The organism is Holtiella tumoricola (genome assembly GCF_027857615.1).
Taxonomy (GTDB): Bacteria; Bacillota; Clostridia; order Lachnospirales; family Cellulosilyticaceae; genus Holtiella; species Holtiella tumoricola.
Window position 1 is genome coordinate 1 of sequence record NZ_JAQIFT010000007.1, and the last position, 55,507, is coordinate 55,507.

Annotated in this window: 76 protein-coding genes and 1 other annotated feature (1 of these 77 cut by a window edge); of the genes, 69 read left to right on the top strand and 7 right to left on the bottom strand. The window is 34.1% G+C overall.

The annotated features are described in order from the left end of the window. The first annotated feature begins 123 nt into the window (after positions 1-123). The 23 genes from PBV87_RS00670 to PBV87_RS00780 all read left to right on the top strand — a co-directional run bounded on the left by PBV87_RS00670 (position 124) and on the right by PBV87_RS00780 (position 9,791). Positions 124-291 carry a hypothetical protein gene (locus PBV87_RS00670; RefSeq protein WP_271010769.1) on the top strand — a complete coding sequence of 56 codons (168 nt, stop codon included), beginning with the start codon at positions 124-126 and terminating at the stop codon, positions 289-291. Then, complete coding sequence (locus PBV87_RS00675; RefSeq protein WP_271010770.1) at positions 288-671, top strand: hypothetical protein; 384 nt, start codon at positions 288-290, stop codon at positions 669-671. Before PBV87_RS00670 ends, PBV87_RS00675 begins: the two co-directional genes overlap by 4 nt. Then, the gene (locus PBV87_RS00680; protein ID WP_271010771.1) at positions 638-1,036 is read left to right on the top strand and encodes a hypothetical protein; all 399 of its coding nucleotides are present in this window, start codon (positions 638-640) and stop codon (positions 1,034-1,036) included. The genes PBV87_RS00675 and PBV87_RS00680 overlap by 34 nt, the downstream gene beginning before the upstream one ends. A 75-nt stretch (positions 1,037-1,111) precedes the next feature. After that, complete coding sequence (locus PBV87_RS22810; RefSeq protein ID WP_271010772.1) at positions 1,112-1,843, top strand: HNH endonuclease signature motif containing protein; 732 nt, start codon at positions 1,112-1,114, stop codon at positions 1,841-1,843. A 13-nt stretch (positions 1,844-1,856) separates the two neighbouring features. Next, positions 1,857-2,015: a DUF6906 family protein gene (locus tag PBV87_RS00690; RefSeq protein ID WP_271010773.1), complete on the top strand. Its 159-nt coding sequence runs from the start codon at positions 1,857-1,859 to the stop codon at positions 2,013-2,015. A gap of 106 nt (positions 2,016-2,121) precedes the next feature. Continuing rightward, positions 2,122-2,346 (top strand): hypothetical protein, encoded by a 225-nt coding sequence (locus PBV87_RS00695; RefSeq protein WP_053985029.1) that lies wholly within the window; start codon positions 2,122-2,124, stop codon positions 2,344-2,346. Positions 2,347-2,357: 11 nt separating this feature from the next. Further along, complete coding sequence (locus PBV87_RS00700) at positions 2,358-2,879, top strand: host-nuclease inhibitor Gam family protein (RefSeq protein WP_271010774.1); 522 nt, start codon at positions 2,358-2,360, stop codon at positions 2,877-2,879. Next, a complete protein-coding gene (locus PBV87_RS00705) occupies positions 2,876-3,088 on the top strand; it encodes a hypothetical protein (RefSeq protein ID WP_271010775.1) in 213 nt (70 codons plus the stop codon). Before PBV87_RS00700 ends, PBV87_RS00705 begins: the two co-directional genes overlap by 4 nt. Positions 3,089-3,100: 12 nt before the next feature. Continuing rightward, positions 3,101-3,976 (top strand): exodeoxyribonuclease X C-terminal domain-containing protein, encoded by an 876-nt coding sequence (locus tag PBV87_RS00710; protein WP_271010776.1) that lies wholly within the window; start codon positions 3,101-3,103, stop codon positions 3,974-3,976. Between the two features lie 3 nt (positions 3,977-3,979). After that, complete coding sequence (locus tag PBV87_RS00715) at positions 3,980-4,318, top strand: hypothetical protein (protein ID WP_271010777.1); 339 nt, start codon at positions 3,980-3,982, stop codon at positions 4,316-4,318. Between the two features lie 10 nt (positions 4,319-4,328). Beyond that, the gene (locus PBV87_RS00720) at positions 4,329-5,132 is read left to right on the top strand and encodes a phage replisome organizer N-terminal domain-containing protein (protein WP_271010778.1); all 804 of its coding nucleotides are present in this window, start codon (positions 4,329-4,331) and stop codon (positions 5,130-5,132) included. Beyond that, positions 5,050-5,898, top strand: coding sequence for an ATP-binding protein (locus tag PBV87_RS00725; RefSeq protein ID WP_271010779.1), 849 nt, complete (start codon positions 5,050-5,052; stop codon positions 5,896-5,898). Before PBV87_RS00720 ends, PBV87_RS00725 begins: the two co-directional genes overlap by 83 nt. 43 nt (positions 5,899-5,941) lie before the next feature. Then, a complete protein-coding gene (locus tag PBV87_RS00730) occupies positions 5,942-6,181 on the top strand; it encodes a hypothetical protein (protein WP_053985022.1) in 240 nt (79 codons plus the stop codon). Then, positions 6,178-6,675 (top strand): hypothetical protein, encoded by a 498-nt coding sequence (locus PBV87_RS00735; protein WP_271010780.1) that lies wholly within the window; start codon positions 6,178-6,180, stop codon positions 6,673-6,675. The genes PBV87_RS00730 and PBV87_RS00735 overlap by 4 nt, the downstream gene beginning before the upstream one ends. Further along, entirely contained in the window at positions 6,672-7,058 is a 387-nt protein-coding gene (locus tag PBV87_RS00740) for a replication terminator protein (protein WP_271010781.1), read from the top strand. The genes PBV87_RS00735 and PBV87_RS00740 overlap by 4 nt, the downstream gene beginning before the upstream one ends. Before the next feature lie 22 nt (positions 7,059-7,080). Further along, entirely contained in the window at positions 7,081-7,818 is a 738-nt protein-coding gene (locus tag PBV87_RS00745; protein WP_271010782.1) for a hypothetical protein, read from the top strand. A gap of 59 nt (positions 7,819-7,877) precedes the next feature. Continuing rightward, a complete protein-coding gene (locus PBV87_RS00750) occupies positions 7,878-8,162 on the top strand; it encodes a hypothetical protein (RefSeq protein ID WP_271010783.1) in 285 nt (94 codons plus the stop codon). Positions 8,163-8,246: 84 nt separating this feature from the next. Continuing rightward, a complete protein-coding gene (locus tag PBV87_RS00755) occupies positions 8,247-8,489 on the top strand; it encodes a DUF4406 domain-containing protein (RefSeq protein WP_271010784.1) in 243 nt (80 codons plus the stop codon). A 179-nt stretch (positions 8,490-8,668) separates the two neighbouring features. Further along, a complete protein-coding gene (locus PBV87_RS00760; protein ID WP_271010785.1) occupies positions 8,669-8,914 on the top strand; it encodes a hypothetical protein in 246 nt (81 codons plus the stop codon). Continuing rightward, the gene (locus PBV87_RS00765) at positions 8,886-9,062 is read left to right on the top strand and encodes a hypothetical protein (protein WP_271010786.1); all 177 of its coding nucleotides are present in this window, start codon (positions 8,886-8,888) and stop codon (positions 9,060-9,062) included. The genes PBV87_RS00760 and PBV87_RS00765 overlap by 29 nt, the downstream gene beginning before the upstream one ends. Before the next feature lie 61 nt (positions 9,063-9,123). Next, positions 9,124-9,348, top strand: coding sequence for a hypothetical protein (locus PBV87_RS00770; RefSeq protein WP_271010787.1), 225 nt, complete (start codon positions 9,124-9,126; stop codon positions 9,346-9,348). A gap of 27 nt (positions 9,349-9,375) precedes the next feature. After that, positions 9,376-9,612 carry a hypothetical protein gene (locus PBV87_RS00775; protein ID WP_271010788.1) on the top strand — a complete coding sequence of 79 codons (237 nt, stop codon included), beginning with the start codon at positions 9,376-9,378 and terminating at the stop codon, positions 9,610-9,612. 23 nt (positions 9,613-9,635) lie between these two features. Next, positions 9,636-9,791, top strand: a complete 156-nt coding sequence (locus tag PBV87_RS00780) for a hypothetical protein (protein ID WP_271010789.1) — start codon at positions 9,636-9,638, stop codon at positions 9,789-9,791. Positions 9,792-9,911: 120 nt separating this feature from the next. On the opposite strand, the gene PBV87_RS00785 is transcribed toward PBV87_RS00780, so the two are convergent. Beyond that, on the bottom strand, positions 9,912-10,397 hold the full coding sequence (locus PBV87_RS00785) for a hypothetical protein (protein WP_271010790.1): 486 nt from the start codon (positions 10,395-10,397) through the stop codon (positions 9,912-9,914). A 141-nt stretch (positions 10,398-10,538) separates the two neighbouring features. On the opposite strand from PBV87_RS00785, the gene PBV87_RS00790 reads away from it, so the two are divergent. From PBV87_RS00790 to PBV87_RS00840, 11 genes are all read left to right on the top strand, one after another. Continuing rightward, the gene (locus PBV87_RS00790) at positions 10,539-11,615 is read left to right on the top strand and encodes a DNA cytosine methyltransferase (protein ID WP_271010791.1); all 1,077 of its coding nucleotides are present in this window, start codon (positions 10,539-10,541) and stop codon (positions 11,613-11,615) included. Between the two features lie 41 nt (positions 11,616-11,656). Continuing rightward, positions 11,657-11,923 carry a hypothetical protein gene (locus PBV87_RS00795; RefSeq protein WP_271010792.1) on the top strand — a complete coding sequence of 89 codons (267 nt, stop codon included), beginning with the start codon at positions 11,657-11,659 and terminating at the stop codon, positions 11,921-11,923. A 28-nt stretch (positions 11,924-11,951) separates the two neighbouring features. Continuing rightward, positions 11,952-12,464 (top strand): ArpU family phage packaging/lysis transcriptional regulator, encoded by a 513-nt coding sequence (locus PBV87_RS00800; RefSeq protein WP_271010793.1) that lies wholly within the window; start codon positions 11,952-11,954, stop codon positions 12,462-12,464. Positions 12,465-12,643: 179 nt separating this feature from the next. Beyond that, positions 12,644-13,399 (top strand): DNA adenine methylase, encoded by a 756-nt coding sequence (locus PBV87_RS00805; protein ID WP_271010794.1) that lies wholly within the window; start codon positions 12,644-12,646, stop codon positions 13,397-13,399. Positions 13,400-13,415: 16 nt separating this feature from the next. Continuing rightward, positions 13,416-13,997: a terminase small subunit gene (locus tag PBV87_RS00810; protein WP_271010795.1), complete on the top strand. Its 582-nt coding sequence runs from the start codon at positions 13,416-13,418 to the stop codon at positions 13,995-13,997. A gap of 198 nt (positions 13,998-14,195) precedes the next feature. Beyond that, positions 14,196-14,372 carry a hypothetical protein gene (locus PBV87_RS00815; RefSeq protein WP_271010796.1) on the top strand — a complete coding sequence of 59 codons (177 nt, stop codon included), beginning with the start codon at positions 14,196-14,198 and terminating at the stop codon, positions 14,370-14,372. 263 nt (positions 14,373-14,635) lie between these two features. Next, a complete protein-coding gene (gene terL, locus PBV87_RS00820) occupies positions 14,636-16,051 on the top strand; it encodes a phage terminase large subunit (protein ID WP_330680309.1) in 1,416 nt (471 codons plus the stop codon). 3 nt (positions 16,052-16,054) lie between these two features. Further along, positions 16,055-17,455, top strand: a complete 1,401-nt coding sequence (locus PBV87_RS00825; RefSeq protein ID WP_271010797.1) for a phage portal protein — start codon at positions 16,055-16,057, stop codon at positions 17,453-17,455. Then, complete coding sequence (locus PBV87_RS00830) at positions 17,442-18,962, top strand: minor capsid protein (RefSeq protein ID WP_271010798.1); 1,521 nt, start codon at positions 17,442-17,444, stop codon at positions 18,960-18,962. The genes PBV87_RS00825 and PBV87_RS00830 overlap by 14 nt, the downstream gene beginning before the upstream one ends. Continuing rightward, entirely contained in the window at positions 18,959-19,207 is a 249-nt protein-coding gene (locus PBV87_RS00835; RefSeq protein WP_271010799.1) for a hypothetical protein, read from the top strand. Before PBV87_RS00830 ends, PBV87_RS00835 begins: the two co-directional genes overlap by 4 nt. A gap of 68 nt (positions 19,208-19,275) precedes the next feature. Beyond that, complete coding sequence (locus tag PBV87_RS00840) at positions 19,276-19,584, top strand: hypothetical protein (RefSeq protein WP_271010800.1); 309 nt, start codon at positions 19,276-19,278, stop codon at positions 19,582-19,584. A 10-nt stretch (positions 19,585-19,594) separates the two neighbouring features. Here PBV87_RS00840 and PBV87_RS00845 read toward each other — a convergent pair whose 3' ends face one another. Further along, positions 19,595-19,765, bottom strand: a complete 171-nt coding sequence (locus PBV87_RS00845; RefSeq protein ID WP_271010801.1) for a hypothetical protein — start codon at positions 19,763-19,765, stop codon at positions 19,595-19,597. A 230-nt stretch (positions 19,766-19,995) separates the two neighbouring features. Between PBV87_RS00845 and PBV87_RS00850 the strand changes: the two genes are divergently transcribed. From PBV87_RS00850 to PBV87_RS00990, 29 genes are all read left to right on the top strand, one after another. Further along, positions 19,996-20,598: a phage scaffolding protein gene (locus PBV87_RS00850; protein ID WP_271010802.1), complete on the top strand. Its 603-nt coding sequence runs from the start codon at positions 19,996-19,998 to the stop codon at positions 20,596-20,598. Between the two features lie 12 nt (positions 20,599-20,610). Further along, the gene (locus PBV87_RS00855; protein WP_271010803.1) at positions 20,611-20,982 is read left to right on the top strand and encodes a hypothetical protein; all 372 of its coding nucleotides are present in this window, start codon (positions 20,611-20,613) and stop codon (positions 20,980-20,982) included. Positions 20,983-20,995: 13 nt separating this feature from the next. Continuing rightward, complete coding sequence (locus PBV87_RS00860; protein ID WP_271010804.1) at positions 20,996-22,015, top strand: major capsid protein; 1,020 nt, start codon at positions 20,996-20,998, stop codon at positions 22,013-22,015. A gap of 40 nt (positions 22,016-22,055) precedes the next feature. Continuing rightward, positions 22,056-22,412 (top strand): phage head-tail connector protein, encoded by a 357-nt coding sequence (locus tag PBV87_RS00865; RefSeq protein ID WP_271010805.1) that lies wholly within the window; start codon positions 22,056-22,058, stop codon positions 22,410-22,412. After that, positions 22,409-22,756 (top strand): hypothetical protein, encoded by a 348-nt coding sequence (locus PBV87_RS00870; protein ID WP_271010806.1) that lies wholly within the window; start codon positions 22,409-22,411, stop codon positions 22,754-22,756. Before PBV87_RS00865 ends, PBV87_RS00870 begins: the two co-directional genes overlap by 4 nt. Beyond that, on the top strand, positions 22,756-23,253 hold the full coding sequence (locus PBV87_RS00875) for an HK97 gp10 family phage protein (RefSeq protein ID WP_271010807.1): 498 nt from the start codon (positions 22,756-22,758) through the stop codon (positions 23,251-23,253). Before PBV87_RS00870 ends, PBV87_RS00875 begins: the two co-directional genes overlap by 1 nt. 10 nt (positions 23,254-23,263) lie before the next feature. Continuing rightward, the gene (locus PBV87_RS00880; RefSeq protein WP_271010808.1) at positions 23,264-23,665 is read left to right on the top strand and encodes a phage tail terminator family protein; all 402 of its coding nucleotides are present in this window, start codon (positions 23,264-23,266) and stop codon (positions 23,663-23,665) included. After that, a complete protein-coding gene (locus PBV87_RS00885) occupies positions 23,655-23,813 on the top strand; it encodes a hypothetical protein (protein WP_271010809.1) in 159 nt (52 codons plus the stop codon). Before PBV87_RS00880 ends, PBV87_RS00885 begins: the two co-directional genes overlap by 11 nt. Continuing rightward, a complete protein-coding gene (locus tag PBV87_RS00890; RefSeq protein WP_271010810.1) occupies positions 23,813-25,129 on the top strand; it encodes a phage tail sheath family protein in 1,317 nt (438 codons plus the stop codon). Before PBV87_RS00885 ends, PBV87_RS00890 begins: the two co-directional genes overlap by 1 nt. Positions 25,130-25,139: 10 nt before the next feature. Then, the gene (locus tag PBV87_RS00895) at positions 25,140-25,604 is read left to right on the top strand and encodes a phage tail tube protein (protein ID WP_271010811.1); all 465 of its coding nucleotides are present in this window, start codon (positions 25,140-25,142) and stop codon (positions 25,602-25,604) included. A gap of 13 nt (positions 25,605-25,617) precedes the next feature. Then, on the top strand, positions 25,618-26,040 hold the full coding sequence (locus PBV87_RS00900; RefSeq protein WP_271010812.1) for a phage tail assembly chaperone: 423 nt from the start codon (positions 25,618-25,620) through the stop codon (positions 26,038-26,040). Positions 26,041-26,222: 182 nt separating this feature from the next. Next, positions 26,223-28,211, top strand: coding sequence for a tape measure protein (locus tag PBV87_RS00905; protein ID WP_271010813.1), 1,989 nt, complete (start codon positions 26,223-26,225; stop codon positions 28,209-28,211). Continuing rightward, complete coding sequence (locus PBV87_RS00910; protein ID WP_271010814.1) at positions 28,204-28,854, top strand: LysM peptidoglycan-binding domain-containing protein; 651 nt, start codon at positions 28,204-28,206, stop codon at positions 28,852-28,854. The genes PBV87_RS00905 and PBV87_RS00910 overlap by 8 nt, the downstream gene beginning before the upstream one ends. Continuing rightward, entirely contained in the window at positions 28,851-29,795 is a 945-nt protein-coding gene (locus tag PBV87_RS00915; protein WP_271010815.1) for an XkdQ/YqbQ family protein, read from the top strand. Before PBV87_RS00910 ends, PBV87_RS00915 begins: the two co-directional genes overlap by 4 nt. Then, the gene (locus PBV87_RS00920) at positions 29,796-30,176 is read left to right on the top strand and encodes a DUF2577 family protein (protein ID WP_271010816.1); all 381 of its coding nucleotides are present in this window, start codon (positions 29,796-29,798) and stop codon (positions 30,174-30,176) included. It begins immediately after the preceding gene. Continuing rightward, positions 30,148-30,564 carry a DUF2634 domain-containing protein gene (locus PBV87_RS00925; RefSeq protein ID WP_271010817.1) on the top strand — a complete coding sequence of 139 codons (417 nt, stop codon included), beginning with the start codon at positions 30,148-30,150 and terminating at the stop codon, positions 30,562-30,564. The genes PBV87_RS00920 and PBV87_RS00925 overlap by 29 nt, the downstream gene beginning before the upstream one ends. After that, complete coding sequence (locus PBV87_RS00930) at positions 30,561-31,568, top strand: baseplate J/gp47 family protein (protein WP_271010818.1); 1,008 nt, start codon at positions 30,561-30,563, stop codon at positions 31,566-31,568. The genes PBV87_RS00925 and PBV87_RS00930 overlap by 4 nt, the downstream gene beginning before the upstream one ends. A 1-nt stretch (position 31,569) precedes the next feature. Beyond that, entirely contained in the window at positions 31,570-33,780 is a 2,211-nt protein-coding gene (locus PBV87_RS00935) for a hypothetical protein (RefSeq protein ID WP_271010819.1), read from the top strand. A 3-nt stretch (positions 33,781-33,783) separates the two neighbouring features. Next, positions 33,784-34,389 carry a YmfQ family protein gene (locus PBV87_RS00940; protein WP_271010820.1) on the top strand — a complete coding sequence of 202 codons (606 nt, stop codon included), beginning with the start codon at positions 33,784-33,786 and terminating at the stop codon, positions 34,387-34,389. 14 nt (positions 34,390-34,403) lie between these two features. Then, on the top strand, positions 34,404-35,315 hold the full coding sequence (locus tag PBV87_RS00945; RefSeq protein ID WP_271010821.1) for a hypothetical protein: 912 nt from the start codon (positions 34,404-34,406) through the stop codon (positions 35,313-35,315). Next, positions 35,312-35,710, top strand: a complete 399-nt coding sequence (locus PBV87_RS00950) for a hypothetical protein (protein WP_271010822.1) — start codon at positions 35,312-35,314, stop codon at positions 35,708-35,710. Before PBV87_RS00945 ends, PBV87_RS00950 begins: the two co-directional genes overlap by 4 nt. A gap of 38 nt (positions 35,711-35,748) precedes the next feature. Then, positions 35,749-35,967: a hypothetical protein gene (locus tag PBV87_RS00955; RefSeq protein WP_053984986.1), complete on the top strand. Its 219-nt coding sequence runs from the start codon at positions 35,749-35,751 to the stop codon at positions 35,965-35,967. Positions 35,968-36,016: 49 nt separating this feature from the next. Continuing rightward, positions 36,017-36,409, top strand: a complete 393-nt coding sequence (locus tag PBV87_RS00960; protein ID WP_053984985.1) for a hypothetical protein — start codon at positions 36,017-36,019, stop codon at positions 36,407-36,409. Between the two features lie 98 nt (positions 36,410-36,507). Further along, positions 36,508-36,948: a phage holin family protein gene (locus PBV87_RS00965; protein ID WP_053984984.1), complete on the top strand. Its 441-nt coding sequence runs from the start codon at positions 36,508-36,510 to the stop codon at positions 36,946-36,948. After that, positions 36,941-37,633, top strand: coding sequence for a M15 family metallopeptidase (locus PBV87_RS00970; protein WP_271010823.1), 693 nt, complete (start codon positions 36,941-36,943; stop codon positions 37,631-37,633). The genes PBV87_RS00965 and PBV87_RS00970 overlap by 8 nt, the downstream gene beginning before the upstream one ends. 217 nt (positions 37,634-37,850) lie before the next feature. Then, positions 37,851-38,060, top strand: a complete 210-nt coding sequence (locus tag PBV87_RS00975) for a hypothetical protein (RefSeq protein WP_271010824.1) — start codon at positions 37,851-37,853, stop codon at positions 38,058-38,060. Between the two features lie 324 nt (positions 38,061-38,384). After that, a complete protein-coding gene (locus PBV87_RS00980) occupies positions 38,385-39,218 on the top strand; it encodes a hypothetical protein (RefSeq protein ID WP_271010825.1) in 834 nt (277 codons plus the stop codon). Between the two features lie 27 nt (positions 39,219-39,245). Beyond that, complete coding sequence (locus PBV87_RS00985) at positions 39,246-39,740, top strand: hypothetical protein (protein ID WP_271010826.1); 495 nt, start codon at positions 39,246-39,248, stop codon at positions 39,738-39,740. A gap of 1,575 nt (positions 39,741-41,315) precedes the next feature. Beyond that, positions 41,316-42,197 (top strand): hypothetical protein, encoded by an 882-nt coding sequence (locus tag PBV87_RS00990; protein WP_271010827.1) that lies wholly within the window; start codon positions 41,316-41,318, stop codon positions 42,195-42,197. Positions 42,198-42,261: 64 nt separating this feature from the next. Here the strand turns inward: PBV87_RS00990 and PBV87_RS00995 are convergent, their stop codons facing one another. The 3 genes from PBV87_RS00995 to PBV87_RS01005 form a co-directional block, all read right to left on the bottom strand. Continuing rightward, a complete protein-coding gene (locus PBV87_RS00995; RefSeq protein ID WP_053985812.1) occupies positions 42,262-43,938 on the bottom strand; it encodes a methyl-accepting chemotaxis protein in 1,677 nt (558 codons plus the stop codon). 142 nt (positions 43,939-44,080) lie between these two features. Further along, entirely contained in the window at positions 44,081-44,524 is a 444-nt protein-coding gene (locus tag PBV87_RS01000) for a threonine/serine exporter family protein (RefSeq protein ID WP_053985811.1), read from the bottom strand. Beyond that, positions 44,521-45,303: a threonine/serine exporter family protein gene (locus PBV87_RS01005; RefSeq protein WP_053985810.1), complete on the bottom strand. Its 783-nt coding sequence runs from the start codon at positions 45,301-45,303 to the stop codon at positions 44,521-44,523. The genes PBV87_RS01000 and PBV87_RS01005 overlap by 4 nt, the downstream gene beginning before the upstream one ends. A gap of 186 nt (positions 45,304-45,489) precedes the next feature. Here PBV87_RS01005 and iorA point away from each other — a divergent pair, with 186 nt between their 5' ends. The 4 genes from iorA to PBV87_RS01025 all read left to right on the top strand — a co-directional run bounded on the left by iorA (position 45,490) and on the right by PBV87_RS01025 (position 51,445). After that, positions 45,490-47,214 (top strand): indolepyruvate ferredoxin oxidoreductase subunit alpha, encoded by a 1,725-nt coding sequence (iorA, locus tag PBV87_RS01010; protein ID WP_271010829.1) that lies wholly within the window; start codon positions 45,490-45,492, stop codon positions 47,212-47,214. 1 nt (position 47,215) lies between these two features. Next, complete coding sequence (locus tag PBV87_RS01015) at positions 47,216-47,797, top strand: indolepyruvate oxidoreductase subunit beta (RefSeq protein WP_271010830.1); 582 nt, start codon at positions 47,216-47,218, stop codon at positions 47,795-47,797. Positions 47,798-47,858: 61 nt separating this feature from the next. Next, on the top strand, positions 47,859-49,100 hold the full coding sequence (glyA, locus tag PBV87_RS01020) for a serine hydroxymethyltransferase (protein WP_271010831.1): 1,242 nt from the start codon (positions 47,859-47,861) through the stop codon (positions 49,098-49,100). 314 nt (positions 49,101-49,414) lie between these two features. Then, the gene (locus PBV87_RS01025) at positions 49,415-51,445 is read left to right on the top strand and encodes an elongation factor G (RefSeq protein ID WP_053985806.1); all 2,031 of its coding nucleotides are present in this window, start codon (positions 49,415-49,417) and stop codon (positions 51,443-51,445) included. A gap of 128 nt (positions 51,446-51,573) precedes the next feature. Here the strand turns inward: PBV87_RS01025 and PBV87_RS01030 are convergent, their stop codons facing one another. Then, positions 51,574-52,092, bottom strand: coding sequence for a zinc ribbon domain-containing protein (locus PBV87_RS01030; protein WP_271010832.1), 519 nt, complete (start codon positions 52,090-52,092; stop codon positions 51,574-51,576). 27 nt (positions 52,093-52,119) lie between these two features. Beyond that, positions 52,120-52,548, bottom strand: coding sequence for a hypothetical protein (locus tag PBV87_RS01035; RefSeq protein WP_330680313.1), 429 nt, complete (start codon positions 52,546-52,548; stop codon positions 52,120-52,122). A gap of 227 nt (positions 52,549-52,775) precedes the next feature. Here PBV87_RS01035 and PBV87_RS01040 point away from each other — a divergent pair, with 227 nt between their 5' ends. Both PBV87_RS01040 and leuS read left to right on the top strand, forming a co-directional pair. Beyond that, positions 52,776-53,465: an MgtC/SapB family protein gene (locus PBV87_RS01040; RefSeq protein ID WP_271010833.1), complete on the top strand. Its 690-nt coding sequence runs from the start codon at positions 52,776-52,778 to the stop codon at positions 53,463-53,465. An 81-nt stretch (positions 53,466-53,546) separates the two neighbouring features. After that, positions 53,547-53,757, top strand: a binding site (T-box leader). A gap of 108 nt (positions 53,758-53,865) precedes the next feature. Next, positions 53,866-55,507 carry the 5' portion of a leucine--tRNA ligase gene (leuS, locus tag PBV87_RS01045; protein ID WP_053985804.1) on the top strand. It continues 755 nt past the right edge of the window, so 1,642 of the gene's 2,397 nt are visible here — the first part of the coding sequence; it begins with the start codon at positions 53,866-53,868; its stop codon lies beyond the right edge, outside the window.

The following is a 55,507-nucleotide window of genomic DNA, read 5'->3' on the forward strand; positions in this document are numbered from 1 at the left end:
AACAACATTAATCATACCAGTTGATGATATTGAACTTAGAACTGAGCCTATGAAGTCAACTGTAAAGAACAGAAAGCAAAAATGGACAAGCTATGAACCACATCGTTTAAAGGAGGTACATAAATGTTTGAATATGTGTTTGGTTTCATTGCAGGAACAATAACAACTTACATATGCCTTAAAGGGCAAATGAAACATTTTGACAAGATGGCCATGAATAACGAGAAGAGATTAGAACGTATAGAAGCATTGTTATTAGAAAGAGTAGAAGTTGAGGAGGATGTAGCATGAATACAGCAGAAGATTTAGTTGTACAACGTATTGACCAACTTATAGGCATTATTAAAGCAAAAGTTTTATTGGAAGTACCGAAAAATAGAAAAATTAATCTTGCACATGACCTTGTATTATGCATGTGTGAACAAATAAAAGCAGGCATATGGAAACTTATTGATGCAGGCAATAAAAGGATTGATAGAGGTGTGAATTCTTTGTTGGTACAAGTTATTGAGCAGGTCAAAGAACACAGAGGACATCCTTATTTTTTAGAAGATGAAATTGCTTTTTGTGATGAATTTATAGAGGCAGTAGAGGCTATCAAAGCTGAATATATGAAGCTTAAAAAGGAGGACAAGACATGCAAGCGATTAATAATTATGCAAGTAGTTTAAGTAATATCAAGATGATTACTATGGATGAAGCTAGAAAAATTGAACAGGATAGAAGTCCATTAGGGAAATTTATCATTAAAGAAGGTAGCCAATATATAGCTATGGATAATACAACAGGAGATGCTTGTGTAGGGCATTTTAGTAGCTATGAAGAATGCATGAGCTATTTAAATAGTGAGAATGAAGCCCTAGAGATTGGTTCAGTAAAAGCAGTATTGGAAGTAAGCGTAAGCGAACTTAACATGTTGAAGCATGCTTTAAGTCGCTATATAGATCGTGAAAATAGCAGTGAACTTTCGAGAAAACAAGAATTATCAATGTATAGAAGAATTAGAAAGATGCTAGATTTTTATTATGCAAGATAGAAGTATCTGCCAGTTAGTTGGGCATTCGCACAGTAAAAGTTATTAAGTATGAAGATTCGCACAGGAGGGATTAAAGTGGCGAAGCAATTTATTCTTTTTGATCCAGTTACTGCAGAAAGAAAGATTGTGACCTATAAATTATTAGCAGGTATGACTGGAAGAACTGTTGAATCTTTAAAAGATTCTAAAGTAAAAGGGTGGAAGTTAAAAAGTCTTAATTGTTACATATTGGATGTGGATACACCAATTAGTGTATATCGTAAACTATTAGCCAAAGAAGTTATACCTAATGAAGTTTGGCGGGATATACCTAATAGCAGATGGCAAGTAAGTAGTTATGGTAGATATCGTTCTAAAACACCACGTACAGGAAAGATTATTTATAGAGTTCCCCATAATACTAAAAAGTCCAGTTATATGATTAAGATTCGTATAGGAAATGAAGGAAAGTCATGTAGAGCTCATGAAAAGGTATTTGAACTATTTGTTGGAGAAGTGCCGAAGGGACATGTTGTTTATCATAAAAATGGTAATAAATATGATAATCGTGTAGAAAACTTAGGAGTTATCACAAGAAATAAATTGGTTGAGATACAAGCAACACCAGCTCAAAGAAAACCAATAGTGCAAATGGATAAAGAAACAGGAGAAATACTTGCAGAGTATCGTTCTATAGAAGCTGCAGTTGATGCAAATTTCACAGCTAGGAATACGATTAAGCGAGGACTGGAACAAAATATACCAACTATAGGTTTTATATGGAAGTATGAGGAGCAAGTAACTGATGAACTGCTTTATGCAGAGTAAGGAGGAATAGACAATGAAACATGGTAAAAGCCCAACAGTAAAACAAAAGAAGCTTATTGAATCTAGACGACTAAATTCAAGTGATTGGTTAGTTGAAAGAGATACTCCAGAAAAGATGGTAATAGTTAGTAGATGCGGTAAGCGAAAAAGAAATATTTATAAAGAGGTATAGCTATGGTTTACAAGGCAAGAAAAAAGCATCACAACGTCGGCAAACGTAAGTGATGCACACACAAAAATTATCAAATTCACAATACCACAAAGAGAGGTGGTTGTAAATGGCTGAGTATGCAGAAATAAAAAAATTAGAAGTTGATGAATTATTAGAGCTGATACATAAAAGGTATGATTTACAAATAGAAAGAGTTATTAAGGAAAACAAAGTGTTATTAGTGTATAAGGAGCTCTTTGAAGAAGGGATTACGGATAAAAATTTATTAGAAAAACACATAGAACTATGGAAAGAAGTTAAGTCTTGGAGAGAAAACGGGACACCATTTTAGGAGGTATACATATGGCAAAGAAAAAAGAAATCGAATTAGATTTAGAAACAATACAAAAAAAGGCTCGTATGGAGGAACTTTATGAGGAAAGGATGGAACGTGTTGCTAGAAAAGCTGAACGTAAAGCTATTTTAGATGAATTGTTTAGAAGAAAAACGGAACAGGCAGAAGATAAAGATGTATGCGACGATGTTCGAATAAGACAAATTGATGAAGAGCTTATAGTGTTAATGGATGAAGTACCGAGATCAGAAACAAAAGCACGCTACAAAGTAAATCTTCTTTGTGGGGATGTAATTCTTAATAAGGCATATAAGGATTTTGATAAGGATATGAATAAACTTCTTCAATGGGCATTAGAGAACAATCTAACAGAGTTTGTAAGAATTAAGCAAGAGTTTGATTGGGCTAAGTTCAAATCCATGTTAACAATTACAGGTGATGGCACAATTATTTTCAATGATACTGGAGAAGTTGTAGAAATAGACGGATTAGGTGTTATAGAAGTACCAGGGAAGTTGGTGATTAAATGAGAAGCGAATTTAGAAATATAGACAAAGTGTATGGTTATGAAGTAGATCAGGACAAGTATTACATAGAAGAAGCTGATTACGAAGATAGAATTACAGATATTGAAACAGCAGTAAGTCAAATTGAAGAGAAGCTTGAAGAAGTAAGAGGGATTGAGTTAATAGATGAAGTAAAAGAGATGCTGGAACGATTAGCAGACAAGCTTTATTAAGGAGGAGCACAAATGAACGAAATAATGATACAACATCAATCTCAATTAAGTTTGATTGATAGCTTAGATATACAAGCAGTAACCCAAACCATGCAAAAGATAGGTACCTTTCAATCAATTGTACAACAAGCACTTAAACAAGAACATGATTATGGTATTATTCCAGGAACAAATAAGCCTACTTTGCTTAAGCCTGGTGGAGAAAAAATTTGTATGATGATGGGTATTAATCCAGAGTATGACTTTCTAGATAAAATAGAGGATTATCAAAAAGGATTTTTTGCTTATAACATCAAATGCACACTCAAAAAACTTGATATGAACGTAGCTCAAGGGGTTGGAAGTTGTAATTCTTACGAGAAAAAGTATCGCTGGGTAAATGTTGATACACTTCCAGATGGTGTAGACCCTACAACAGTTGAGAATGTTACAGATAAGTACGGCAGACACAAGTATAAAATTCCTAACCCTAATGTTTGTGATTTGGCCAATACCATATTAAAGATGGCTAAGAAAAGGGCCTTCATTGATGCAGTACTTCAAGTAGCTTCATTAAGTGATGTGTTTACACAAGACTTAGAAGATATGAAAGAATTTTTACAACAAGAACAGCAAGTAGCTGCTGAAAATATGACATTAGAACAAGCATATGCTCTTAAAGTTAACTTTGGTAAATACAAGGGACAAAACCTTAAAGAGATTTTAGAAGTGGACAAGAAGTATTTCGATTGGCTTAGAGATAATACAAAAGATGCCATTATAAAGCAAGGATGTCAAATTATTGCTAGTGCACTAGCTAATCCACAAAATAATCAATCACAAGCACAGTCACAATCTCAACCACAGGTAAATCCATTGAACCAAGAAGATGATGATTTACCATTCTAGATGATGCAGATGGCTAAGATTAAATCGGATTTTCAAGAAATACTTCCAGAGGATTGCAGGCAGTACAATGAAGTGTTTAAACGGTACCTTGAGCTTAATAGCGAAAATGTAGAAGAGGCCTATAGCCTTATGAAAGATAGTCTAATGCTTGCGCAAAGGTGGTCTGAAATACAGGCCACTGCACGCAAGATAAAAGATGCAAGCGACAGGGACTTTGTAGTAACAGCGTTTAAAGATTGGGCGTATCAACGCTATCGTCAGATGCAGTTAGTGCATGAAAGTAGCAGGCTGATATGGAAACAGGCAAATGAATATTTAATGTGGTCAAGAAGAAATACATAGAGGTGACAATATGGCTAAGAGATTTTTTTGGTTAAAACTAAAAGATGATTTCTTTAGGCAAAAGGAGATTAAGAAGTTAAGAAGAGTTGCAGGTGGAGATACATTGACTATTATCTATTTGAAAATGCAACTTCTTAGCATTAGAAATGGTGGAATAATTGAGTATGAAGAAACAGAGGACAGCCTTGAAGAACAATTAGGACTAGAGCTAGATGAAGAAGTAGAAAATGTAAGATTAACAATTATGTATCTGAAATCCAATAACCTTATAGAGCAATTGGATGAAAATGAATATTTATTAAATAAAGTGCCAGAAATAATAGGCAGTGAATCTGATGCAGCAGAAAGAATGAGAAAAATGAGATCAGGAAAATGTAACAAAGTTACGATTTCCTGTAACGAAGTTACACCGTTGTTACAAGATGTTCGCACTTGTTACACAGAGAAAGAGATAGAGAAAGATAAAGAAAAAGAGAATAAAAAACATATAGTGCAGCAAGCTGACACTGTGTGGGCTAGATACCCACTTAAGAAAGGTAAAGCTGCAGCTATTAAAAAAATTCCTAAGCTTATAGAGAAGTATGGATATGAACAACTGATACGTTGCATAGAACGTTATGAGTCAGGACTTCAAAAAGAGACATGGAGAAAACCACAAAATGGCAGTACGTTTTTTAATAGTGGTTATGTAGATTACCTGGATGAAAATTATCATGAAGGAGTGAGTGATAATGGAGGAAATAGCAAACATCATACAGCAGAAAGTAATGATCCATACAGCGGGCTTGGACTTACAATGCAAGATCTGCAGTAACTGTGGGACACCTATAGAACATGTTATTACTTTTAATGGTGTGCCTAGAAAGGTAGCCACTAACTGTAAATGTAGAGCAGAAGCATATAAGAAAAAATTAGCAGATGAAGCAAACCAAGAACGCTTGCGTAAAATTGAGAAGTTAAAAGTATGCTCATTGATGGATGAGGGATTTAGAAAGTGCACCTTTGAGAACTGGGAACACACAAAAGAAAGTGAGTGGCTTTATAATATAGGACTAAAATACTGTGAGAACTGGAAACAAGCTAAAGAAAAAAATCAAGGAATGTTATTGCATGGCGTACCGGGCACAGGAAAATCGTATTTAAGTTTTTGCATTGCAAACTACTTAATAGATCAGTTTGTACCAGTTATTGCAACAAGTAGTATCAATATCATCAATAAGATTTATGAAGGTTATGGGAGAAATGGTGAGTTAGGTGAATTAGAAATTATTAATCTCATACAGGAAGCAAGTTTATTGATTTTAGATGACTTAGGTGCAGAGCATAGTGGCAGGAGTGGAAAGGAAAAACAAATTATTTACTCCATACTTGATGCTAGAATACGTGCTAAAAAACCTATGATTATTACAACAAATTTAAATGTACAACAGCTTAAGGAGAAGCTTACAGGCTCAGATGGAGTAGCAAGAAGTTTTGATAGGATTGTAGAGGCTTGTCAACCACTTGAAGTAATAGGCACTTCAAGAAGAATTAAAAAGGCAGCAGACAATCAAAGATGTTTTAAACAATTAATAAGTTAAAAGCCAAAGATATATTAGAGTAAAGAGCTGATGGAGGATTAACATGAATAAACGAAAGAAAACAACACCAAAGAACTTAAGCAATAGACAAAAGGTGAAGGAGCAGGCTAAAAAGATTAAACGATTACAGGCAGAGCGCGAAGAGTATCGACACACAGCAATGTTATACAAAGACATAGCCTTTGCATTGGATGGAGCAATAAGAGACTTAAAAGTAAAAAATGAAGCATTGAAAGAAAAGTTGGGAACAAAACAGCCGTTTTGGAGGAGGATGCTAGGATGATACTTGCAATTGATCCAGGCAATATTCAATCAGCCTATGTCCTTACATATGATAATCTAGTTGTTAATGATAAGGGAAAAGTAGAAAATGGTAAGCTACTTGAAAAGATTTATGAATCTGCAGAGATTTATGGCGAACAACTTCATGCTGCTATTGAAATGGTATCTTGCTATGGCATGGCTGTAGGAAAGGAAGTATTTGATACTTGCGTAATGATAGGACGTATAGTGCAAGTGCTTGATGATTTAGACATACCCTATACATACATCTTTAGAAAAGATGAGAAGATTACACTTTGCAATAGTATGAAAGCTAAAGATGCGAATATAAGACAAGCATTGATAGATAGATTTGCGAAATATGATTTGAAAAATGGTAAGGGGACAAAGAAGGAGCCAGATTTCTTTTATGGATTTAAAGCAGATATATGGGCTGCAATGGCAGTAGCTGTAACTTACCATGACATGCATTTGAAAGGAGAATATCGAAAATGAAACAAATGTTAAAGCTAGATAATCTAGCTGGAGGAGCAGTACAAGAAAGATTTAATCAAGCCCTAAAAGAGGTAATGGAGAATATTGCTGATCCTAATACTGATTGGAAAAAGAAAAGAAAGTTAACTATCAATCTTACCTTTGAAACAAAAGAAGATAGAGATTTGACAGAAGTTACGATTGATACAAAAGTTTCATTAGCTCCAAGAAGTTCTGTAGGCACCAAGATTCTTATTGATAGGGATTTAGACGGTGAGATTCTTGGTACGGAATTTAAGAAACAAATACCAGGTCAACAAGCTATAAAAGTTAATACAGATACTGGTGAAGTAATTGACAGTAGAGAAGAACAATTAGAACCAGGATTACAATTAGTCAAATAATAATTCTTAGGAGGAAAATAAAATGATGAATAGAGAAACGGTGGAATATTTAGTAGGTTTAGGTAAAGAGCAGGTAGTGATTGAAGCAAAGAATGGTGGACAATATACACCAGAGCGTTTAGCAAGAATTGTAGAGCCAGTTGCAGATGCAGTAGAAGTACATACATTGACTGCAGTAGTAGATTACATTAAAGAAAATATTGATAACCTAGGTCCAGTAGTTATTAATGTTAAAACACCTACAAAAGTAAAAGTGATGTCACCACTTAATGGAGATAGAAACAGAGAGCACTACTTAGAGGCAACAGCGATTACACCAGATAATCTTAGGTTTGATACATTTTTAGATACAGAGCGATTTAACATTATGATACAAGCAGGGTTTGTTAATTGCCCAGTAGAAGTAGGTGAGCAGTGTATTGATTACAAAAAGATGCTGTTACAAGTTACTGGGTTAGTGAGAGAGGAAGCTATAAAAGAAGTTGGAGATGATGGGGTAAGTCAAGCAGCGACAATCAAAACAGGGATAGCAACAGTTCAAGAGGTAGTAGTACCAAATCCAGTACAGTTAGCTCCATATAGAACATTTAGTGAAGTAGAGCAACCATTAAGTAAGTTTGTGTTTAGAATGAAGAGTGGTCCAAGTGCAGCGTTGTATGAAGCAGATGGTGGAGCTTGGAAAAATGAAGCAATCTTAAAGATTAAAGAATATCTACAAAAAGAGTTGAAAGACATTAAGTCAGTAAATATTTTAGCTTAATAAGTAAGGGGTTAAGAACCCCTTCTTATTTATCAAGTAAAAGTTAGAAGGATGATGTTATGGCATATAGCGCGGAAGAAAGAGAAACAGTAATACAAACAGATGATGCAACAGAAGTGTGGAACGTTTACACAAGGCAAAGAAAAATGATTAATAAATTAATAAAACAGGGATATGAACCTTTTAAGGTAGAAAAGGAAGGGGACAACATAGTTGCTTGTGAATTTTCTATTCCTATCAATAAAATTTCGTTTAGAAATGCAAATGCAAAGGTGAGGGAGTACACAGAGCAACAAAAAGAAGAAATGAGACAACGCTTGGCACAGGCAAGAGCAACAAAGTAAATTTTTATAAAAAGGATGATAAAGTAAATGAAGAAAATATTTATATCACAACCAATGGCCGGAAAGAGTGATGAACAGATTTAAATGGAAAGAAATGTAGCTATTGAGCAAGCGAAAGTCGTTATGGGTGAGGATGTAGAAGTATTAGAAACATTCTTTGATGACTTTGGACCATGTGCGAAACCATTACAGTACTTAGCTAGATCATTAGATTATTTAGCAACTGCGGATGTTGCTTATTTTGTAGAGGGCTGGGATAAAGCAAGAGGTTGTAAAATTGAATACCTATGTGCTGAAGAGTATGGAATTAAGATTATAGAAGAATAAAAGTAACTTTTGATTAAAGAAAGCATAAAAGGAACAAGAATAAGATAGAAAATATTTCTTATACTTGTTCCAATATTAAGAGAGGGTCAATACCTACTAATAGGATATGTATTTGAATGTACAATAGTGCTTATTCAATAGGGTTAGATAAAAATAATTTTTGAAAGGATGAGAACTAAATGGGATCAAGTGATATAGAGCAAGTAATTATTAAGTATAAAGATGGCACAGAAAAGGTACTTGATAAAGGTATGGTAGTTTCTACAGAACAAGATGAAGAGGAGATACATGTAAGCATGTCCATGTGCAATATGAGTGGCAAAGAGGTTACATTCTACTTTGAATCACTTATCAGAGCATATGCACAAATGCGAGGGTGGGATGATTTGTATGAAGATGAAATACAAGATCTTGAAATTGATTGATAAGGTTATAGACCGAGAGGTTTGCAGGTGTGATAGATGCGGTAAAAGTCTAACAGTGGAAGAAGAATATTACTATGATTGCTATTGCGAAAAGTGTGAAGATGAAATGTATGAAGATTTTGCAATGAGATCTACAAGGGACTGGTAGGGACATTCGTGTCCTTACCATATCTAAAATCTAAGTTTTATCAAATGAGGGGAAGTGACCTATGGTTTATAAATGTATCGAAGGATTTGAAATACAACTAATAGATGATGATGGTTTTGAGGTTGAAAATAAGCAATGCCACATAACAAAAGGTTCAACTTGGGAACTTGTAGACTATGCTGAAAAATGGGATGAATATAATCTTACTCAAATTGATAACGAAAAGTATGGTCGTATGGCAATAAATAAAGATACTTTAGATGGGTATTTTGAGTTAATAAAATAATTTTTTTATTCAATAAGGAGTGAGGCAATGACATATACAGAGCAAGAAGAAAAAGAACTTAATCAGCAGTTGAAAAGGTGGCAGAAACATCAACTAATTGCCGTTAGGCAGAATAATATAGATAGATCATATGAAAGCATGTCAGAAATTGATAGAAGTGTATGGGAGAAGATAGCCAACGCTGAAACGTATAAAGATGTAAATTGGCTAGTATGGCAGCAAGCAGAACGAGTTATACAAAAATATTGTACTTTGGCACGATAAAATAATTCTTGGAGGGAAATAAAATGACAAATGGAGATAGAATACGGAAGATGACAAATGAAGAATTAGCATCATTTATCTTTAATGCAATCCAAGATACTGAATGGAATGAAAATGGAAACAATAATTATGAAGATGATTGGTGTGAGTGGCTAGATGCACCGTATTTTAATAAATAAAATAATTCATTGATTATGCTAAAAACTACGATTTATAAAAAAGTAAAAGGTACTAGATAAAAGCCTAGCACCATTTATATTATAAAACCGTTTATAAGAGAAAATTAAAAGTTTTAGAAGCTATTTATCTGATTGGAGAGAATTAAGAAAGCGAAGAGAATTATTAGCATATACTCTAAAATTAAAGAAGCGTTGTAAGGTTGTTAATTTCTCTGAGGATGAACTTTGTGTAGTAATCAAGTTTAATTCATATAGTGAAGCTTTAATATAGTTAACAGCATTTGTAAGTAATAATAAATCTCTGTAAAAAACGGTATCATGAGTTAGATTATCTAGAGAGGAAGAGATATTATCAGAAATTATGTCAAGAGACTTTTCAAGTCTAGACAGTGTATTTTGAAATATAGAAAGATCGTTGGTGTTGGAAAATACAGTGGTTTGGGCAAGTGTATATATGTTTTTTTGGATTAGGTCTAATTCTGTAGTATAGGCATTTATTTCAGATTCTTGTTTAGAAGTTAAAGTTGAATTAGCCAATACATGTAAATTAAATAATATAGAGAATGATAATATTAATAGCGTATATTTTTTCAGGTTTTTTTTCATTGGTATACCTCTAATAAATTATTTAAAGATATAATATGGAAAAAGTGTTAAAAGTATACAAAATAAAATAGTTTTTTGAATAAATGAAGGGAGAGAGAGTTCCGGCCGGATAAAACTCAGAGTGATCTCCTAAATAAAGATATGCTAACATTTTTAGATTTCTTCGCTGGTATCGGAGGATTTAGAAGAGGGATGGAAATGGCAGGGCATAAGTGTCTTGGACATTGTGAATGGGATAAATACGCAAATGCAAGTTATGAAGTTATACATGATATTGAAGAGGGTGAATGGTTTGGCAGAGACATTAGAGATGTCAGGGCAAGTGAGCTTCCTAGAGCAGACGTGTGGTGCTTTGGATTCCCATGCCAAGACATCAGTGTTGCCGGAAAACAACTTGGATTCGATGGAAAGCGTTCGAGTTTGTTTTTCACAGTTACAAGGCTTATTAGAGACACGCAAGAAGAAAATAGACCCAAGTACCTATTTATTGAGAACGTTAAAAACCTATTTAGTGTTAATGGAGGAACAGACTTCCTTAAACTTCTCATTGAGTTGGATGAAATCGGGTACGATGCAGAATGGCAACTTCTCAATACTAAAAACTTTGGATTACCACAAAACAGGGAAAGAGTGTTCATTGTTGGACATCTTAGAGGAACAAGTGGACGAAAAGTATTTCCTATCACAGGAAGCAATGGAAAAAATCTTGAACAAGTAGTACCAGGAAGTGATGCACAAAGAGTTTATAGTTCTGATGGAATAGCTAGAACGCTTAAAAGTGAGGGCGGTGGACAAGGAGCTAAAACAGGGTTGTATATTGTAGGGAATGTACATCCTAGTGGAAAAGGTATGAATGGACAAGTATATGATTCACAAGGGTTAGCGCCAACATTAACTACAAATAAGGGCGAAGGGCAAAAGATACTTGTAAGACCTGTACTTACACCAGATAGGGTAGAAAAACGACAGAATGGGCGTAGATTTAAAGAAGATGGTGAGCCTATGTTTACACTAACTGCACAGGACCGGCATGGGGTTATGTTGAATGATTATAGAATAAGACGGTTGACACCTAAAGAGTGCTGGAGATTACAAGGTTGGAATGACGATGACTTTGATAAAGCAGCAAGTGTATGTAGTGATAGCCAGTTATATAAACAAGCTGGCAATGGAGTTAGCGTTCCAGTAATTTACGAGATAGGAAAACGGCTAGAGTGATTCAATAAAATTAGTTTTTGTTGAAGTTAAGGAGTGAGAATATGAAAGTTGTAGTTGAAATGGAAAAACCAAGAATATGTGGAGAATGTAGGTTTTATAGTGAGAGAAATTATAGGTGCCACAATGAAACAGGTATAGAAGCACATTGTGGGATGGGATATATGCATGGAGATATGAGGGATAAAAGTTACAGGAGTAGGCTTTATGATGGATGCAGACTCGACTATGACATGCAGAAAGAACGTTTTGAGCAAATGCGTGAAGATGTAGAGAATCAACTGGAAAGAACTAAAAAGAGATTCAATTAATAAAAATTGATTTTTAGGAGGTGTTGAAGTGGAAAGTAAGCCTATAGAAAAGATTATTACTATATTAGAGAGCTATAATTTTATGAAAGCAAGAGCGGCTAAGATAATGAATACTCCTCACATGAACTATGATGTAAAGTCTATAAATTATACATCAATTCGACCTTCTACACCAACTAATCAAATACATTCCAGTGTAGAAAGTGTAGTAATACATGAAGTTGGTGAAAGAAAAGAGTTACATGAACTTATTAGAGGGATAAAGAATGTAGATTATGCCTTGGAACAGATAGACAACATTCAAAGAGAAATTATTACTATGAGATACATAAAAGGGAAAGCATGGAGTGAAATAGAAACATGTATACCTTATAGCAAACGGCAATGTCAAAGATTAGCCAATAAAGGCTTAAGAAAAATGGCAGGTATATTATATGAAGAGCAGTATAATAATGAGTTACCTATCTATAAGTATTTACAGGAAATGGAAAAATTATCATTAAAAAACGATGTCGCATTTATGTCGCACATTGTTGACTAAACTATGGTATAATCATATTGTGTCTTAGATGGCACAAATGGTAAATCGCCCTTCATAAGTTGAAGGATAAGCATCATTGCCCGCAGAATTTGTGGTCTATGATGCTTTTTTATTTTCACTAAACAGGTGTGTACATTGTGTATTAACCCAAATAAATCTGTTTATGGAGGAAATAAAAAGTGTTAAAACCACCAATTCCACGTATGGGTGGAAAATCAAAATTAAGAAAAACTATTTTAGAAAGAATACCAGAGCATACTTGTTACATAGAACCATTCTTTGGAGCTGGATGGGTGTATTTTGGTAAAGAACCGAGTAAGGTTGAAGTAATCAATGACATAGATAAAGAACTTATAAATATGTTCCGTATGATCAAACACCATGCACCAGAGATTGAAAGAATGCTTCAATATAATTTCTCGGGTAGAGATATGTTTGAAGAATATAAGCACTGTACAGTTGAGTATCTTACAGAGATTCAAAGAGCAGTGCGTTTTTTATACCTTATTTCACAAAGTTTTGCAGGAAAAGGAAGTACATACGGGTATGGTACTAATAAAATACCATCACCTCAAATTTTCTATAAAGGTGTACTGGAAGATATAAAAAATAGATTAAGAAATACATATGTAGAAAACAAAAGCTTTGAGGATATTATCAAAAGATATGATAGACCTCATAGCTTTTTCTTTTGTGACCCACCATATTTTGAAACTGCAGGTTATGGGAGTGTGTTTGGAGAAGAGGAGCATCTGTTATTAAGAGATACATTATGTCAGATAAAAGGTAAATTTATGATGACAATTAATAATCATCCTAAAGTAAGAGAATGGTACAAAGACTTCAAAATTGAAGAAGTACAAGTAGCTTATTCAATAGCTAAGGAGCAGAAGGCTAGGAAAGCCTATGGTGAGTTGATTCTAACAAATTATTAGAAGGAAGGTGGCGTTGATGACCAATAAACAAAAAGCTTTTGTGGATGAGTATCTTATTGATCTCAATGCCACTAGAGCATATAAAGCAGTTTATAAGAATGTTAAGAGTGATGATGCAGCTAGAGCAAGTAGTAGTAAATTACTAACAAATGCTAACATTAAAGCATATGTTGAGAAACGCATGAAGGACAGGGAAAAGCGTACAGAAATCACGCAAGACAAGGTTTTATCAGAGCTCGCACAAATTGCTTTTGCAAATGGCTCTGACTTTGCAAAGGTAGTAGAGAAACAATTATTTGATGATGCAGGTAATCCTATTGTTAATCCTAGTACACTTGAACCTATATACTATAAGACTGTTGAAATGGAATTAACCGATAAGCTACCGGAAGAGAAACGAAAAGCTATTGCTGGTATTAAGATGGGTAAGAATGGTATAGAAGTTACTACATGTGATAAGGTTAGGGCGCTTGAATTATTGGGAAGGCATTTAGGAATGTGGAATGATAAGATGAAGATTGATGGTGATATAAATGTAAATAACCCATATGCTAATCTAAGTGAAGAAGAACTTATTAAGATTTCAAAAATACAATAAAAAGTACATTAATGCTAAAAAATGAAGTATTATGTTAAAATCACTCATTAAAACTCTATCTACCATAATTCCACTACTTTTAATGTGTTGTATTATTATAAAATATATTGATTTTTTTAAAATATATCATTTCAGTGTATTTATTTTTACTATATATCTTTGTATACTTAATATAAATACATCTTTGAGGAGATTCTTATGAAGATAGATTTTAAAAAGATTATTCAACTTGTTTTTACATATGTTCCAATATTTCTTGCTATATATTTCTTTAGGCATTATGATTATAGCGTTTTACTAGGACGTATATTACCTTGTATTCTCTTTATATTAAGTGCAGCTCCTATATTTTTATCACAATCTAAAGAAGGCTAGTTAAAATTAGAAGGTTATATTCATTCTTCTAGATACTTCATGATAAATAATTAGATTTTATATTTAATAAGAAAATCCTAGATATTATTGTTGTTATATATGATCCATTAACTGAACTTAAATCTTTATATAGAGCTTATAATGAAATACTTTATTCAGATTCTTTTATATTAAAAAATATATATTTCTATTCTAATAGGGGGCTAAAATATATAATGCCTAGTTCCAATGCAACATTTACTTATGGAGGGAGGTAAATTCATGTGCAAAATATAGATACTAATTTGATAGCATTAGGGGCTAAAATAGAACTAGCTAAGCGCAAGTTCTTTTTTTATTGCAATTTAAAAGCACCTGATTTCTATAAATCTACGAGAAAGTATCTTGTAGAGTTTTGTAATGATTTACAGGAATTTTATTATGGTGATGATGAGGTTTTAATTGTAAACATGCCACCACGTCATGGAAAGTCTAGGACAGCTGGATTATTTGTAGAGTGGTTACTTGGTAATAATCGTAATGCAAAAATAATGACAGGATCATATAACGAAACATTATCAACTATGTTTTCTAAAAATGTAAGAAATGCTATACAAGAAGAAAAGGCTGATAAATACAAGCCAGTTTATTCTGACATATTTCCACTTACAAAAATAAAACGTGGCGATGGAGCCATGAATCTTTGGTCTTTAGAGGGTGGATATAACAACTACCTGGCTACTTCACCAACAGGAACTGCAACAGGATTTGGTGCTTCACTACTAATTATAGATGACTTAATTAAAAATGCAGAAGAGGCATACAATGAAGCAGTGTTAGAAAAGCATTGGGATTGGTTCACTAATACAATGTTAAGCCGACTTGAAGAAGGTGGTAAGATTATCATCATTATGACAAGATGGGCGAGTGGTGATTTAGCAGGTAGAGCCTTGAGTCACTTTCAAGAGCAAGGTATTAAAGCAAAGCATATTAGTATGAAGGCTATGCAAGATGATGGCACAATGCTATGTGAGGAAGTTCTTAGTAAGAAATCTTACTTAATGAAGGTTGCAGCTATGGGAGAAGATATAGCCAGTGCTAACTACCAGCAGGTGCCGATTGACTTAAAAGGATGTTTATATTCTAGCTTTAAGACATATATACAAGCACCTTATGAACAGTTTGAAAGCATAAAAGCGTATATAGATACAGCAGATACAGGAGCAGATTATTTATGTTGTATTATCTATGGCGTATACAATAAAGAAGCTTATGTATTAGATGTTTATTATACAAAGGATGCTATGGAAGTAACAGAGACTGAAACTGCTAGAAGATTGTTTGAGCATGGTGTTAATATATCTGATATAGAAAGTAATAATGGCGGTCGAGGGTTCGCTAGATCAGTAGAACGTATATTAAAAGAAATATTTAAATCAAATAAAACAAAAATTAAATGGTTTCATCAATCCAAAAATAAAGCTGCTCGTATTTTAAGTAATAGCACTTGGGTGATGGACCATATTTATTTTCCTGTAAATTGGAGAGATAGGTGGCCAGAATATTATAAAGCTATGGTTAGTTATCAACGTGAAGGTAAAAATAAACACGATGATGCTCCAGATGCTACAACGGGAGTTGCAGAGCAGTTTAATAATGGGAATAAAGGTATGAGAATATTAAAACCAAAAGGAAGGTAGGTGATGGGTATGGATATAATTACAATCAAAAAGCTTATAGATAATGCTATGAGTGAACATAGTAAATTCGTAAGCAAAATTGAATTAGGAGAGCGTTACTATAGCAATGACAATGATATTATACGTAAAAAGAGCCCTTCTAATAATTCAGTTCCAGATACTTCAGAAAATCCATTAAGAAATGCAGATAACAGAATTCCTTTTAACTGGCATGGCTTTCTAGTGAATCAAAAGGCATCTTATATGTTTACATACCCACCTACTTTTGATGTGGGAGATGATAAAGCAAACAGTTCTATAACAGACATATTAGGTGATAGCTATCCTAAAGTAAGTAAAACACTTTGTGTTAATGCTAGTAATGGCGGTACAGCATGGCTTCATGTTTGGAAGAATACAAACAATGAGTTTAAGTATGCTGTTGTTGATTCTAAACAGATCATTGCAGTGTATTCAGATGACCTTGAGAAGAGGTTAATAGCTGTTCTAAGGGTTTATAATAAAAAAGATGAGCAAGCTAAAGATATTACTGTTTATGAATACTGGACGGATAAAGAATGTTATGTTTTTAGAAGTGATAAAGGGATTACAACCAATTTATCAACTCATAATATGTTTACACAGATTAATTCAGATACAGGAGCCAGTGAACAGGTGAATATATTGACACATAATTTTGGAGAAGTGCCTTTTATTGAGTTTTCTAACAATGATTTAAAAACATCTGACCTGGATAATGTAAAAGCTTTAATTGATACATATGATAAAGTTTTCAGTGGTTTTGTAAATGATATTGAAGATATACAAGAAGTTATTTTTGTGCTTACTAATTATGGTGGCACTGATTTAGATGAATTCCTTGGCAATCTTAAGCGTTATAAAACGGTTGATATGCAAAATTCAGGAACAGATGATAAGAGTGGTTTAAGCACAATAACGATAGATATTCCTGTTGAAGCTAGGAACAAGCTACTTGAAATGACAGAGAAAAAAATCTATGTACAGGGACAGGGTGTAGATCCTAATCCGGAGAAGTTTGGTAATGCATCTGGTGTGGCTCTCAAGTATTTGTATACTTTGCTAGAGCTTAAAGCAGGGCTTATGGAAACGGAGTTTAGACTCTCATTTGGTAAGCTTATTAGAATGATTTGTAAACATTTAGGCTATACACCTAAAAAGGTTGTTCAAACATGGACGCGTAACATGATACAAAATGATGAAGAGACTGCAACTATCGCTCAAAATAGTGTGGGTATTGTAAGTAGAAAAACAATTATCAAAAATCATCCATGGGTAGAGGATGTTGAAACAGAGCTAAAAAATATAAGAGAAGAAGAGAATCAAGATATTCAAAAAGGCGTTCCATATCAAGACCAAGAAGGTGATATAGATGCCCAAAAGTAGAGAGTATTGGAAGAAACGTCTTGAAAATATAGCAGATACTCAAAATAAAAAAGCAGATGACTATATCGAATCCCTAGAGCTACAGTATAAAAAAGCACTAGCAAGTATACGAAGAGACTTAGAGGTGTTTTATGCTAGATATGCTAATGCTGAAAGTGTGAATATGGTTACAGCTAAGAAGCTGCTATCAAATGCTGAAAAAGAGATGTGGGAAGTATCCTTTGAAGAGTATCGAAAAATGGCACAGGATGAAGAGCTTATAAATCAAATAGAAAGTATGTATAGTAAGAGTAGAGTAAGTAGACTAAAAGCCTTAGAGGCTCAAATAATGGCACAATTAGAGGTATTATATAGAAACCTTAATACTGACTTAGAAGCGTTACTAACGGATACTTTTACAGATACATATTATCAAACAGTCTATGAAATTCAGAAGGGTACAGGAATAGGTACAAACTTTGCTATATTCAACGAAGACGCAGTGAAAAAGATTATATCAAAACCATGGAAATGGGGGCACTTTAGTAGTACAGTTTGGGATAATAAAGAGTTACTACTTGATGAACTAGAAATAGCTTTATCCCAAGCTTTTATTCGTGGAGATAGTATAGATAAGGTCATTAAAGCATTTAATAAGAGGATGAATGTGGGTTATAGTAGAGTAGCTAATATTATTCAAACGGAGTATGCATACATAGTAGGAGAAGCAACCTTTAAAGGATATGAAGAAACAGGTGTTAAAGAGTATGAATACTTGGCAACACTAGATACACGAACATCTACTATTTGTAGGGATATGGATGGTAAGGTATTTAAACTTAGTGAAAAGGTTGTATGGTTGAACTATCCGCCACTACATTGTAGATGTAGAAGTACGACAGTTCCATATTTTGAGGATGAAGAATTCTATGGCAAACGTATAGCTAGAGATCATGAAGGTAAGGTCTACTATGTGCCAGAGAATATGACCTATCATGATTGGTATGATAAATATGTTAAGAGTAATCCGAAGGAGCTGTTAGCAGAGAAGAAACATCAAAATAGACATGCTGATAAGAAACAGTATGAAAACTATAAGGAATTGATTGGTAAAGAAGTTCCTAAGTCTCTTGATGAGTTCCAAAACTTAAAGTATACTGATGATAATAGATGGGAACAAAAGAAGAGAGAGTTTGAAACTATAGCTAAAATTAAAAACAAGGAATCCTATTCAGATACTTATAGACAGAAAATGCTAGATACCTATTATGATTTTAGAAATGCTGGATATGAGTTTACAGATCACTCACTTAATAGATTTTTAGGGCAAAAAACAGGAAAAGGCAAAAAGTTATTTACCAAGGAGGATTTATTAAGTGTACTTGGTGAAAAAGCTAACTATTTAGATGGAGATGAAAGAGTAGTTAAGTTTTATAATGACATAGCTGTTATACAAAATAAAGATACTAAGGAAATAGTGTCAATAGTAACTAGGAACAAACCAAAGGAAGGATGGGAGACATTATGAAAGAAAAGCTATTAAAAATGATGAAAGATTTGATAGATGGAAATTATAATTGTAATGACTTCTCTTATGATTTCCCAAATGAAATGCTTGAGTTAGAAGATGAGAATCTACTTCTTTTGTTAGATGAAATGCCAGAAATATGTGCAGACTATGATCCATATAAAGAAGATGAAGAAGATCTATTGAATGAAGAAGAACTTAAAACAAGGGTGGAAGAAGTATATAATAAAATATTGAATATGTAGTAGCGCCTTACTTAGAAAAATGAGTAGGTGCTATTTTTATACTCAAAAATAAGAGAGGAGGGAATAGCGTGGTAGAGAAAATTAAAATAGGATGGAAAGAATATGGGATACAATGTGTTGAGTCGTCTAATGTATTAATGAATGGCGGAATGGAGTGCTATGGAGAAATTTTGCATGATAAGTGCCTTATTAGATTGAATGTAAGTAATACAGAAGATCAGATGAGGGCTACAGTAGTACATGAGATTCTTCATGGAATAGAAAATATGTATGGAATTGACTTAGGAGAAGAGGTAGTTACAAAGCTAGGGAATGCACTATATACACTAGTAAAAGATAATCCTAAATTAATAGGAGGGCTAATAAGCCCTCAGTAATAAGTAAACATTATTTTTCTTTTCGAACACCTTTAAATGGAGTGTTACTAGATGTTTTACCATCCATAAAACGTCCAGTAGAAGTATCACGTTTAACCCATGAATCTGTTTTAGGATTGTAAGTTTGTGAACGTCCTTTAACAGCGCCGTCACGATGATTTTGTCCAGTATTTCCAGCCATAATAGTCACCTCGCTTTCATTTCATATTTCAGCTTGGTAGAGCTGATAGAAATATTATACTGGAAAAATTTAAGTGTTCAAAAACAAATATTTGAAGATTATGTAATTAATAACATGCACTCTTGATAGGGTGCTTTTTATATGCCTTTTTATAGGTGTAGGCGTAAAAGAATATCTATAAATAACTCTATGAGAAGCAAAACTCGTATAAAAGCGTAGGAGGAAAAGAAATGGATAGATTTAAAGAGTTTTTAAAGTCTTTAGGGTATACAGATGAACAAATAACAGCTGTAGTAAATGGGATGAAGGAACAGAAGATTTATTTAAGTAACGAGGAAAATATTGATGAACGTTACACCAAACTAAAAAGGCAGTATGAAACCCAAAAGACAGAACTTGACACAGCTAATAACACTATTACAGAACTTAAGAAAAATAATCGTGATGTAGAAGGACTACAGACAAAAATTAAAGAGTATGAAAAAACTATTGAAACAATGGGCAAAGATGCGCAGCAAAAAGAGTTTGACCTAGCGTTGGAGAATGAGCTTATCAAATTAAATGTTCACAGTACAAAAGCAGCTAGAGCAGAGTTAGATCTTGAAAAAGTTAAGTATGAAAATGGACAGTTTACAGGGCTTAAAGAGCAAACAGATACTTGGGCTAAAGAGAAGCCATTTCTAATTAAAACAGGTCAAACAAAAACACTTTATAATCCAGTAGGTGGAGACGGTGGAACAACAAGTTTAGCAGCTACAATAGCAGCACAAAGAAATGCGGGTCATCAAGTACAAACAAATAATCCTTATGCAAATGCATGGGATGTAAAATAAGGAGGAAAAGTTATGTATTTTAAACAAACTGAGTATGAAAGCTCACCAGAGTTTTTAGCAAGTCAACATTATATCAATTTTACAACTACCATTAGTGATGTAGGTGTTAGAGCAGATGAAAATGGAAGAAAATATGTTTTAGCAGGGACGGTTATTGGTGCTGATGGAAAAGCTGCTACAACGTCGACAGTTTCAAGTCAGGCAGTTATAGGTATTCTTTTTTCTACTGTAGATGTAACACATGGTCCACAACCAGGGGCACTTATGGCTGAAGGATATGTTATTGAAGCAAGATTAAAACAGGCTATTGACAACAGTGGAACATTACAGGAAGAAATTAAAACATCATTAACAACAAAATGTCCAAAAATTACATTGAGATAAGGAGTGAAATAAAATGCCAAGAATTGAAGAAATTATGAGTACACAAGAACTTATTAACTATACAAAAACACGTCAGCCTATTCCTATGATGGGAGATGTTTTATTTCCAGAAAGAAAAATTGAAGGATTAGAAATCGAAATGGTTAAAGGTGCAAGTAACCTGCCAGTAGCTGCATCTGTTCATGCCTTTGATACTGAAACAGAAATTGCATCACGTGAAGGTGCTTCTAAAGCAATTGAAGAGTTGGCTCTTATTAAACGTAAAATAAAAGTAAGTGAAAAAGAATTGATTGCTCTTAATGCACCTAGAAATGCTCAGGAAGAGGAGCAAGTTATTAAAAAGCTTTTTAATGATGTAGACAACCTTGTAGCATCTGTAAAAACAAGAGTTGAGGCAATGCGTATGGAAGCACTTAGTACAGGTAAAATTGTACTTAATGAAAATGGTGTGAAAGGAACGATTGACTTTGGTACACCAAGTGGACACAAAGATACAAAAACTTGGAAGTCAGGTACACCAGACATTTTAGGTGATATTTATACAATGACTGATAAGATTGTAGCAGATACAGGCTTTACACCAACAAGAGCGCTAACTTCAAGAACTGTACTGAATGCAATTCTTAAAGATGAGAAGATTAGAACTGCTATGTTTGGGGTGAATGCTGCTAAAGTGGCAACACTTGTAGAATTGAACCAATTATTAGCAAGTCAAGATTTACCAGTTATTGCTACATATGATGCACAATACCGTATTCAAAATAACAAAGGTATTTATACACCTAAACGTTATTTAGCTGATAATATGTTTATTCTTATGCCAGATGGTATGATGGGTGAGACATTATACGGACTTACAGCAGAAGAAGTTGAGCTTAGAAATAAGAGTGATATAGATATTACAAATATCGGAAATATCATTGTAGAACAGTATGCAACAACTGATCCAGTAGCTAAATGGATTAAGGCAGTAGCAACGGCACTTCCTTCATTCCCTTATGCAGATCAAGTCTTTATGGCGACTATTAACTAAAGGGTGGCATAAGCTACCCTTATTTGAACAGGAGGTAACTATGCTAGAAGAAGCAAAAACTTTGCTAGGTATTTCAGAAGATGATAGAAGTAAAGACGACATCATAACCTTCATTATTAGAAGAGTTGAAAAAAGAGTATGTAGTTATTGTAATGTAAAGTCTGTACCAAAAGGCTTAGAAGAGACGGTTCTATTTATGGTAGTAGATACTTATAGAAGCACTCAATATGGACAAGAAAAAGTTGATAGTGAAATGAAAGGCATGGCTGAAGGTGATGTTTCTTGGAGTTATCAAACAGCTAGTCAAATAGCTATTGAGAAAATTAAAAATCCTAGTCTTATAGAAGATTATAAGTCGGAGTTAAATAGCTATAGAAAGGTTAGGTGGCCTAAATGACACCGAGAAAAATGCTAGAAAAGACATATAGTGGTTTATGTACTATCAAGGGAACAACAACTGTCAAAATAGATGGTGAAACAATAATTCAAGAAGGTATTATAGCTGAAAACCAACCATGTAGATTATCGCACAATTCAAACGCTCATGCTAAGCAAGGCTCTGTTAGTGCAGAAGTAAGTCAAATGGTTAAGTTATTTTTAGCACCAGAGATAGAGGTTAAACCAGGAAGTAAAATAGCAGTTATTCAGCATGGTAGAACCTATAACCTTGAAGCTAGTGGTTTACCAGCAGTTTATTCTACACATCAAGAGATTAATCTTGTTGAAGTAGGTAAAGCATAATGGCCAAGTGGGGGGAAATGGATTATAAAGCTTTTGAAAAGATGGCTAAAAACTTTGAAGAAGCTGTTAAGAACGAAGTCGGTCAACAACTTATAGAAGCTATCTTGAAAGAAGCAAGCAATAGAGTACTAGCTAAAACTAAAAAAAGAACGCCTGTAGGTGACTATGGAACTTATGAATATAGCATTAAAAATGGAAAGAACAAAGGTAAAAAAGTTTTAAGAACCAAGGCAAGATATGATGGACATTTAGGTGGTACACTCCGAAAAGGTTGGTATATTACAGGTGTAAGGAAAAATGGTAACACACACTTTATTCTTATCTATAACAACGTAGAATACGCATCGTTTGTTGAGTATGGGCACCGTAAACGTAATAATAAAGGTTGGGTAGAAGGTCACTTTATGCTTACTATATCTATGAAGGAAGTAGAGCGCTCTCTGCAGCAAATAGCGGATAAACATACGGTGCAAGTCCTAAAACAACTGTTCAACTAGGAGGTGGATGATGCTTGATATAAGACAAGAAGTGATTAAACAATTAGATCGTTTTTATAATCCTATACCTATCTATGGTGAAGCAGTATCACAAGGTTTTGAAGAGCCAAGTTTCTTTGTAAAGGTACTGGATGGCTCAAGAGAGCAACAGCTAGATAGGAGATATATCCATGAAGTAAGTTTAGATATCCATTACTTTACAACAAGTAATAAGGATGCTGAGCAGACGGCCAACAACCTCTATGAACAAATGGAAGTATTAGAAGCCATTAAAATAAAAGGTAAAAACATGAAACATGAGGTATCCGATAAGGTACTTCATTTTTTTATTGATTACAAAGTCCATCTTATTAAGCAAGCAAAACAATATCCTAAGATGAAACGATTGGAGGTAAATGCCTATGGTAAGTAAGTTTATAAAGGAACAGTTCTTGCAGAGTAAGCAATTTGAACAAGAAGAACACTATCTTTTAACGGTCCTGTTAGAGGATGAAAAAACATACAGTGTGAAGGAAGTTAAAGAATTATTGAAAAAAGAAAAACGAAGGAAGGTGAAATAATGGCAGGAGGCACATTTACTGTTCAGAATAAGGTAAGACCAGGTGCATATATTAATTTTAAGAGTGCTGGTAAGCCACTTGGGACGTTATCCGATAGAGGGATTATGACAATGCCTTTATCATTAAAATGGGGACCAAGTAAAAAGGTTATAGAGATTACTAATGAAACCGATATTCAAGAAGTATTAGGTTATAGTCTTTTAGATCAAGAACTTTTACTTATTAAAGAGGCCGTAAAAAGAGCTAGTAAGATACTTCTTTATCGTGTAAATGATGGGACAAAAGCAACAGCTACAGTATCACCTCTTACAATAACTGCAAAGTATGGAGGAACCAGAGGAAATGCACTGTCAGTCATATTAACAGAAGATGTAGATGCAGAAGGAACATTTAAGGTTATAACCCTTTTAGATGGTCGTCCTGTACATGAACAACTGGGGAAAACAGTTGAAGATTTAGAGAACAATAGCTTTGTGACATTTAGCGGAACAGGTGCTCTTGCAGCAAGTTCAGGGACACCTTTAACTAATGGAACAGATACAGTAGCTGAAAGTCAAGATTACCTTGATTACTTTAAGGCTATTGAAGTTTTTACATGGAATACGATGGCTATTCCTACAACAGACAGTACTGTAAAAGGCGCAACAGTAGCTTTTATTAAACGTATGAGAGAAGATGAAGGTAAAAAAGTACAAGCTGTACTTGAAAACTATCCTACTGCAGATTATGAAGGAATTATTAGTGTGAAAAATGGTGTTAAATTAACCGATGGCACAGTCATTGATGCAGTAAAGGCTACAGCATGGGTAGCAGCAGCTACTGCAGGGGCAGAAGTGAATCAGTCCAATACATATACAAGCTATGATGATAGTGTAGATGTAGATGCAAGATATACCAATACACAAATTATAGAAGCCTTACAAAAGGGTGAATTTATTTTTATAGAACAAGGTGGTAAGGCTGTCGTAGAACAAGATATTAATACTCTTATAAGTTTTACTGCAGATAAGGATAAATCCTTTAGAAAAAATAGAGTGATCCGTGTATTAGATGCTATTGGTAATGACATGCATAGAATCTTTGCTAGAAATTATCTTGGTAGTACAGATAATCATGCTGATGGTAGAAAGCTCTTTAAAGGTGAGTGTATTAATTATCTAGATACGCTTCAAGGGATTAGTGCAATTCAAAACTTTGATAGTACAAAAGATGTTGAGGTATTACCAGGACAAGAAAGTGATTCAGTTGTAGCTAATGTTTATGTGCAACCAGTAGATAGCATGGAAAAGCTATATATGACTGTAACAGTAAGATAGGAGGTAGAGTATGGGATTTTTTAAAGCAGGTGACACCATAAGTGGACAAGAGGCTAGAGCTTTCATCACAATTGATGGGAGGGTGGAGCCTCTTTTTTATGCCAAAAATTTAGAAGCTACAGCTAAAAAGAAAAAGACAGAAATCAAGACTTTAGGGCATAGAGGAACACAACATAAGGCAAATGGTTGGAGTGGTGAGGGAAGTATGACGGTGTATTATGCCACATCACTTTTTAGAGAACTTATGATCAAATATATGAAAACAGGCGTGGATACCTATTTTGATATTCAGGTGACTAATGAGGACCCAACCTCTTCAATTGGTGCACAAACTGTACTACTTAAAGACTGCAACTTAGACAGCGTTGTTTTAGCAAGCTTTGATGTAGATGCAGATGTCCTTGAGGAAGATTTAGATTTTACATTTAGTGATGCAGATTTATTAGAAAAATTTAAAAAGCCAACATTAGGCTAAGGAGGAAATAGAGATGAATTTACAAGCATTTATGGTTCAAAATCAAAGAGTAACAGAAACAGTTAAAAGAGTTATTAGTGATCGTTTTAAAAATGAAAAAGGCGAAATTGAAGCTTTTGAATTAAGAGGTATTACAACAAAAGAAGAAATGAAGATTAGAAAAAGTTGCATGGTAGAGGTGGCTATTAAAAAAGGTGTAAAAGTGAAGCAACTAGACCAGGAGGCATTTATGTTGAAAATGGCAACAGCTTGTGTTGTTTACCCAGATCTTAAATCTGAGGAATTACAAAACTTCTTTGGTGTACGTGGGGAAGAGGATACTTTACTTGAACTATTAAGTGCACCAGGAGAGTATCAAGAATTATTAAGTGCTATGCAAGAATTGAATGGCTATTCAAAAGATATGAATCAGCTCAAAGAAGAAGTAAAAAACTAATTAAGGAGGGTGATAGTGAAGCTCATTATGCTCACTATGCCCTCCATAAACTTAAAATAAGACCAAGTGAATTGCTAAGCATGGAAAGGGAAGAGAAAGCTTTTATCTATGCAAGTATTGATACAGTTGTTGAAGCTGAAAAGAAAGCAGCTAGACGAAATAAAAGAAAGTAGGTGTAAGGAATGGCAACGATTCAACAGTCAATGAGTTTGTATGATGGTGTGACAGGGCCATTAAGACAGATGCAACAGGCCATGGCACTTACACTGAATACTTTTGAAAGTATGCAAAATAGTATTAGTGAGAATGTCGCTATAGATTTTGGAACTCAAGAACTTGAAATGGCCAGAAATGCAGTTAATGAACTTGGTGCTGAGATGAGAGAAATACAGGTACAGCAAGACCGTATGACTCAAAATCAGGATGAATTTACCCAATCAGTCCGGCGCAGCGAAAGCATGATGAATAGGTTAGGCAGTGCTACTATTGCAGTGAATCAAGGTCTTGAATTAATACAGCGTGTAGGTAATGGCATCAATAGATTTATGAATTATAACGATGAAGCTATGATGATTAATTCAAGAATTGGTATGATGAATGATGGGTTAATAAAGCATTATGAGTTGCAGAAGAAAATTCTTCAGATGGCTAATGATACTCGTAGTGGTTATGCAGAGACTGTAGATATGATGAGTAAATTAACTATGTCAGGCGCTTTTGATAGTACAAAAGGGGTTATGGATTTTACAGAGCAAATTAATAAAGCTATTCGTATCAGTGGTGGTACCGAGGAAATGAATAAATCAGCTATGCTACAGTTATCACAAGCATTAGGTAGTGGCGTTTTACAAGGAGATGAATTACGTTCTTTAAGTGAAAATGCACCTTACTTAATGAAAGTTTTAGCAGATGGTTTAGGCGTAGCAAGAGGTGAATTAAAAGGTATGGGGGCAGATGGTGAGCTAACAACAGATGTAATCATACAGGCCTTTGAAAATCAAAAAGATGTCATTAATAGCACTTTTGAAAACATCCCTAGAACATGGGGAGATGTCACAACCAGATTAGGCAATAGTTGGACAAACTTTTTACATTATCTTGCTAATGATCAGGGGACAGGTATTCTAAATCCTTTGATTAATCAATTCTACGCATTTGCTGAGTGGTTAGATACGCCACAAGGCATGAGCTTTTTACTTATGATAGCAACTGTTATTGAATGGATAACAAATGGATTGGTATTTATGGGGAATGTTGCAGGGAGTGTAGCATCCCTATTTATAGAAAACAGGGATTTCGTTAGTATGATGTTGTTAGGAGCAAGTATGATTATAGGGAGTATGCTATTGCCGAAATTATGGGCAATGGTACCAGCATTAATAGCACAAGCTGGTGCGTGGATTATAATGAATTATCCTATATTAATGGTGATCGGTAGCGTAATATTGTTTATGACTATGTTGCATAGTATGGGTGTAACAACAGAACAAATTATAGGAACAGTTACAGGGATATTCTTTGGGCTCTACGCATTCCTTTACAACTTAGTTGCTGACATCTGGAATTTATTTGCTGTATTTGGTGAGTTTCTTGGGAACTTTTGTAATGATCCTTTAGCAGCAACTGTTAGATTATTTATAGGCTTTGCAGACACAGTATTAGGTATTTTAGAGAGTATAGCAAATGCTATGGATGCACTTTTTGGCTCTAGCATGGCTGATACACTAGCAGGGTGGAGAAGCAATATGCAATCATGGGCTGATGACACCTTCGGAGAACAAGCAGTTACTATAGAACGTATGGAAAAGCTTGATGTAGCGGATAATTTTAATAAAGGTTATGACTTTGGTGTGGATTTATCAAATGGAGCAATACAAATCTTTGAAGACCTTACAACATCTATGAATAGTATGGGCTTTGAAGGTGGACATATTGATTCAGTTGGAAGCATTGAAGATACAGTAGATGTATCCAATGAAGACCTTGAAATTATGCGCGAACTTGCTGAAATGGAATCTATCCAGAACTTTGTCACACTGACTCCGAAAGTTAATATCAAGACGGGTCCAGTAAGTAAAGATGTAGATATAGATGAAATTGTAAGGCGTATAGAGAAATCCATAGAGGAAGAAATGGAAGCAAGTACAAAGGTGGTGTATGGACTTGGCTAAAATCTATTTAAGTTTCAATAATCAAGCAGAAGCCTTCGAGTTTCCGGTATTACCAGAAGAAGTTGAAATAAAAGAAAGCGGGAATAACAAGAGTCACATTCTGCAAAATATAGGTGAGGTAACAGTTATTAATACAGTTAAAGCACCTACTTTAAAGTTAGAAGGTTTTTTTTCTATGAATAGTGGCCCTTATGTTACAAGTAAGTATTTATTAAAACCTATAGAGTACATAGAAAAGATAAAAAGATGGAGAGATACTGGTAAACCTGTAAGACTTGTGATTACAGGTACCAGTGTCGATTTATCTTGGGCTTGTACCATTGAAGACTTTAGCTATAAAGAAAAAGCTGGTGCTGTCGGTGATATTGAATACACCATAAGTTTTAAGGAGTATAGATGGTTTAAGGTTAAAAAGGTTGAAATAGTTAATGAATCTAAAACCAATCAAGCGTCTGTTACAAAAACAGAACAAAGACCGGTAGAAAAAGAAATTCCTAAGACTTATACAGTACAAAAAGGAGATACTTTATGTAGCATAGCTAAAAAGTGCTTAGGGGATAGTGGCAAATATAAGGACATTGCGAAGAAGAACAATATATCAAATCCTAATGTAATTTATCCAGGTCAGGTGTTAACATTATGACGACTCAATTACTTATTGATAATAGACAAGGCAGTATTTTTGAAGTTCCACACGGGAAGGTTATTTATAAGACTTCAAGAAAAGGAAGGGCAGGAAGTTTAGAGTTTGATTATATAGGTGGTGATGTATTTACTCACAAAATAACTATTAATAATGGTGATGTTATATTATTTAAACTCAATGATGTGCCTATATTTTATGGGTATGTTTTCAAGGTAAGTGGTGAACACGAAAAGAAAATATTAGCTTATGATCAGCTTAGATATCTTAAAAATAAAGATAGCTTTGGTGTGGCTAATAAGACAGCAGATGAAATTTTAAAGCTTATTGCAAAGGTTAATCAGATAAAACTAGGTAAGGTTGTCTCTACAGGCTATGTCATTCCTAAGACAATAGTAGATAACAAAGAGTATTTTGATGCGATTTATAGAGCATTAGAGAAGACACTCTTAGCAACGGGTAGAACTTATTTTCTTCAAGACAATGTAGGTGCTATGGAACTTCTTGATATAGCAGATACAAAGCTTGACCTTGTTATAGACGGCGATACACTTCTATTGGATTATGAGTCTACTAAAGATATTGATTCAGATACTTATAATCGGGTTAAGCTGATACAAGACGGGGTAGAAGGCGAAGTTGTAGTAGAAGACAAAATAACTCAGGCGCGTTGGGGTAGATTGCAGTATCATGATGTATTGGATAAAGAGTTAAACAAGGCACAAGTCATGGAACAAGCTCAAGCATTGCTAAAGGTAAAGAACAGAGAAAAGAAATCACTTAAGCTAGAATGTTTAGGGGATATAAGATGTAAAGCAGGTTATAGTCCATATGTTTTTATTCCAGAAGAAAACATAGAGGGCTATTTTTTAATTAACTCAGCAGTACATACATTTACAGATCAAGAACACACAATGAGTTTAGAAATGGTGGTGATATAAATGAGTCTATTTGAAAAGATGCAAAGAACTGCAAAGTATCAATATGAAGGGATGGGGATTAGACTTTTTACATGTAAAGTAACAGGTATAAATCCTCTAAAGGTCAAAATCAATGAAAACCTAGAATTGACAGAGGAGTTACTTATATTTCCAGAAAGTCTTCAAGAAAGAATTCTTCAAGTAAAAGACTATAAAACGACAGCAAGTAGTGGTGGGGATATATGTAGTGGGAGCTCTTTAACGGAAGTTATCCGTACTTGTATTCTTCAACCTAAGATAAAGGTAGGTGATAGGCTTATTGTAAGTGCGGCAGGTGAAGAATATGTTATTTTGGATAAGGTAGGTGATCCTAATGCCACAATCTCTTATACCGCAGAGTAATTTACTTGATCTTAGTACAGAGCAACCATTTGAACATATGCCTTCTAAAACTTTTTATATAGATTTTGAAAGTAAGAAAATATTAGGAATGATAGATGATAAAAAGGCTATGGAACAAAGTATCTACCTTGCATTAAAAACAGGAAGATACAATCATCTTATTTTCAGTTGGAATTATGGTGAAGAAATGAATAAGTTGGTAGGTAAGCCTAAAGATTTAGCAAGAGTAGAGTTACCAAGATTACTAAATGAGTGCTTATTAGTAGATGACAGGATATCAACACTAGAGGATGTTGCCATAACTGATATTGAAGAGGGGCTTTACGTAAGCTTTACTGCAGTAACTGTACATGGAGATATCCGGATAGAAAGTGAGGTGAAAATATGACCTTTGAAGAATTGATTAAGAGTGCTTTAGAAAAAGTGCCTAATGATATGGACAAAAGAGAAGGAAGTCTCATGCATATGGCGTTAGCACCCGCTTGTTTCGAATTGGCTCAAGTCTACATGCAACTTGCGTATATGGCAGATAGAACCTATGTTGATACAAGTACAGGAGAAGATTTAGATAAATGCTGTGCAGATATGGGCATTTATAGAAAACAAGCTACTCAAACAATCAGAAAAGGTGTTTTTAATGTAGAAGTACCAATAGGCAGTAGATTTGGTCTAGAAGATGCAACTTATTGTGTAGTAGAAAAGATAAAAGACTTTGAGTATAGGCTTGAATGTGAACAACTAGGAAGAATAGGCAACCTATACAGTGGTAATTTACTACCTATTTCTTATATAAAAGGTCTTACAACAGCAGAGTTAAAAGATATTCTGATAGCAGGTGAAGATTTAGAATCAGATGATCGTTTAAGAGAGCGATTTTACTTAAATGTTCGTATGCCTGCTACTTCTGGGAATGTTCATCATTATAAAATATGGGCAACAGAAGTTGAAGGTGTAGGCGATGCTAAAATATTTCCTTTATGGGATGGACCAGGTACGGTGAAGGTACTTATTACAGATACAGACAAACTTCCCGCTGACAGAGGTTTGATAGATAAAGTGGCTTTACATATAGAAGAGGTAAGACCTATAGGTGCAAGTGTATCAGTAGTCGCACCAACGCCTAAGAACATTGATATTAATGTAACCTTAGAGATAGGAACAGATGTATTGCTAGAGAGTGTTAAACAGAATGTAAAGGTAAAGATACAAGAGTATTTTAAAAGCATTACTTTTAAGAAAAACATTATCTCGTATGCTATTATAGGAAGTTTGATTTTAGACGTTGAGGGTGTAGTAGACTATACAGACTTAAAGCTGAATAATACAGCAGCTAACATAAAATTAACAGAAGAAGAAATACCTGCTATAGGAAATATAGTAGTGGAGGTGTAGTATGAACCTAAAGCAAATTTACAATTTTGTTGCCAGGTTAAATAAACGAGATAAACCGTACATAATTGTAGATGAACAAATTACACTAGAGGCTGGCAAGTGGGAAGGCTTTTTAGAGCATGACCATGTTCTAGAGAAAACTATAGAAATTTATACGTTGCCTAATAAGGCAGGAGACCGTGTATTAGCTTATACCTTAGATAAAAAAGAAGAGGTTTGGAAGACTTATCTTAAAGTATTTAGCCAATATGAGGCCCTATACATTACCTATGAGACTTATGGAGATATGGTAGAAGCTGAAGATATTAATAAATTGCAAGGTGCAGCTTACTACTTAGAAAATCTTATAAATCATGTAAAGAATAAACTAGATTTTCATCATGAGGATAAGGTAAGTCATATTACAGGTAATGAAAGAGAAAGTTGGAATAGTAGAGCCTTTCAAAGGGATTTAGATATAACAAATGAAAACTTAAGAACTACGAATGAAAATCTAGAAGCTACTAATCAGAATCTAGGATTAGCACAGCAAGAAATACTAAATCATAAAAATACAAAGGATAACCCACATGCTGTAAATAAACATCAGATTGGACTTGGAAATGTAGAAGATATCCAACAAGCTTCTAAAGCTGAGTTTATTTTACATAAAGAAGATTTGAGTAACCCACATCAAGTCACTAAAACGCAAGTAGGATTAGGAAATGTAGACAATATTCAACAGGCCTCTAAGACGGAGTTCAATGCACATGATTCAGATACAATACGACACTTGACTTCTACAGAGAGAGCCAACTGGAATGACAAGTATACACGCAATGAAATAGATAATAAATTGGCTGCTTTGGAGATGAACATAGATTGGAAAGAATCAGTTGACACCTTTGCAGATATTGCAACGACTTATCCAGAGCCTCAAGATGGTTGGACAGTTAATGTGAATGACACAGACTATACATATAGGTTTAATGGCACTAAGTGGATTGCTGTTAGTGCGAACGCTATTCCTAAAGCTACAAGCCAGATAGATGGACTTATGGCTAAAGAGGATAAGAATACTCTGGATGATATGAATAGTAAAAAACATACCCATGGCAATAAGGGGATTATAGATGCACTAACACAAACAGTGATAAATAATTGGAATGCAGCTTATACACATCTATCAGATGCCATTAAACATATAACTGCAGCTGAAAGAAATTTATGGAATACAGTATCCAATAAAGTAGATAAGGTAAGTGGAAAAGGATTAAGTACTGAAGATTATACAACAGCTGAAAAAAGTAAGTTATCTGGTATAGAGGCTAATGCTAATAGATATGTACATCCTAATGATGCTAACACGCGTCATGTTACAGATACGGAAAAAGCTACATGGAATGGAAAAGCCAATGCTTCCCATGGTAATCATGTTCCTGCAACTCAAACAGTTAACAATAAGAAATTCCTAAGGTGTGATAATACCTGGCAAGATGTAACACCAGGTAATATAGGTGCAGCAGCACTAGAACATGATCATGATAGTAGATATTATACAGAAACGGAGGCTAATGCTAAGTTTGTCTCAAAAGAGGATTTAGGTGCTGCTGGTTATGGTGATATGACTAAGGCCGTATATGACACTAATGGCAATGGAGTAGTAGATAGAGCTGAATCTGTAGCGTGGACAGGTGTTACTGGTAGGCCTTCTTCATTACCAGCAAATGGTGGAAATGCTGATACCGTAGATAATTTACACGCTTCTAGCTTTACAAGGGTACATTCAGGTTCAGTAAACTTTGGTGGGAATAATAATGAAATTACAACGACACAGTTTATCAACTTACTCACTAACTTAGGAGCTTTTCAACAGCCACACTGGATTGCTAGAGGTAGTTGGAGTTATGCTTCGAATCAGATTATAACTGATTCTGGATTTGGAAAGATTCATTTAGCAGGTTGCATAGTAGAAGTGCTTGGAACATCCACAGCCTATACAATTAGAATTCTTACGCCTACAACATCAAGTGCAGGGAGTGCACTTGCTCTTAATTCGGAATTTGTTTATATCAATAATGGAAGTAGTTATTCACCAGGATGGAGAAAAATTTGGACAAGTAATAATGATGGGGTAGGTTCAGGGATGGACGCTGATTTGCTTGATGGTAAACACGCAAGTGATTTTTTGCCCAGAACAGGACTTACTTGGAATGATTTGAAGGGGGTGTAATGGATGGGTTATGGCCAAAACTTATATGGAGAATCCTCCTATGGATCATCTCAAGAAAGTACACATGATGAAATCATAGAAGTTGACTTAATGAAATATCTACCTACCTACTGGCATGAAATTGAGCAAATGAAAGTTCTTCAAGAAATTTTAGGAATGAACTTGGCTGAGGTGATAGCCTTTAAACAAGATTTATTTAATCAGATGTTTATTGAAACAGCTACGTGGGGGCTATCAAGGTGGGAGAAAATATTAGGTTTACCCACTGAAATAGAAAAGAATTATGAATTCAGAAGAGAACGCATTAAGTCTAAGATTAGAGGTTCGGGAACAACAACTAAGCAAATGATTGTAAATCTAGCCAGTGCCTTTTCAAATGGAGAGGTAGAAGTGATAGAGTACCCTAACGAATATAGATTTGTGGTTAAATTTGTAGGTATAAAAGGTGTCCCTGCTAATATGAAGGATTTAACAAGTGCAATAGAAGAGGTGAAACCTGCACATCTAGCATTTACTTTTGAATACACCTATAACTACTGGAATAATCTAAAAGCCTACACTTGGTCAGCTTTATCAATACATACATGGGATAAAGTTAAGGTTATATAGAAAGGAGCAATGTAATGAAAAATACTACAAATTATGGGTTGAAGAAACCTGATGGTACAGATGCAGTGGATATTGCTATTATCAATGAAAATATGGATAACATAGATACAACAATGAAAAATAATGAAAAACAAATTAATGCTCTAGCTGGGCAGATTGAAAATATAGATGTTTCAAGTGACGTTAGACAGGTTATTAATGAGAAAGTTAATTCTGATCCATCTAAACCACTTAATACTTTAATTAATGAATGGCTTAATTCAGCTAAAACAGCTATTTTAGAGAAAATAAGTACTCTGACAACCCATGTTACAAGTCAGCATACAGCTACTAAACATCATGTGAGTACTGAGTTAAGTGGAACTAATAGACATATTACAGATAGTTTAACTGGTACAAATAACCATGTAACAGCTTGTAAGGATAATATCAAGGATCATGTTACTGCATCCATAGCAAACGTTTCTGAGAAGAAATATACTATTAGCAAACATTCGTTATTGCAGACTATCTATGACGGACCCATTAATAAAATATCGGGTAACTGGATTTATTTAGGTAAGTTTGTAGCTAAACGTTCAGGTACTGTTGTACTTTATTTTAATATTCGTCAAGGAGTGACAGGAACATCAAAGATAGCAGTACATTCACCGTTCTCGTTGTTACCTTTAGATGGGTCACAATATCAGGGAGTAAGTACACCAACTTTAGATTCTACAATGATTGGATTTCCCGTCAATACCGCAAACCCCAACTTTGGCGAGGGTAGAAAATTAGTATATGAATATGGTGCATCACGTGATTCTAATTTAAATCAAGGTACGTTCTGTAGTGTTTATTTGTTTGCTGGACAAGAGTTACATTTCCACTCTTGGGTAATAGATAATGCACAAATTTCAATTTTTGGTGTGGAGGAAATTCTATGACAATATATTTAAGTGGTGATGTTGTTGTTTGGGCACACCCTGATGACACATTCAAAGAACATGAAGAGTATAGGGATGATGAAAACTGTGTTACTACCAATGGTGTGACCTATGGTGAATCCCCCAATGATGGTTATGAGTACCAATTAACTTATAATAGGGCACAAAATGAGTTTTCATGGTGTAAGTTAGGCAAAAGACCTGATGATTTAAAATTAATTATACCGATTATTCACTCAAACACTGAGGCTACTGCGAGTGATAACTTACTTAATATGGAATTGAGTACAGATACTAATACTAAAGTCGAGAGTGTCGAGAGTGATTCAATTCTTATTATGGAGTTGCTTATGGCGATGGATGAAAAACTAGACCTGATATTAAATCCCAAATAGAATTTATATAAATAAAATAATTTAAAGGAGGTATCACAATGATTGATACAGCACAATATCCAGTACAAGTAAGAGCAAATGCAAGATTAGTAGATGCAGGAAGAAAGAAAGTAGAAAAGTGTCCAGCTGCACAACAAACAGAGATTTGTGTAGTACTAGTTGCTGATTATGAATGGCAGTTAGAAGGAATAGGGGAAAAAGTTATTCCAGAAAAGTATCAAGAAGAAGTCAAAAAGGAACTTGGATTAGTAGGATAAAACAATGATATGTTATATAATAAATATTATTGACTAAGGATGTGATTTGATGAGAAATATTAAAAGTAAAATATTATTATTAGTACTAAATAGTATATTATTTATGACGATCTTACTATCTGAATATGTATATACTTCATACTACCCACAAGTTTCTTGGCATGAAAATTCAGGAACTCAATTTTTGGTAATAGTAATGATTTCGGTCCCAATGCTTTTAGTGTTAAGCATTATATATTATTTTGTAGGGAAAAAAGGAGTAGTTAAAGGACTTAACAAGAACTTGCCCCTTTTAGCTCTGTTGGTATTTATGTTACCAATATTATTAGATGGTAGTTTGTCTTTTGTTTTAATAACAATAGGAACTATACTTGGTGCTATATTAACACTAATATCCATATGGAGTGTAGTGAAAAGTATAATAAGTAAAGAAAATAATTAGATTAAAGATATAACGTATGAAAATAAACACAGAATTTAGAGCATCTCATTTGAGGTGCTCTTTTTAGTGCCTAAACACATAAAATAAGGAGAGAAAAGATGAATATTGAAAGAGTTTTTGAGATATTAATAGCTTTTATTGCAGCGGTATTTACATTTTTGTTTGGGGTAGCAGATAAGCTTATTTTATTTCTATTGCTGTTATCGGCAGTTGATTTTTATATGGGATTAAGAAAGGCCTATAGAGGTAAAAGTGATAAAACTAAAAATGGTAGATTGAGCTCCAGAGCAGCAGCTGAAGGATTAGAGAAAAAAGGAAATATGTTTATGGTTTTGATTGTGGCCAATGTATGTGACCAGATGTTTAATACGGGTGGAATGATTCGAACAGCAACACTTTGGTTTTATATTACAACAGAGGGGATTTCTATTATTGAAAATGCGGCGCTACTAGGTTTGAAAATTCCTAAGGTTTTAGTAGATATTTTAGAAGTGAAAAATAGATTAGCAGATGAAGGAAAGGTAAATGAAAATGAGTGATTTAACAAAACAATGTAGAGATATAAAACAATTATCAGCACAGGCTCAAAAGGCTTGTGCTCTTTTTATGGAAGAATGCGAAAGACAAAAGTTAAATGTGCTTATAGTAGAAACATTAAGGACAAAAGAAAGGCAGTACTATTTAGCATGCCAAGGTAGAACAGTAGCACAAGCAAAAGCTATGGGCGTACCTGTAACATTTGCTGAGAAATATGCTAATCCATCACAGAAGCAAGTTACTTGGACTTTAGACAGTAATCATTTAGGTGGTATGGCTTTTGACTTCTGTAAAAATGTAAAAGGGCAAGAGTATAGTGATAAAGCTTTCTTTAATAAGTGTGGAAAGATTGCATCTGAATTGGGATTAGAATGGGGAGGAGCTTTTGGAGACTCACCACATGTTCAAGTGCCTAAGGGGTGGAAAGAGCCAGTGATTAAAGAAGATCCAGAACTTAAAAAGGCAGTAACTAAAATCATTGATAGTGGCGTGCAGATAAATGATGCGAGCTGGAATAGGTTAGACAGAATTAATCTGAAGAACGTGCCAGCATTATTGAGTAAGTTGGGTGGAGTAGATAGGCTTGTGAAAGAAAACGTCATTACAGATGTTACACTTTGGAATACAGGCAAGTATAATGTGAATCATGTAAGAAGTCTTTTAATTAAATATGGAAGTATATTGTAAGGTAGAGCCTAGGCTCTACCTTTTATTTTTTTGATTAAATGATGATTTTATTTAAATAATATGATAAAAATAGATATCTTATAGACTTATAAATTAGAATTTGTCTGTGATTATACAAGGAGAGTTTAGATATGAATTTTCAGTCAAGTCTTTTTCAAGAGGTTGCGATAGAAACAATCGATGATATTTTTAATAATGCGTTATAGGAAAAAGTGATTTGAGAAGCAAAGTTTTGGATGGTGGAATGTTTAATACAACCTATGTTGTAGAATATGGCTTAGTACATAAGAAAGCTGTTCTACGGTTGAACACTGTAAATCCTGACTTGCTTATGGGATTTGAAGAAAATCTGATGAAAGCAGAGGTACATGTTTACAGGGAACAGGCTACGCAGTCATTAAACAAGTATTACAGAATGGTAAGCTAGGATGGAATCTCATAGAATATCATAAAGATGGGGGTATCCTATCTAATAAGCAATTAGAAGTACTTCAGAAAAAATATAAATAAAATAATAGTAAAGCATAGGAAAGGTTTTGTTAATAAGAAGTTTTTATATGATTTTTTTTGTAATAAATAAATGAAAATAAAATAATAAAATAATATATATAAATTAATACAATTTTGTTACGATATAAATATAAAGAAAATATAAAGGAGTGATAGAAATGCAGAAAAAAGTTTTTTTAGAAGAATAATTGCATGGGTTTTAATAGTAACTTCCATATGTTTTTCAGGAACAATCAATATTTTGGCTGAAAATATTGATTGTAGTGAAGTTGAGTGTGAAGAGTGCATGAGTGAAGAAATTATTCAATATGCAAAAGCGATGTACTATAATTTAAATGAAAATGAAAGAATGATATTTGAAAAAGTAATATCAGAGGATAAAGATTTAATAGAATTTCATAAAAAATATATTAATCCTAGCTATACACTAACAATAAATTCACGTGTTAGGCGTAGTGCTTGGGGCGAGGTGACTAGTGCTGTTAATGCGCTTAAGAATAATTTAAATGCCTTAAATTTATCAGCAGCAGTACGATATGCATTAATTGCATGTGGAACAGGTGGCGTTGGAGCTGCATTAGAGCCCACTTTGGTTGGAGAGGCTATAGCAGCGATTATAGTTGGTGTTCCAACAGTAACAGTAGTAGCATTGAATTGGGATGAAGTAAGTAAAAATTGGGATGGAATTGTAAAGGCATTTGAAGATGCATTTAGACCATTGGGGAGAAAGGTCACCAGGAGTATAACAGTTGCACTAGATAAACTTAGAGATAAAGCTAAAAGATCAGAAAAAGATGAACCAAAAGTTGAAGATGTTGCAGGAAGAAGTGGATGGACAAAAGAAAAAAGTGAAGATGAAGTTTTAAGCAAGGTTAATGGTAAGAAGGCACCTGCTACAAAGGGAAGAGATGGAACTGTAAAAATACCTGTTGTTGATAAAAAAACAGGTAAAGTTATTGGGGAGATACATTTAAAGCAACCTGTTAAAGGAAAAGGAAAAACAAAATATCCGTCACATTATCACGATAAAACGAATAAGTTAGGGAAAGGTTCCGGGCATCATTGGTATTGGTAATAAAATACATCATAAGGAGAGCACAAGATGTTTCGAATATGTAACAATATAATAGATTTTAATGTAGGATTTAAAGAAGGGTTTGAAAATGAAGTTAGAATTTTGAAGAAATTTCTATATAGAGAATCACTTATATTTTTAATGCCAATAGTAGAATGGCCTGAATATCCATTAACTTCTATGCAAAAAAGATATATTGAAAATAATTTATATATATCTAATAAAGAGATAATATTCGATACTCCAGAGGATATTATAGAAGAACTCAAAAATTGTAAAATTCATTGGATACAACCTAGAAATGATAAGGAGATACAAGAATTATTAGAGGATAGCCCATATATGTATAGTTGGTGTATTATACAAAATGGAGAGTATAATCTACATGAATATGAAATGCTCTTACATATTGAGGAAAACTATAATTATGAAGGGAAGGAATATAGAGCATTAATAATAAAAGAAAAAAATGAGGGAAATTTTGAAAAAATTATTTTCCCTAAGATATTAAAAGTTATATAAAAGTAATTTAGGAATAATATAGAGCTACTTTTTATAGTGTTAACACTATAAAAAGTAGCTCCGTTTAGTTTAAGTATAGAGATATAAAGTATTTATTGATGATTCTAAATAATATAGATGGTTGAAAGGTAAACTATATAGTGAGAATTTGTTAAATACATACATTTAAGTGATTACAGATAAAAATTTATATGATATGATTCACAAATATTATATAAATTTTGATTTGAGGAATGTACAAAAATTCTTTTTCTAATTTTATATTCAGTAGAAAATATAAGACATGATAGTTATAATCCACAAAGATGGGGAATCAAGCAATATATGGAACAGGGAAGAAGTTACCCAGAATACCTTTTAGAAAGTTCTTGCAGAATAGCTAACCCAGCAGCACAAAGTGCGCAGGCTTTAATCAAACGATGAAGGAGAGGGGGATAGCCTATAAAAAATTAATAGAAGATTGGAAAAGATACTAACCACAATGGAAACCAAGGATAGACAGGTGAAAAAATTGATGAGGGCAAAAAAGTAACTTTTGAAAAGACGGGTTCGCATGAAAAAGGGATTATGCTGAGGTATGAAGAACTAGAAAGTGTAGAAAGAACAAAATGGAAAGAATAATATATATACAAGTAATGAAAGGATACATTAGAGAAAATTAAAAAGTTACTTACTAAGGGTGATAAATAATTATCATTTGAGAGCAAGTAACTTTATTTTTATATGAAAATAAGAGTACACTAATCTACTTATAAGTTATTTTCTATAGAGATATGTAAAACTAGCTGTATTACAATAATGTAATTATAATGTCGTGATATATGTAAAGCAAATGTATTTTAAATAATAAAAAAGTAGCCCGCAAGCTACTTTTTACATCATCTTAAAAATTAAAAATAACATTAATTAACGACAAAAATAATATATCATTCTCAAAGAGAAAAAGCAACCCACTTCAAGAGTAGATTGCTTTTTAGGAAGCTATTAGGTTGACATACTGTCAACAAAGTATTGCGATGAATAATTAAATGATAAAATAAAATTATAATTTTGTCAATATATAATGTATTATGTGATAAAATAACGAAATATAAAGATAAATACTGAAAAATAACATGTGTTGTGTTTTAATATACATGTAGCGGAATAAATGGTTACATAATAGATATTCATTGAGTAAAAAAGTACGATTAAGCGAAAATAGACTAGTTGGGGGACTAGTCTATTTTTGTTGTTATATAGAGATTTTGAAATGAAAAAACAGCACCTAACGAGTAGATACTGTTTTTGGGCTTGCAATTAAATTTTATACAAGGATTAACTTATTATAACATTAAATATATAACTTATTCAAGAGTGGATTACGGATGATTTTTTGAATCTGCTACCTTTTGGGTTAAATTAAGAGTTTGAAATGCAAAATAGTACCTATTTTTCAATAGATGCCATTTTGCATGATAAGAACAAAAAAGAAGTGCAGAGGTATTATAGCGTTATCTAGGAAGCGGTTCAAGTGGTAGGTTAGGGGGGTGTTATCTTATTTTACCAATTGGTGAACCAAAATGTTTAACCATGATGGCTCCTGTTGTATTCGATGAATGCGGTATTAATCTTTGCCGTGTTTTCTCAATAGATGATTTAGTAGACGCATGTGAAGGACCAACAAATCGTACAACAGACATCGTGTTCGATGGTCTTACAACTTTAGATTTGAAAAATGCAAACACTATCCAAGTTAAAGTAGTAGATATCGACTTCAATTTTATATGCCCAGAAACCTGCAGATATTCAGAAATTAAACCAAGCAAGAACACACCTAATTTATCAAGAGTAGTATTAAGAGACATCGACGTAACATTCGTAGTAAGCATCATGGATTCTACTTGTAAAGTTTGTAAAGAAGGTATGATGACATTAAGATACCTTCCAGGCGAAAACTGCCCAGGTTACTCAGAAGACACTAATCCTAGCAACATCGCATTTGATCTTTATACACCATATGGTATTTCTTACGCTCCAGAAAACCCAGCAGGTTGTAACAAACTTGTTCCAACAATTAACTATATTGGTTTCGTAGAAAATCAACATTGCCAAAACTGCAACTGCCCAGAACCACATCATGTATTCCGTGAATTTGAAGCTAACAACAGCTTACGTCAAGGAATCTCAGCTCAAGGTCTTGCAAAAGTTATTGGTAAAGATGACGATTGTATGGCAATTGGTCTTACAATGTATTTCAAAGTTGTTTACTTCGTACAATACAAATTCCATCATGAAGGACTTTGTGTACCTCCTAAATTCTTAGCAGTTAACAGTACAGAAGTAAGTAGCTGTAAAGAATTCTGTGATGGCGATCTTCTTGAGCCATGTATCCAACCTCTTAACGTAGGTGAAAGACCAAAATGTTTAGAACAAGGTTGTGGATGTACTCCTAGAAGACCTGAACCTAGAAACTAATTTAAGTGGGATTGTAGATAGATATAAATAAAGAGGGCTACCTTTAGTAGGTAGCCCTCTTTATTTATTCAATATTAAAAGTAAATTGACTTAACAGAAGATTAAGTTCTTGAGATTTGGCAGCCAGATTTTCAGAAATCATAGCGCTTTTAGATGCAAAGTCTGCAATATCTGTAGTAATAGTTGAAACTTCTTTTATATCTTCTTCCATATGAGTAAGTGTTGTAGCTTGTTCTTTAGAAGAGTATGTAATAGAAGTAATAGGAGATAAGGTAGAGTGGACTTTGGTAATTAACACGTCTAATATATCTATTGTTTGTTGAACGATTTCATTACCTTTCAAGGTAGTATTTATACTGTTTTCAATAAGGGTAGTAGACTTCTTGACAGCAGATGCACTTTTAATAGAGAGTTCGTGCATTTCCCTAGCAATGAGATTAAATGCATTAGCTTGACTACCAAAGCGAGAAGCTTCAATAGTTGCATTAAGAGATAGAAGATGACTTTCTGAAGCAATACCATCAATAACTTCTATAATCTGCTTAATATCAAAGGTTGATTTTTTGATATCGTCCATAGTATGAGTGAGAGCAATGATTTGTTCACTATTATCTTCGATAAAGGAAGTAAGTTCAAGAGATAGATCATACAATGAATGGGCAGATAATGTATTTTCATTAGATTTTACAGATACATCATCAATGACTTTGAAAAGTTGAGTAATGAGTCCCTTTTGATGAATATTTTGTGCAGCAAGTTCTTTAGAGCCTTCTAGCACATGAAGTGCATTTTCACTTACATCATGAGTAGCTAAATGGATCTGATGTAAGGTTGTATTAAGAGAATTAGAGATATGTAAAATAGAATGTTCAATTGTTTTGAAATCTCCTTTATAATGGCTTGCAATCTGAATGTCCATGTGCCCGTTCGCTAAAAGAGAAAGTGTATGAGAAATATCTTCAATATAACTTTTAAGCGTAGAGGTAGACTCTTCAAGGCAAATTGCAAGCTGACCAATTTCATCATTGTTTTTATAAGGAACAGTAATATTTAGATGTCCACCAGCAAATTTTGTAAGGCAATCTTTAAAGGTATCTAGAGGTTGTGTGATGCTTTTTGTAATAATAAATGAAATATAAAGGCCTAATAGAATACTGACTATAGTAAGGCAAGCAATAATTGAGATTACAATAGTTTTTAAGAGTAAGATCTGTTCAATTTTAGCTTGAGCAGACATTTGAGCATAATCTGTAAGATTTGTAGCAATAGTGTGTGCTTTAGAGATTGTTATAACATAATCATTTTGTAAAATAGACAATGCACGTTCTGTATCTGATGCTAAGCTAGCTGCTAGAATATCTTGATGAAATACTTTAAGTTCATTGAGATAAAGTTCCAGATTTTCTAATTGCTCTAAATATGTTATATCTGGATTTTCATTAATACTATAGAGATTTCCAATGGCATTTAACATATCTGCATTTGTTTGAAGGATAGAGCTTGTACTATTATTGATGATGATTTTGTACATTTCTTTTTCTAAAGTATTAAAGCCATTTTTAATAACCCAACTATAGTGTTCAGTTGAAAAAGATTGGTTATATAATGACTCGGTATTACGGGAAAGGATATCTAGGCTGAATAATGAAATACTAGAAACCATAATAAGAAGTGAAATAAGAGAAAAGAATCCTATAAGATTTCTTTGGCGTATAGAACAACGTGTCAAATGTTTTATCAATGGAAAGCCCCCTTGAGTAGTAAATATAAAGTAATATAGGGTTAGCTTACTCAAAGAAGGTTAAATTTTGGTTAAAAAGAGATTAGAGATATGTAAAGTTTGAACTGATGTAAATAAAAAGGAAGTACTATAAAGCACTTCCTTATATCTTTTGTCTACGAGGACGGAAAAGTAGTGGTAAAAGGGCTGCCATAATGATAGCACCTGCTATAACACCTGAAAGTTGAAAGGTGGTAAGTGCATATTCTAATGCTTTTGTATGATCAGAAAAAAGTAGTGCATACATGGTTCGATAAAGCCCTATACCGGGAACAAGAGGTATAATACCAGGAATTAAGAAGACTGTAACAGGTGCTCTTTTATATTTAGCTAAAAAGTAAGAGCCTTGGGCTACAAAATAAGCACCTAAAAAAGTAAACAGTACATCTGAATAATTATTTAGTACTCCAACAATATAAATACCCCATCCTATAGCACCTATGATGCCACAAGCAATAAGATGCTTCTTCTGGACATTAAAAAGTATAGAAAAGAAGATTGTAGCAAAAAAGGCACTAATTACATGGACGAAAAAGGATAAAATCATATTAAACCTCCTAGATAAAAACCAATACTCATTGGAATACCAACACCAGCTGCAATGGCAACTGCAATAAAGAGTGCTTCAGCAAGGCGTGAAATACCAGAAAGGAGCTCATCTCCTATAGTATCGCGAATACCATTAGTAAAGGCGAGTCCAGGTACAAGTGGCATGATACCACCAATAACAATCGCTTCTGTATCTACAATATTGGCAACAAATAAGTTGAGGATTGCAATAATTGTACCAATAAAGAGAGAAACCATAAAGAGAATTAAATAGTTTACGATCTCTTTAGAGCGTAGATTCTGTTGTATAACAGAGACGCAAGCACCTATAACACAAGCAATCAAAAACTCTGTTAATTTCCCATTGAACATAATGGAGAAAAAGCCAGCACTAAAGGCTGTAGCAAAGGTCATGATTCTAGGTGAATAGGAAGGGGCAGTATCAATTGCTTTTAAAGTAACGATAGCTTCATCTAGAGTAAGGGTACCTTCAACATAATTACGAGAAAGTTGATTGACTTTTTCGATTTTATCCATACGCGTACTACGATTTTTAATACGTGTTAACGTCGTTGCGTTATGAGAATTTTTTGTTTTGAGGGTTGCCATAACTACAGTAGGTGTAACAAATGTATCTACTTTATCAAAATGGTGATGAGATAGAATTCTACAAATAGTATCTTCTACGCGATAGGTTTCAGCACCACTTTTTAGCATGATTTCACCCAGGTTAACAGCAAAAGCAAGTACTGCTTCAAAGTCATTGTTTTGTTCCATAATAAGGCCTCACTGAGTAAAAATATTTAACATAAGTATACAATGTGAGACAAGGTGTGTAAAGGGATTTAGAATTCTTATGAGTAAATGCTTGTAAAATACAGAATAATGATGTTAATATTAAAATACAATTCAATTTTATAAAATATAAGAAGTATATTATTGGGTAAAATAAAGGGGGATACTATGAAAAAACTAATGCTTGGTAACGAAGCGATAGCAAGAGGTGTTTATGAATCAGGGGCTAGCGTAGCAGCTGCATATCCAGGGACACCAAGTACGGAAATAACAGAATGTATTGCAAAGTATGATGAAATATATGCAGAGTGGTCACCTAATGAAAAGGTAGCAATGGAAGTTGCAATAGGAAGTTCTATTGCAGGTGCAAGGTCAGTAGTATCTATGAAACATGTCGGGCTTAATGTAGCAGCAGATCCACTCTTTACAGCAGCGTATACAGGGGTTAATGCAGGGCTTGTTGTATTTGTAGCTGATGATCCTGGGATGCATAGTTCCCAGAATGAACAAGATACAAGACTTATTGCTAGGGCTGCTAATATCCCTGTACTTGAACCAAGCGATAGTATGGAGTGCAAAACATTTGTAAAATCTGCTATGGAACTGAGTGAAACTTATGATACACCAGTTATTATACGACTTACAACAAGAGTTTCCCATTCACAAAGTATTGTTGAGTGTGAAGATAAAGTAGCTTTTGAAGTAAAACCTTATGAAAAGAATATACGTAAATATGTTATGACACCAGCGAATGCAAAAAATAGGCACCTTATTGTAGAAGAACGTATGAATCGTCTTGCAAAAGATATAAAAACATTAGGATTATATACAGAAGAGCTAAATGATAGTCCAATAGGAATTATTACTAGTGGTGTATGTTATCAATATGTAAAAGAGAGTGGTATTAAAGCAAATATATTAAAATTAGATATGATTAATCCATTACCATTAGATATTATTCAGACTTTTGCAAGTAAAGTCGACCAACTTTATATAGTAGAAGAATTAGAGCCAGCAATAGAAGAGCAGGTAAGAAGTTTAGGGATTGATGCAAAAGGAAAAGAATTTTTTGGAAGGCAAGGAGAAATAACGGTACGTAAAATTCGTGAAGTTCTTGGAATGAAGGTAGAGACAGCTAAAGCACCACTACAACTCCCTATTCGACCACCAGTACTTTGTCCAGGATGTCCTCATAGAGGTGTTTATACCATTCTTAAGAAACTTAATTTAACTGTAACAGGAGACATTGGATGCTATACCCTTGGATCTTCTGAGCCACATGCGGCAATGGATAGTTGTGTATGTATGGGCGCAAGTATTGGTATGACACATGGCTTTGAAAAAGCTCATGGTAAAGAATCTATGAAACATACAGTAGCTATTATTGGAGATTCAACATTTATTCATTCAGGTATTACAGGGCTTATAAATATTGTTTATAACCACGGTGTAGGAACTGTAATTATTGCAGATAATTCTACAACAGGTATGACAGGTCATCAGAACCATCCAGCAACAGGTAAGACACTAAGAGGTGATATTACAAGTACGCTGAACTTGGAAGAACTGGTTAAAGCAATTGGTGTTAAAAATGTGCGTGTTGTAAATGCATATGATATGAAAGCAGTAGAGGTGGCACTTAAAGAAGAAACTGAAAGAATGGAGCCATCAGTTATTATTACCAAAGCACCATGTAAATTACTCATTAAAGAGAGATGGGTACCTTATGAAGTGACAGAAGATTGTATCAACTGTGGAATTTGTATGAGACTTGGATGTCCAGCAATCGTAAAAGGGGAGTCTTGTACAGAGATTAATGATGCATTGTGTGCAGGATGTGGACTTTGTGCGTCTATTTGTCCTAAAAAAGCTATAAGAAAAGGAGAGAACTAAGATGACTAAAAATATACTTATTGTAGGCGTAGGCGGTCAAGGTACATTGCTTACAGGACGCATTATAGGTAACTACGCTTTAAGCAAAGGGCAAGATGTAAAAATGTCAGAAGTGCATGGTATGGCACAACGTGGTGGGAGTGTAGTGATGCAAGTAAAATATGGTGATAAAGTATACTCTCCACTTGTAGAAGTAGGAGAAGCAGATATTATATTTGCTTTCGAAAAATTAGAAGCGCTTAGATACAGTCACTATCTTAAAAAAGATGGCATTATTATTGCAAATACTCAACGCATTGATCCCATGCCAGTGGTGATGGGGCAAGCTAAGTATCCGGAGGATATAGAAGCAACAATTAAAGAAATTAATAAGGATGCATGCTTAATAGATGCATTAGCGATTGCGAAAGAAATCGGTAATGTCAAAGTAGTAAATATGATTATGATCGGTGCATATGCAGCATATATTGGGGATAGTCTAGAAGAATGGGAAGAAATTGTAGAAGTTACAGTTCCTAAACATACAGTAGAGATGAATAAAGTAGCTCTTAAACAGGGATATGAAGCTTATCTTAACAGATAATAATTATCTGTACATAATGATGGTTATCTTGTAAGATAAAAATAGAAAGCAGGTGTTAAAAATGTATTCAATAAATGAAGTTAAAAAAGTAGACCCAGAAATTGCAGCTTTAATAGAACAAGAAACAAAAAGACAACAAAGTAAAATTGAGTTGATTGCCTCAGAGAATTTTGTAAGTGAAGCAGTAATGGCAGCTATGGGAAGTACTTTAACAAATAAATATGCTGAAGGTTATCCAGGTAAGCGTTACTACGGTGGATGTGAAGTAGTAGATCAAGTAGAAGACTTAGCAAGAGAACGTGCAAAGCAACTTTTTGGAGCAGACCACGCAAATGTTCAACCCAATTCAGGATCACAAGCTAATCAAGCAGTATTCTTTGCTGTACTTAAACCAGGAGATACAGTAATGGGGATGAATTTAAGCCATGGTGGTCATTTAACTCATGGTAGCCCAGTTAATATTTCAGGCAAACATTATAACATTGTATCTTATGAAGTAGACAAAGAAACAGGTTTGATCAATTATGATATTGTAAGAGAAAAAGCGCTAGAATCACGCCCTAAAATGATTATTGCAGGGGCAAGTGCATATGGTCGTATTATCGATTTTAAAAAGTTCCGTGAGATTGCAGATGAAGTAGGCGCATATTTAATGGTAGATATGGCACATATTGCAGGATTAATTGCAGCAGATCTTCATCCATCTCCAGTACCTTATGCAGATTTTGTAACAACAACGACGCATAAAACTTTAAGAGGACCACGTGGTGGTATGATCCTATGCAAAGAACAGCATGCTAAAGCAATTGATAAAGCTATTTTCCCAGGTATTCAAGGTGGACCACTTATGCATGTTATTGCAGCTAAAGCAGTATGTTTTAAAGAAGCATTAACCAAAGAGTTTGCAACCTATCAGCAACAAATCTTAGATAATGCAAAAGCACTTTGCGCAGCTCTTAAAGAGAAAGGTTTTACAATTGTATCAGGAGATACAGAAAATCATTTGATGAATGTAGACCTTCGTAATATGCATGTAACAGGAAAAGATGCAGAACATTTATTAGATGAGATTGGTATTACATGTAACAAAAATACGATTCCATTTGATCCAGAAAGTCCATTTGTTACAAGTGGTATTCGCCTTGGTACACCGGCTGTAACAAGTCGTGGTATGAAAGAAGAAGATATGAAAGAAATAGCAGAAATTATGTATCTTGCAATTTCAGACTTTGAAGCAAATCGTAGTGTATGTCAAGAACGTGTTCATACACTATTAGCAAAGTATCCACTCTATAGTGAATAAAGAAAAAACTCCTCCGAGATATCTTGGAGGAGTTTTTTTGAGAAAATAAATACTTTGATTTTATGTATAGGGGGGAGGTTTAATATTTATAATATGATGTTTAAGATAAGAAATTTATTTTGTATACTTTTACACCTATTCAACCATACTAGGAATAGGTATTTTTTCACATTTTCTTTCATATAATTTGAAAGGACAACTTTTATAATATATATTTCATAAAAATTAAAAAAATATAGAAGGATTTTTATGTACTTTGTAGAACATATATTATAAGGGAATATGCTTAATCTAATTCTATAGGAGGTATGTCTATGAATGTCTATGAAACAAAAAATATTCGTAACATTGCGCTATTGGGACACGGAGGATGCGGCAAGACTACACTCGCAGAAGGTATGCTATATACAGCAGGAGGCAAAAATAGATATGGGAAGGTAGAGAATGGAACAACATCTAGTGATTTTGATCCAGAAGAAGTCAAACGTAAGATTTCGATTCGTACATCTCTTATTCCTGTAGAATGGAAAGAGCACAAGATAAATGTATTAGATACACCAGGATATTTTGATTTTGTAGGAAATGTAAAAGAGGCCTTAAGTGTTTCAGATGCAGCAGTTATTGTTATGAAAGCATCAAGTGGTGTTGAAGTTGGGACAGAAAAAGCATGGGAAGCTTGTGAGACAATGAAGTTACCACGTATGCTTTATATTACAGAAATGGATGCACCCAATGTAAACTATGAAGCCATTTTAGAAAATTGCAAAGCCAAATTTGGTCCTAGTGTAGCACCTATGCAAGTACCTTGGTATGATGGTGAAAAGTATATTGGGTATATCCATGCAGTAAAAATGGTAGCAAGAAGATTTGAAGGTGATAGGGTTGTTGAATGTCCTATTCCAGAAGGCTATGAGGATGAACTTCACCTTGTACGTACAATGATTCTTGAGGCTGTTGCTGAGACAGATGAAATGCTTATGGAAAAATATTTTGCTGAAGAAGAGATTACAATTAGTGAGATAGAAAAAGCCCTTAAAGTGGGTGTAGCAAATGGTGATATTGTACCTGTATTATGTGGTAACTCTGTAGATCGTGCAGGTATTCGTACGTTAATGGATAATATTATTCGTTGTTTCCCTTCTCCAGATGAAGCGATCCATGCATGTGATATTGATGGTAAAGCAGGCATCTTTGTGTTTAAGACAATGGTAGACCCATTCATTGGTAAATTCTCCTTATTTAAAGTAAGAAGTGGTAAGATTAGTCGAGATGACAGCTTACTCAATGTGCGTACAGGTGATACAGAGAAATTTGTTCATATTTATGTTCTACAAGGTAAAGAACAAACAGAAGTTGAGACTTTAAATGCGGGTGATATTGGAGCTGTTGCTAAACTTAAAGATGTAAGCACAAATGATACTTTGTGTGATAAAGATGCAAATTTAGAATATGAACCTATAGAATTTGATAAACCTTATGTAAAAATGGCAATCTTCCCTCTTGGAAAAGGTGATGAAGAAAAGATGTCTACATCTCTTGCTAAACTTATGGCAGAAGATAAGACTTTCTATACAGAGTATGATAAAGAAACACATGAAACAGTTATTCATGGTATTGGCGAGCAACAGCTTGATGTCATTGTAAGTATGCTAGCAGACAAATTCAAAGTAGCTGTTAAGCTTGAAAGGCCAACAACACGTTATCGTGAAACAATTAAAGGGAAAATGCAAGTACGTGGTAAGCATAAGAAACAATCAGGTGGCCACGGCCAATATGGAGATGTGGTTATGGAGTTTGAACCATCAGGTGATTTAGAGATGCCTTATATCTTTGAAGAAAAGGTCTTTGGTGGAGCAGTTCCCAAACAATACTTCCCAGCTGTAGAAAAAGGTCTAGAAGAATGTATTCATAGAGGTGTACTTGCAGGATATCCTGTAGTGGGGCTAAAAGCTGTGTTATTAGATGGTTCTTATCATCCAGTTGATTCTTCAGAAATGGCCTTTAAAATGGCAACAACTATTGCTTTTAAAGAAGGTGTAGTAAAGGCGAAACCAACTATTCTTGAACCTATTGCACACGTTGAAATTTGTGTGCCAGAAGAATACACTGGTGATATTATGGGAGATATGAAAAAGCGTCGTGGACGCCTAATTGGAATGGAACTTAAAGGTAAGAAGCAAATCATTGTTGCTGAAGTACCTATGTCAGAAATTTATCGTTATGCTACAGACCTTCGTTCTATAACACAGGGACGCGGTGTTGTAGAATACAACTTTGAACGTTATGAGGAAGCACCGCAAGATGTTCAAGATAAAGTGATTGAAGCAAGAAAAGAAATGGCATAGAATATCTGTCATGTAAAGAGATAAGTGGATTTAATAAAGGTGAAGCCCCTATATAATTAGAGTATTAATCTAATTATATAGGGGCTTTAGTTATATAATCATATAAAGTGATTGTACGACAATAGAATTTAGTAATATAAATAAGAAGATGCACCAACAGCAAAAATGCTAATGAGAACAAGAATATAAAGTACGAAGAAAATAATGCCTACAATAAAAGCAACAAATCCAGCACGATTCCATGTAGCTTGAGTTGCTAAAAAGTCTTCAACATTATCAAATTTTCCACTTTTCCAAGCCCACTCATTGCCTTTAGCACCACATACAAAAATCCAAACAATATTAAATATAGGTATAAGACAAAGTAGTGGTAAATAGCTATAGTTACCAATTCCCCACATGATGTTAAAGAAAAAGGCACCCCAATTCCATTTTTTAATTTCAGCTGGCACAGTACCAGGTTGATGTGAGTATGTAGCTTGAACATGCATATTTGGAGCAGTATCTGTATAGTTATATGTACTATCAGAAGAAGGTTCTACATTGATTGTAGGTACCATAGGAGCTTCTTGTGAAATGAAAACACCACAAGAAGGGCAAAAGGCTTCATTCCCTTCAAGAGGGGCATTACATTTTGGGCAGTTCATAGATATAATCTCCTTTTAAATTAAATTTTACCAATAAAGTAACATAGAAAAGAGTGCAGTATAAAGGATTACGCCAAATACACCCATTACAAGAGAAAAGATAAATTTAGCAATACCACCACGATTCCAGGTTTTTTGGATTGTTAAGAACTTTTGAAGATCTTCATGTTGATAGTTATTACTTTTCCAAGCCCACTCATTCCCTTTAAATCCACAAACAAACATCCAAATAAAGTTAAAGTAAGGAATAAGACATAAAAGAGGTAGATAGGTTTTATTGCCAACGCCCCACCATATATTGAAGATAAAAGCACCCCAGTTCCATTTTTTAATTTCTACAGGTATCCCAGCTTGAGTTTGATAGTTCATATTAATACCATCATAAGTAATTGCTTGACCGCACTTTGGGCAAAAGTTTTCCCCATGTAGTTCAGTATGACAGATTGGGCAATTCATAAGATTCCTCCCTAAATAGTTTGATTAAAACAAATATATGATTATAGCTTAAGTATATATCACTTAAAACTAAATGTCACCTTTCTTATAGTCTTGGCATATACCTAGAACATACCCAAAATATCTAGTGGAGGCCAACTATTTATACATTATTTTTTTAAAAATGGAAGAATAGGGCGGTTAGCCGTTTGATAAAACAAATTCTAGAGAGAAAAAGAGGTGGGACCATGGAGCTTATTGAGTATTTAAGAGAAATTAATACAGTATCTATTATCCTTAGATTAAGTCTCGCCACACTTTTTGGGGGGATTATTGGATTTGAAAGAGGAAGAAAGAAACGGCCAGCAGGGCTAAGAACACATATATTAGTGTGCATTGGAGCCAGTCTTGCGATGATTACCAATCAATATATTGTACAAATATTAGGGATGGATGGTGATCCAACAAGATTAGGCGCACAAGTTATTAGTGGAATAGGTTTTTTAGGTGCAGGAACCATATTAGTAACAGGTAAACAACAGGTGAAAGGTTTAACAACAGCAGCAGGATTATGGGCATCTGCCTGTATGGGATTAGCTATAGGTATAGGCTTTTACGAAGGAGCAGTTATAGGATGCTTATTTATTTTAGGAGGTATGACTGTTCTGCATAAACTAGATAGGAAATTAATTGACAAAGCAAAAGAAGCAGAGTTTTATATAGAGATTGCTAGTATTCAAGATCTAAAAGGAGTATTAGAAAGCTTAAAGGAAGAAAAGATTCAAATAATATCTTTGGAAATTACTAAGTGTAGACTAGAGGGGTTGGAAAAAATAGGACTTTTTATTACATTAAAACCTTTTAGGCATTGCACCCACTTAAATCTAATTGAGACGTTGGCTTTTATTTCAGAAGTAGAGTATATTGAAGAATTATAAATAATTTCCTAAAGACGTTGATTTTGCATAAATGATATGATAAAATTACTTTGACATAATATAAAGAAATATGAATATTTGTGTAATGTGAAGAAACGAAGTAGTAGTACCAACTTCCTTTTCAGAGAGCTATTGGGTGGTGAGAAATAGCAAGAAAGTGTATGAACTCGTCGTGGAGCATCTTGATTGAACTAGAGTAGATTAAGCGGGACTTCCCGTTATAGAAGATACAAGTGCAACCGTGTAGGTTGAATTAGAGTGGTACCGCGAAATAATGCCTTTCGTCTCTATAAAAGAATAGAGATGAAGGGCTTTTTTATATTAATATGGAAATTATTTCATCATTCCAGTTAATACTATAAACAAAATATCTTAAGTTAACTATAAAGGAGGAATCATCATGCAATACAACCCACAAGAAGTTGAACAAAAGTGGAGAAAAAGATGGGAAGAAAGCCCAATTAATGAAGATACTGAAGACAAAAAACATTACTACTGTTTAGATATGTTCCCATATCCATCAGGTAATGGTCTTCATGTAGGTCACTGGAGAGGATATGTTTTATCAGATGTTTGGAGTCGTTATCAAATCCTTCATGGATACCATGTCCTTCATCCAATGGGGTGGGATGCCTTCGGTCTTCCAGCTGAAAACTATGCAATCCAAAAGAAAGTACATCCAGCAACTGCTACAGCAGAAAATGTTGCAAACTTCAAACGTCAGCTTCAAGAAATCAGTGCAGTTTATGACTGGGATAAAGAAGTTAATACAACAGATCCTAACTACTACAAATGGACACAATGGATCTTCCTTAAAATGTTTGAAAATGGCTTAGCTTATGAAAAAGAAATGCCAATTAACTGGTGTCCATCATGTAAAACAGGTCTTGCAAACGAAGAAGTTAAAGATGGTGGATGTGAACGTTGTGGTAGCACAGTGACAAAGAAAAACCTTCGTCAATGGATGCTTAAAATCACAGCTTATGCAGAAAGACTTCTTAACGACTTAGATGGTTTAGAGTGGCCAGAAAAAGTTAAGAAAATGCAAGCTGACTGGATCGGTAAAAGCTATGGTGCTGAAATCGACTTTAATGTAGAAGGAACTGATAAGAGTCTTAAAGTTTTCACAACACGCCCAGATACACTTTATGGCGCAAGTTTTATGGTACTTGCTCCAGAACATGCAGATGTACTTGAACTTGCAGATGAAAGCCAAAAAGAAGCTGTTGAGAAATATGTATTTGATGCATCTACTAAATCATCAGTTGACCGTATGGCTGACAAAGAAAAAACAGGTGTGTTCTTAGGTAAATATGCGATTAATCCACTTAACGGAAATCGTCTTCCAATTTGGATTTCAGACTATGTACTTGCAGACTATGGTACAGGTGCTATTATGTGTGTACCAGCACATGATGAACGTGACTTTGCATTTGCAACTAAGTTTGAACTTCCAATTATCCAAGTTATTTCAAAAACTGGTGAAGAAGAAAAACTTGAAGAAGCTTTTACTGAAGAAGGTATCATGATTAACTCTGGTGAGTTTAATGGTATGAAATCAAGTGAGGCTAAAGTTAAAATTCCAGATTACCTTGAATCAAAAGGTATTGGTACAAAAACAACAAACTACAAACTTCGTGACTGGGTATTTTCACGTCAACGTTACTGGGGTGAGCCAATTCCAGTTGTACACTGTGACTGCTGTGGCGTAGTTGGTGTTAAAGAAGAAGATCTTCCTGTTAGACTTCCAGATGTAGAAAGCTATGAACCAACAGGTACAGGTGAATCTCCACTTGCTGCTATTGAAGAGTGGGTAAACACAACATGTCCAAAATGTGGTGGTCCTGCTAAACGTGAAACAAATACAATGCCACAATGGGCTGGATCTTCTTGGTACTTCTTAAGATATCCAAACCCACACAATGACAAAGAGCTTATTAGCCAAGAAGATATGAAAAAATGGTTACCTGTTGATATGTATGTAGGTGGTATCGAACATGCTGTTCTTCACTTACTTTATGCACGTTTCTATACAAAATTCT

Bases quoted from the DNA above. Each gene is read 5' to 3' on its own strand.
- PBV87_RS00740 (WP_271010781.1), top strand. From the start codon at position 6,672: ATGAAACAAATGTTAAAGCTAGATAATCTAGCTGGAGGAGCAGTACAA.
- PBV87_RS00870 (WP_271010806.1), top strand. From the start codon at position 22,409: ATGACACCGAGAAAAATGCTAGAAAAGACATATAGTGGTTTATGTACT.
- PBV87_RS00675 (WP_271010770.1), top strand. From the start codon at position 288: ATGAATACAGCAGAAGATTTAGTTGTACAACGTATTGACCAACTTATA.
- PBV87_RS01035 (WP_330680313.1), bottom strand. From the start codon at position 52,548: ATGAATTGCCCAATCTGTCATACTGAACTACATGGGGAAAACTTTTGC.
- PBV87_RS00760 (WP_271010785.1), top strand. From the start codon at position 8,669: ATGGGATCAAGTGATATAGAGCAAGTAATTATTAAGTATAAAGATGGC.
- PBV87_RS00895 (WP_271010811.1), top strand. From the start codon at position 25,140: ATGGGATTTTTTAAAGCAGGTGACACCATAAGTGGACAAGAGGCTAGA.
- PBV87_RS00710 (WP_271010776.1), top strand. From the start codon at position 3,101: ATGAACGAAATAATGATACAACATCAATCTCAATTAAGTTTGATTGAT.
- PBV87_RS00930 (WP_271010818.1), top strand. From the start codon at position 30,561: ATGACCTTTGAAGAATTGATTAAGAGTGCTTTAGAAAAAGTGCCTAAT.
- PBV87_RS00970 (WP_271010823.1), top strand. From the start codon at position 36,941: ATGAGTGATTTAACAAAACAATGTAGAGATATAAAACAATTATCAGCA.
- PBV87_RS00725 (WP_271010779.1), top strand. From the start codon at position 5,050: ATGGAGGAAATAGCAAACATCATACAGCAGAAAGTAATGATCCATACA.
- PBV87_RS00860 (WP_271010804.1), top strand. From the start codon at position 20,996: ATGCCAAGAATTGAAGAAATTATGAGTACACAAGAACTTATTAACTAT.
- PBV87_RS00945 (WP_271010821.1), top strand. From the start codon at position 34,404: ATGAAAAATACTACAAATTATGGGTTGAAGAAACCTGATGGTACAGAT.
- PBV87_RS01005 (WP_053985810.1), bottom strand. From the start codon at position 45,303: ATGGAACAAAACAATGACTTTGAAGCAGTACTTGCTTTTGCTGTTAAC.
- PBV87_RS00750 (WP_271010783.1), top strand. From the start codon at position 7,878: ATGGCATATAGCGCGGAAGAAAGAGAAACAGTAATACAAACAGATGAT.
- PBV87_RS01040 (WP_271010833.1), top strand. From the start codon at position 52,776: ATGGAGCTTATTGAGTATTTAAGAGAAATTAATACAGTATCTATTATC.
- PBV87_RS00985 (WP_271010826.1), top strand. From the start codon at position 39,246: ATGTTTCGAATATGTAACAATATAATAGATTTTAATGTAGGATTTAAA.
- PBV87_RS00735 (WP_271010780.1), top strand. From the start codon at position 6,178: ATGATACTTGCAATTGATCCAGGCAATATTCAATCAGCCTATGTCCTT.
- PBV87_RS00960 (WP_053984985.1), top strand. From the start codon at position 36,017: ATGAGAAATATTAAAAGTAAAATATTATTATTAGTACTAAATAGTATA.
- PBV87_RS00925 (WP_271010817.1), top strand. From the start codon at position 30,148: ATGCCACAATCTCTTATACCGCAGAGTAATTTACTTGATCTTAGTACA.
- PBV87_RS00965 (WP_053984984.1), top strand. From the start codon at position 36,508: ATGAATATTGAAAGAGTTTTTGAGATATTAATAGCTTTTATTGCAGCG.
- PBV87_RS00845 (WP_271010801.1), bottom strand. From the start codon at position 19,765: ATGGCTGGAAATACTGGACAAAATCATCGTGACGGCGCTGTTAAAGGA.
- PBV87_RS00875 (WP_271010807.1), top strand. From the start codon at position 22,756: ATGGCCAAGTGGGGGGAAATGGATTATAAAGCTTTTGAAAAGATGGCT.
- PBV87_RS00810 (WP_271010795.1), top strand. From the start codon at position 13,416: ATGACCAATAAACAAAAAGCTTTTGTGGATGAGTATCTTATTGATCTC.
- PBV87_RS01025 (WP_053985806.1), top strand. From the start codon at position 49,415: ATGAATGTCTATGAAACAAAAAATATTCGTAACATTGCGCTATTGGGA.
- PBV87_RS00835 (WP_271010799.1), top strand. From the start codon at position 18,959: ATGAAAGAAAAGCTATTAAAAATGATGAAAGATTTGATAGATGGAAAT.
- PBV87_RS00950 (WP_271010822.1), top strand. From the start codon at position 35,312: ATGACAATATATTTAAGTGGTGATGTTGTTGTTTGGGCACACCCTGAT.
- PBV87_RS00905 (WP_271010813.1), top strand. From the start codon at position 26,223: ATGGCAACGATTCAACAGTCAATGAGTTTGTATGATGGTGTGACAGGG.
- PBV87_RS00700 (WP_271010774.1), top strand. From the start codon at position 2,358: ATGGCAAAGAAAAAAGAAATCGAATTAGATTTAGAAACAATACAAAAA.
- PBV87_RS00745 (WP_271010782.1), top strand. From the start codon at position 7,081: ATGATGAATAGAGAAACGGTGGAATATTTAGTAGGTTTAGGTAAAGAG.
- PBV87_RS00955 (WP_053984986.1), top strand. From the start codon at position 35,749: ATGATTGATACAGCACAATATCCAGTACAAGTAAGAGCAAATGCAAGA.
- PBV87_RS00865 (WP_271010805.1), top strand. From the start codon at position 22,056: ATGCTAGAAGAAGCAAAAACTTTGCTAGGTATTTCAGAAGATGATAGA.
- PBV87_RS00815 (WP_271010796.1), top strand. From the start codon at position 14,196: ATGAAGATAGATTTTAAAAAGATTATTCAACTTGTTTTTACATATGTT.
- PBV87_RS00890 (WP_271010810.1), top strand. From the start codon at position 23,813: ATGGCAGGAGGCACATTTACTGTTCAGAATAAGGTAAGACCAGGTGCA.
- PBV87_RS00790 (WP_271010791.1), top strand. From the start codon at position 10,539: ATGCTAACATTTTTAGATTTCTTCGCTGGTATCGGAGGATTTAGAAGA.
- PBV87_RS00880 (WP_271010808.1), top strand. From the start codon at position 23,264: ATGCTTGATATAAGACAAGAAGTGATTAAACAATTAGATCGTTTTTAT.
- PBV87_RS01000 (WP_053985811.1), bottom strand. From the start codon at position 44,524: ATGATTTTATCCTTTTTCGTCCATGTAATTAGTGCCTTTTTTGCTACA.
- PBV87_RS00885 (WP_271010809.1), top strand. From the start codon at position 23,655: ATGGTAAGTAAGTTTATAAAGGAACAGTTCTTGCAGAGTAAGCAATTT.
- PBV87_RS00780 (WP_271010789.1), top strand. From the start codon at position 9,636: ATGACAAATGGAGATAGAATACGGAAGATGACAAATGAAGAATTAGCA.
- PBV87_RS01015 (WP_271010830.1), top strand. From the start codon at position 47,216: ATGACTAAAAATATACTTATTGTAGGCGTAGGCGGTCAAGGTACATTG.
- PBV87_RS00670 (WP_271010769.1), top strand. From the start codon at position 124: ATGTTTGAATATGTGTTTGGTTTCATTGCAGGAACAATAACAACTTAC.
- PBV87_RS00705 (WP_271010775.1), top strand. From the start codon at position 2,876: ATGAGAAGCGAATTTAGAAATATAGACAAAGTGTATGGTTATGAAGTA.
- PBV87_RS00770 (WP_271010787.1), top strand. From the start codon at position 9,124: ATGGTTTATAAATGTATCGAAGGATTTGAAATACAACTAATAGATGAT.
- PBV87_RS00915 (WP_271010815.1), top strand. From the start codon at position 28,851: ATGACGACTCAATTACTTATTGATAATAGACAAGGCAGTATTTTTGAA.
- PBV87_RS00755 (WP_271010784.1), top strand. From the start codon at position 8,247: ATGGAAAGAAATGTAGCTATTGAGCAAGCGAAAGTCGTTATGGGTGAG.
- glyA (WP_271010831.1), top strand. From the start codon at position 47,859: ATGTATTCAATAAATGAAGTTAAAAAAGTAGACCCAGAAATTGCAGCT.
- PBV87_RS00935 (WP_271010819.1), top strand. From the start codon at position 31,570: ATGAACCTAAAGCAAATTTACAATTTTGTTGCCAGGTTAAATAAACGA.
- PBV87_RS00795 (WP_271010792.1), top strand. From the start codon at position 11,657: ATGAAAGTTGTAGTTGAAATGGAAAAACCAAGAATATGTGGAGAATGT.
- PBV87_RS00730 (WP_053985022.1), top strand. From the start codon at position 5,942: ATGAATAAACGAAAGAAAACAACACCAAAGAACTTAAGCAATAGACAA.
- iorA (WP_271010829.1), top strand. From the start codon at position 45,490: ATGAAAAAACTAATGCTTGGTAACGAAGCGATAGCAAGAGGTGTTTAT.
- PBV87_RS00900 (WP_271010812.1), top strand. From the start codon at position 25,618: ATGAATTTACAAGCATTTATGGTTCAAAATCAAAGAGTAACAGAAACA.
- PBV87_RS00990 (WP_271010827.1), top strand. From the start codon at position 41,316: ATGGCTCCTGTTGTATTCGATGAATGCGGTATTAATCTTTGCCGTGTT.
- PBV87_RS00920 (WP_271010816.1), top strand. From the start codon at position 29,796: ATGAGTCTATTTGAAAAGATGCAAAGAACTGCAAAGTATCAATATGAA.
- PBV87_RS00765 (WP_271010786.1), top strand. From the start codon at position 8,886: ATGAAATACAAGATCTTGAAATTGATTGATAAGGTTATAGACCGAGAG.
- PBV87_RS00850 (WP_271010802.1), top strand. From the start codon at position 19,996: ATGGATAGATTTAAAGAGTTTTTAAAGTCTTTAGGGTATACAGATGAA.
- PBV87_RS00785 (WP_271010790.1), bottom strand. From the start codon at position 10,397: ATGAAAAAAAACCTGAAAAAATATACGCTATTAATATTATCATTCTCT.
- PBV87_RS00720 (WP_271010778.1), top strand. From the start codon at position 4,329: ATGGCTAAGAGATTTTTTTGGTTAAAACTAAAAGATGATTTCTTTAGG.
- PBV87_RS00830 (WP_271010798.1), top strand. From the start codon at position 17,442: ATGCCCAAAAGTAGAGAGTATTGGAAGAAACGTCTTGAAAATATAGCA.
- PBV87_RS01030 (WP_271010832.1), bottom strand. From the start codon at position 52,092: ATGAACTGCCCAAAATGTAATGCCCCTCTTGAAGGGAATGAAGCCTTT.
- PBV87_RS00775 (WP_271010788.1), top strand. From the start codon at position 9,376: ATGACATATACAGAGCAAGAAGAAAAAGAACTTAATCAGCAGTTGAAA.
- PBV87_RS00680 (WP_271010771.1), top strand. From the start codon at position 638: ATGCAAGCGATTAATAATTATGCAAGTAGTTTAAGTAATATCAAGATG.
- PBV87_RS00690 (WP_271010773.1), top strand. From the start codon at position 1,857: ATGAAACATGGTAAAAGCCCAACAGTAAAACAAAAGAAGCTTATTGAA.
- PBV87_RS00825 (WP_271010797.1), top strand. From the start codon at position 16,055: ATGGGTATGGATATAATTACAATCAAAAAGCTTATAGATAATGCTATG.
- PBV87_RS00695 (WP_053985029.1), top strand. From the start codon at position 2,122: ATGGCTGAGTATGCAGAAATAAAAAAATTAGAAGTTGATGAATTATTA.
- PBV87_RS00715 (WP_271010777.1), top strand. From the start codon at position 3,980: ATGCAGATGGCTAAGATTAAATCGGATTTTCAAGAAATACTTCCAGAG.
- PBV87_RS00940 (WP_271010820.1), top strand. From the start codon at position 33,784: ATGGGTTATGGCCAAAACTTATATGGAGAATCCTCCTATGGATCATCT.
- PBV87_RS00855 (WP_271010803.1), top strand. From the start codon at position 20,611: ATGTATTTTAAACAAACTGAGTATGAAAGCTCACCAGAGTTTTTAGCA.